Annotated in this window: 56 protein-coding genes and 1 pseudogene (2 of these 57 only partly in view); 30 read left to right on the top strand and 27 right to left on the bottom strand. The window is 72.5% G+C overall.

Features of this window, described 5'->3' with window-relative positions:
- On the bottom strand, positions 1–21 hold the 5' portion of the coding sequence (locus OG373_RS07065; RefSeq protein ID WP_405436753.1) for a TetR/AcrR family transcriptional regulator. The gene continues 558 nt to the left of window position 1, outside the view; the window shows 21 of its 579 coding nt (coding positions 1–21); the start codon lies at positions 19–21; the stop codon falls past the left edge of the window.
- A gap of 88 nt (positions 22–109) precedes the next feature.
- On the opposite strand from OG373_RS07065, the gene OG373_RS07060 reads away from it, so the two are divergent.
- On the top strand, positions 110–556 hold the full coding sequence (locus tag OG373_RS07060; RefSeq protein WP_405436751.1) for an anthrone oxygenase family protein: 447 nt from the start codon (positions 110–112) through the stop codon (positions 554–556).
- Between the two features lie 218 nt (positions 557–774).
- Positions 775–1,197: pseudogene (locus OG373_RS07055) on the top strand (DUF4267 domain-containing protein); the annotation flags it as partial.
- Positions 1,198–1,522: 325 nt separating this feature from the next.
- Here the strand turns inward: OG373_RS07055 and OG373_RS07050 are convergent.
- The 3 genes from OG373_RS07050 to OG373_RS07040 all read right to left on the bottom strand — a co-directional run bounded on the left by OG373_RS07050 (position 1,523) and on the right by OG373_RS07040 (position 3,661).
- Positions 1,523–2,176, bottom strand: coding sequence for a GNAT family N-acetyltransferase (locus tag OG373_RS07050; RefSeq protein WP_405436749.1), 654 nt, complete (start codon positions 2,174–2,176; stop codon positions 1,523–1,525).
- A gap of 218 nt (positions 2,177–2,394) precedes the next feature.
- Positions 2,395–2,859: a hypothetical protein gene (locus tag OG373_RS07045; RefSeq protein ID WP_397737394.1), complete on the bottom strand. Its 465-nt coding sequence runs from the start codon at positions 2,857–2,859 to the stop codon at positions 2,395–2,397.
- A 229-nt stretch (positions 2,860–3,088) separates the two neighbouring features.
- Positions 3,089–3,661, bottom strand: a complete 573-nt coding sequence (locus OG373_RS07040; RefSeq protein ID WP_051779660.1) for a sigma-70 family RNA polymerase sigma factor — start codon at positions 3,659–3,661, stop codon at positions 3,089–3,091.
- A 396-nt stretch (positions 3,662–4,057) separates the two neighbouring features.
- Between OG373_RS07040 and OG373_RS07035 the strand changes: the two genes are divergently transcribed.
- Positions 4,058–5,257, top strand: coding sequence for a CapA family protein (locus OG373_RS07035; RefSeq protein ID WP_405436747.1), 1,200 nt, complete (start codon positions 4,058–4,060; stop codon positions 5,255–5,257).
- Positions 5,258–5,286: 29 nt separating this feature from the next.
- Here OG373_RS07035 and OG373_RS07030 read toward each other — a convergent pair whose 3' ends face one another.
- A complete protein-coding gene (locus OG373_RS07030) occupies positions 5,287–5,748 on the bottom strand; it encodes a universal stress protein (RefSeq protein WP_405436746.1) in 462 nt (153 codons plus the stop codon).
- A 60-nt stretch (positions 5,749–5,808) separates the two neighbouring features.
- Here OG373_RS07030 and lysX point away from each other — a divergent pair, with 60 nt between their 5' ends.
- Complete coding sequence (gene lysX / locus OG373_RS07025) at positions 5,809–9,120, top strand: bifunctional lysylphosphatidylglycerol synthetase/lysine--tRNA ligase LysX (protein WP_405436745.1); 3,312 nt, start codon at positions 5,809–5,811, stop codon at positions 9,118–9,120.
- A gap of 131 nt (positions 9,121–9,251) precedes the next feature.
- A complete protein-coding gene (locus tag OG373_RS07020; RefSeq protein WP_405436744.1) occupies positions 9,252–10,136 on the top strand; it encodes a polysaccharide deacetylase family protein in 885 nt (294 codons plus the stop codon).
- 30 nt (positions 10,137–10,166) lie between these two features.
- On the opposite strand, the gene OG373_RS07015 is transcribed toward OG373_RS07020, so the two are convergent.
- Positions 10,167–10,829, bottom strand: a complete 663-nt coding sequence (locus OG373_RS07015) for a class F sortase (RefSeq protein ID WP_405436742.1) — start codon at positions 10,827–10,829, stop codon at positions 10,167–10,169.
- A 365-nt stretch (positions 10,830–11,194) separates the two neighbouring features.
- Here OG373_RS07015 and OG373_RS07010 point away from each other — a divergent pair, with 365 nt between their 5' ends.
- Positions 11,195–11,713, top strand: coding sequence for a hypothetical protein (locus OG373_RS07010; RefSeq protein WP_030389015.1), 519 nt, complete (start codon positions 11,195–11,197; stop codon positions 11,711–11,713).
- Positions 11,714–11,811: 98 nt separating this feature from the next.
- Here OG373_RS07010 and OG373_RS07005 read toward each other — a convergent pair whose 3' ends face one another.
- The 3 genes from OG373_RS07005 to OG373_RS06995 form a co-directional block, all read right to left on the bottom strand.
- The gene (locus tag OG373_RS07005; RefSeq protein ID WP_405436740.1) at positions 11,812–12,384 is read right to left on the bottom strand and encodes a hypothetical protein; all 573 of its coding nucleotides are present in this window, start codon (positions 12,382–12,384) and stop codon (positions 11,812–11,814) included.
- Positions 12,385–12,567: 183 nt separating this feature from the next.
- Positions 12,568–13,338 (bottom strand): hypothetical protein, encoded by a 771-nt coding sequence (locus tag OG373_RS07000; RefSeq protein ID WP_397737368.1) that lies wholly within the window; start codon positions 13,336–13,338, stop codon positions 12,568–12,570.
- Between the two features lie 40 nt (positions 13,339–13,378).
- Positions 13,379–13,528, bottom strand: a complete 150-nt coding sequence (locus OG373_RS06995; protein ID WP_405436738.1) for a hypothetical protein — start codon at positions 13,526–13,528, stop codon at positions 13,379–13,381.
- A gap of 874 nt (positions 13,529–14,402) precedes the next feature.
- On the opposite strand from OG373_RS06995, the gene OG373_RS06990 reads away from it, so the two are divergent.
- Positions 14,403–15,233, top strand: a complete 831-nt coding sequence (locus tag OG373_RS06990) for an SAM-dependent methyltransferase (RefSeq protein WP_405443964.1) — start codon at positions 14,403–14,405, stop codon at positions 15,231–15,233.
- Positions 15,230–17,467 (top strand): putative bifunctional diguanylate cyclase/phosphodiesterase, encoded by a 2,238-nt coding sequence (locus OG373_RS06985; protein WP_397737364.1) that lies wholly within the window; start codon positions 15,230–15,232, stop codon positions 17,465–17,467. The genes OG373_RS06990 and OG373_RS06985 overlap by 4 nt, the downstream gene beginning before the upstream one ends.
- 176 nt (positions 17,468–17,643) lie before the next feature.
- On the opposite strand, the gene OG373_RS06980 is transcribed toward OG373_RS06985, so the two are convergent.
- Entirely contained in the window at positions 17,644–18,735 is a 1,092-nt protein-coding gene (locus OG373_RS06980) for an FAD-dependent monooxygenase (RefSeq protein WP_405436736.1), read from the bottom strand.
- Positions 18,736–18,839: 104 nt separating this feature from the next.
- Here OG373_RS06980 and OG373_RS06975 point away from each other — a divergent pair, with 104 nt between their 5' ends.
- Entirely contained in the window at positions 18,840–19,520 is a 681-nt protein-coding gene (locus OG373_RS06975; protein ID WP_405436735.1) for a TetR/AcrR family transcriptional regulator, read from the top strand.
- A gap of 42 nt (positions 19,521–19,562) precedes the next feature.
- Here OG373_RS06975 and OG373_RS06970 read toward each other — a convergent pair whose 3' ends face one another.
- Positions 19,563–20,441: a LysR family transcriptional regulator gene (locus tag OG373_RS06970; RefSeq protein ID WP_405436733.1), complete on the bottom strand. Its 879-nt coding sequence runs from the start codon at positions 20,439–20,441 to the stop codon at positions 19,563–19,565.
- Between the two features lie 95 nt (positions 20,442–20,536).
- Between OG373_RS06970 and OG373_RS06965 the strand changes: the two genes are divergently transcribed.
- The 4 genes from OG373_RS06965 to OG373_RS06950 all read left to right on the top strand — a co-directional run bounded on the left by OG373_RS06965 (position 20,537) and on the right by OG373_RS06950 (position 24,770).
- Entirely contained in the window at positions 20,537–21,241 is a 705-nt protein-coding gene (locus OG373_RS06965; protein ID WP_405436731.1) for a succinate dehydrogenase, read from the top strand.
- A gap of 2 nt (positions 21,242–21,243) precedes the next feature.
- Positions 21,244–23,235 carry a fumarate reductase/succinate dehydrogenase flavoprotein subunit gene (locus OG373_RS06960; RefSeq protein WP_405436729.1) on the top strand — a complete coding sequence of 664 codons (1,992 nt, stop codon included), beginning with the start codon at positions 21,244–21,246 and terminating at the stop codon, positions 23,233–23,235.
- Positions 23,232–23,978 carry a succinate dehydrogenase/fumarate reductase iron-sulfur subunit gene (locus OG373_RS06955; protein ID WP_397737354.1) on the top strand — a complete coding sequence of 249 codons (747 nt, stop codon included), beginning with the start codon at positions 23,232–23,234 and terminating at the stop codon, positions 23,976–23,978. The genes OG373_RS06960 and OG373_RS06955 overlap by 4 nt, the downstream gene beginning before the upstream one ends.
- 141 nt (positions 23,979–24,119) lie before the next feature.
- The gene (locus tag OG373_RS06950) at positions 24,120–24,770 is read left to right on the top strand and encodes a hypothetical protein (RefSeq protein WP_405436727.1); all 651 of its coding nucleotides are present in this window, start codon (positions 24,120–24,122) and stop codon (positions 24,768–24,770) included.
- 5 nt (positions 24,771–24,775) lie between these two features.
- Here the strand turns inward: OG373_RS06950 and OG373_RS06945 are convergent, their stop codons facing one another.
- Together OG373_RS06945 and OG373_RS06940 are read right to left on the bottom strand one after the other, a co-directional pair.
- Positions 24,776–27,196, bottom strand: a complete 2,421-nt coding sequence (locus OG373_RS06945; protein WP_405436726.1) for an ABC transporter — start codon at positions 27,194–27,196, stop codon at positions 24,776–24,778.
- 135 nt (positions 27,197–27,331) lie between these two features.
- The gene (locus OG373_RS06940) at positions 27,332–28,336 is read right to left on the bottom strand and encodes an LLM class flavin-dependent oxidoreductase (RefSeq protein ID WP_405436725.1); all 1,005 of its coding nucleotides are present in this window, start codon (positions 28,334–28,336) and stop codon (positions 27,332–27,334) included.
- A gap of 55 nt (positions 28,337–28,391) precedes the next feature.
- Between OG373_RS06940 and OG373_RS06935 the strand changes: the two genes are divergently transcribed.
- Entirely contained in the window at positions 28,392–28,883 is a 492-nt protein-coding gene (locus OG373_RS06935) for a hypothetical protein (RefSeq protein WP_405436724.1), read from the top strand.
- Between the two features lie 45 nt (positions 28,884–28,928).
- On the opposite strand, the gene OG373_RS06930 is transcribed toward OG373_RS06935, so the two are convergent.
- Positions 28,929–29,144, bottom strand: a complete 216-nt coding sequence (locus tag OG373_RS06930) for a dodecin (RefSeq protein ID WP_405436723.1) — start codon at positions 29,142–29,144, stop codon at positions 28,929–28,931.
- Positions 29,145–29,308: 164 nt separating this feature from the next.
- Here OG373_RS06930 and OG373_RS06925 point away from each other — a divergent pair, with 164 nt between their 5' ends.
- From OG373_RS06925 to OG373_RS06915, 3 genes are all read left to right on the top strand, one after another.
- Complete coding sequence (locus OG373_RS06925) at positions 29,309–30,571, top strand: extracellular solute-binding protein (protein ID WP_405436721.1); 1,263 nt, start codon at positions 29,309–29,311, stop codon at positions 30,569–30,571.
- Positions 30,572–30,750: 179 nt separating this feature from the next.
- Complete coding sequence (locus tag OG373_RS06920; RefSeq protein WP_405436719.1) at positions 30,751–31,602, top strand: GNAT family N-acetyltransferase; 852 nt, start codon at positions 30,751–30,753, stop codon at positions 31,600–31,602.
- A complete protein-coding gene (locus OG373_RS06915; RefSeq protein ID WP_405436717.1) occupies positions 31,599–32,549 on the top strand; it encodes a lysophospholipid acyltransferase family protein in 951 nt (316 codons plus the stop codon). Before OG373_RS06920 ends, OG373_RS06915 begins: the two co-directional genes overlap by 4 nt.
- Here the strand turns inward: OG373_RS06915 and egtD are convergent.
- The 4 genes from egtD to egtA are packed head-to-tail and all read right to left on the bottom strand — an operon-like array spanning position 32,432 to position 36,796.
- Positions 32,432–33,406, bottom strand: coding sequence for an L-histidine N(alpha)-methyltransferase (gene egtD / locus OG373_RS06910; RefSeq protein ID WP_405436714.1), 975 nt, complete (start codon positions 33,404–33,406; stop codon positions 32,432–32,434). The genes OG373_RS06915 and egtD overlap by 118 nt on opposite strands.
- The gene (gene egtC, locus OG373_RS06905; protein WP_405436712.1) at positions 33,403–34,161 is read right to left on the bottom strand and encodes an ergothioneine biosynthesis protein EgtC; all 759 of its coding nucleotides are present in this window, start codon (positions 34,159–34,161) and stop codon (positions 33,403–33,405) included. Before egtC ends, egtD begins: the two co-directional genes overlap by 4 nt.
- Positions 34,161–35,489, bottom strand: a complete 1,329-nt coding sequence (gene egtB / locus OG373_RS06900; protein ID WP_405436711.1) for an ergothioneine biosynthesis protein EgtB — start codon at positions 35,487–35,489, stop codon at positions 34,161–34,163. The genes egtC and egtB overlap by 1 nt, the downstream gene beginning before the upstream one ends.
- Positions 35,486–36,796, bottom strand: coding sequence for an ergothioneine biosynthesis glutamate--cysteine ligase EgtA (gene egtA / locus OG373_RS06895; protein ID WP_405436709.1), 1,311 nt, complete (start codon positions 36,794–36,796; stop codon positions 35,486–35,488). Before egtA ends, egtB begins: the two co-directional genes overlap by 4 nt.
- Positions 36,797–36,903: 107 nt before the next feature.
- On the opposite strand from egtA, the gene OG373_RS06890 reads away from it, so the two are divergent.
- Positions 36,904–37,737: a TIGR02452 family protein gene (locus tag OG373_RS06890; RefSeq protein WP_405436707.1), complete on the top strand. Its 834-nt coding sequence runs from the start codon at positions 36,904–36,906 to the stop codon at positions 37,735–37,737.
- A 27-nt stretch (positions 37,738–37,764) separates the two neighbouring features.
- Here OG373_RS06890 and OG373_RS06885 read toward each other — a convergent pair whose 3' ends face one another.
- The 7 genes from OG373_RS06885 to OG373_RS06855 all read right to left on the bottom strand — a co-directional run bounded on the left by OG373_RS06885 (position 37,765) and on the right by OG373_RS06855 (position 44,902).
- A complete protein-coding gene (locus tag OG373_RS06885) occupies positions 37,765–39,351 on the bottom strand; it encodes an immunity 49 family protein (RefSeq protein ID WP_405436705.1) in 1,587 nt (528 codons plus the stop codon).
- Positions 39,352–39,513: 162 nt separating this feature from the next.
- A complete protein-coding gene (locus OG373_RS06880) occupies positions 39,514–39,978 on the bottom strand; it encodes a type II toxin-antitoxin system PemK/MazF family toxin (RefSeq protein ID WP_397737324.1) in 465 nt (154 codons plus the stop codon).
- Positions 39,979–40,042: 64 nt separating this feature from the next.
- Positions 40,043–40,705: an O-methyltransferase gene (locus tag OG373_RS06875; protein ID WP_405436703.1), complete on the bottom strand. Its 663-nt coding sequence runs from the start codon at positions 40,703–40,705 to the stop codon at positions 40,043–40,045.
- Positions 40,706–40,836: 131 nt separating this feature from the next.
- Entirely contained in the window at positions 40,837–42,243 is a 1,407-nt protein-coding gene (locus OG373_RS06870; protein WP_405436701.1) for an amidase, read from the bottom strand.
- 61 nt (positions 42,244–42,304) lie between these two features.
- A complete protein-coding gene (locus tag OG373_RS06865) occupies positions 42,305–43,000 on the bottom strand; it encodes an alpha/beta fold hydrolase (protein WP_405436700.1) in 696 nt (231 codons plus the stop codon).
- 106 nt (positions 43,001–43,106) lie between these two features.
- Positions 43,107–44,399 (bottom strand): MFS transporter, encoded by a 1,293-nt coding sequence (locus OG373_RS06860; protein WP_405436699.1) that lies wholly within the window; start codon positions 44,397–44,399, stop codon positions 43,107–43,109.
- 308 nt (positions 44,400–44,707) lie between these two features.
- Positions 44,708–44,902 carry a hypothetical protein gene (locus tag OG373_RS06855; protein WP_405436697.1) on the bottom strand — a complete coding sequence of 65 codons (195 nt, stop codon included), beginning with the start codon at positions 44,900–44,902 and terminating at the stop codon, positions 44,708–44,710.
- Between OG373_RS06855 and OG373_RS06850 the strand changes: the two genes are divergently transcribed.
- From OG373_RS06850 to OG373_RS06835, 4 genes are all read left to right on the top strand, one after another.
- Positions 44,892–45,809, top strand: coding sequence for a LacI family DNA-binding transcriptional regulator (locus tag OG373_RS06850; protein ID WP_397737312.1), 918 nt, complete (start codon positions 44,892–44,894; stop codon positions 45,807–45,809). The genes OG373_RS06855 and OG373_RS06850 overlap by 11 nt on opposite strands.
- 228 nt (positions 45,810–46,037) lie before the next feature.
- Positions 46,038–47,237 carry a thiolase family protein gene (locus OG373_RS06845; RefSeq protein WP_405436695.1) on the top strand — a complete coding sequence of 400 codons (1,200 nt, stop codon included), beginning with the start codon at positions 46,038–46,040 and terminating at the stop codon, positions 47,235–47,237.
- Between the two features lie 173 nt (positions 47,238–47,410).
- Positions 47,411–48,850, top strand: a complete 1,440-nt coding sequence (locus OG373_RS06840) for an aldehyde dehydrogenase family protein (protein ID WP_398672699.1) — start codon at positions 47,411–47,413, stop codon at positions 48,848–48,850.
- 81 nt (positions 48,851–48,931) lie between these two features.
- Positions 48,932–49,339: a thioredoxin family protein gene (locus tag OG373_RS06835; RefSeq protein WP_405436693.1), complete on the top strand. Its 408-nt coding sequence runs from the start codon at positions 48,932–48,934 to the stop codon at positions 49,337–49,339.
- Positions 49,340–49,470: 131 nt separating this feature from the next.
- On the opposite strand, the gene xerC is transcribed toward OG373_RS06835, so the two are convergent.
- Both xerC and OG373_RS06825 read right to left on the bottom strand, forming a co-directional pair.
- Positions 49,471–50,667: a tyrosine recombinase XerC gene (gene xerC / locus OG373_RS06830; protein ID WP_405436691.1), complete on the bottom strand. Its 1,197-nt coding sequence runs from the start codon at positions 50,665–50,667 to the stop codon at positions 49,471–49,473.
- Positions 50,660–51,280, bottom strand: coding sequence for a helix-turn-helix domain-containing protein (locus tag OG373_RS06825; RefSeq protein WP_405436689.1), 621 nt, complete (start codon positions 51,278–51,280; stop codon positions 50,660–50,662). Before OG373_RS06825 ends, xerC begins: the two co-directional genes overlap by 8 nt.
- Before the next feature lie 26 nt (positions 51,281–51,306).
- Here OG373_RS06825 and OG373_RS06820 point away from each other — a divergent pair, with 26 nt between their 5' ends.
- From OG373_RS06820 to OG373_RS06785, 8 genes are all read left to right on the top strand, one after another.
- Positions 51,307–51,507 (top strand): helix-turn-helix transcriptional regulator, encoded by a 201-nt coding sequence (locus tag OG373_RS06820; protein WP_405436687.1) that lies wholly within the window; start codon positions 51,307–51,309, stop codon positions 51,505–51,507.
- On the top strand, positions 51,504–51,716 hold the full coding sequence (locus OG373_RS06815) for a helix-turn-helix domain-containing protein (protein ID WP_405436685.1): 213 nt from the start codon (positions 51,504–51,506) through the stop codon (positions 51,714–51,716). Before OG373_RS06820 ends, OG373_RS06815 begins: the two co-directional genes overlap by 4 nt.
- Positions 51,713–52,048 carry a hypothetical protein gene (locus OG373_RS06810; protein WP_405436683.1) on the top strand — a complete coding sequence of 112 codons (336 nt, stop codon included), beginning with the start codon at positions 51,713–51,715 and terminating at the stop codon, positions 52,046–52,048. The genes OG373_RS06815 and OG373_RS06810 overlap by 4 nt, the downstream gene beginning before the upstream one ends.
- A complete protein-coding gene (locus OG373_RS06805; RefSeq protein WP_405436681.1) occupies positions 52,045–54,111 on the top strand; it encodes a bifunctional DNA primase/polymerase in 2,067 nt (688 codons plus the stop codon). The genes OG373_RS06810 and OG373_RS06805 overlap by 4 nt, the downstream gene beginning before the upstream one ends.
- Before the next feature lie 152 nt (positions 54,112–54,263).
- Positions 54,264–54,512, top strand: a complete 249-nt coding sequence (locus tag OG373_RS06800) for a hypothetical protein (protein ID WP_405436680.1) — start codon at positions 54,264–54,266, stop codon at positions 54,510–54,512.
- Positions 54,509–54,718 (top strand): hypothetical protein, encoded by a 210-nt coding sequence (locus OG373_RS06795; protein WP_405436678.1) that lies wholly within the window; start codon positions 54,509–54,511, stop codon positions 54,716–54,718. The genes OG373_RS06800 and OG373_RS06795 overlap by 4 nt, the downstream gene beginning before the upstream one ends.
- Positions 54,715–54,996, top strand: a complete 282-nt coding sequence (locus OG373_RS06790; protein ID WP_405436677.1) for a hypothetical protein — start codon at positions 54,715–54,717, stop codon at positions 54,994–54,996. The genes OG373_RS06795 and OG373_RS06790 overlap by 4 nt, the downstream gene beginning before the upstream one ends.
- Positions 54,993–55,117 carry the beginning of a hypothetical protein gene (locus OG373_RS06785; RefSeq protein WP_405436675.1) on the top strand. 361 nt of this gene lie beyond the right edge of the window, so only the first 125 of its 486 coding nucleotides appear in the window; its start codon is at positions 54,993–54,995; its stop codon lies beyond the right edge, outside the window. Before OG373_RS06790 ends, OG373_RS06785 begins: the two co-directional genes overlap by 4 nt.

Here is a 55,117-nt window from a genome sequence, read left to right as displayed (position 1 = left end):
CTTGCGTTCCTGTACTGACATGAATCGATCCTAGCATCGCTAGACAACCGAGCGGCAGTAGTACTAGCGTTGCCTCATCACCAAGCAGCGCTAGCTCGGAGGGATCGTCATGCTCAGCACACTCGAGGTCGTCACCACCGTCGTCGTCGGCCTGATGGTGGGGGTGGAGTTCTCCGTCGCCTTCATCATGAACCGGATCCTGGACGCGCTCCCCGAGGACAGCGGCCAGCTCGGTCACGCCCACGGAGGCCGGATGCTCGGCGCCCTGATGCCGTTCTGGTACATCGGCTCGATCGTCCTCAGCGCGATCTGGGCCGTTGCCGGATGGCACCACCAAGGCGCCGGACTCGTCGTCACCGCCGCCGGGCTGCTGATCCTCAGCGTGGTCATGTCGATCCTGCTGCTCGTCCCGATCAACAACCGGAACAAGACCTGGACCCCCGAGAACCGGCCCGCCGACTGGAAGGAGCAGCTGCACCGCTGGAACCGCTTCCACTACATCCGCGTCGCCGTCATCGTCGCCGCGTTCACCCTGCTGGTCGCCGCCCTCGCATGATACCGCCGCTGCCCCGACCTGCACTGGTTCGCCCCTGTATGTCGACGGCTTCTGCCCCGTCAGGGTGGAATGCGGCTGCCGGTCAGATCCCACACTTGCGATCCCGGCAAGCTGCGCCTCTCGATCGGCCGCGTCCACGCGGCCTGATCGGGCCCCTCACGACTCGGCAGGCTCCAGGAAGCTCACCAAACTGACGAAGACTCGTACGGAGAAGGACAATGTCGCTGAAGAAGATCAACACCGCCCTGGCCGCCGCCTTCATCCTCTTCATCCTCTGGTTCGGGACGGAGTACATTCTGAGCCCGGAGACGACGGCGCCGGGATACGGCCTGCCGAGCTGGCCGTCCGGCGACGGCGACGGCTTCCTGATCATCAAGGGAATCCGCGACGTCGTCCTGGCCCTGGTTCTGGGCATCCTGCTGGTGACGGGTCACCGCCGGGCGCTGGGCTGGGTGCTGCTGATGGAAGCACTCGCCGCGTACGGTGACATGGTCAACGTGCTGGCCCACCACGGCTCCGTGGCCACGGCGCTCGGCGTCCACTGCCTGACCGCGACACTGATGGTGGTCAACGGCCTGCTGATCCTGCGCGAGACCCGCAACGTCGCGGCCGCTCCGGGAACGCCCGCCCCGCAGCCCGCCCAGCGCGGATCGGGCCGTGGCCAATCCATGGGCTTGGCCCCCGTTCCTGGCCCTGACCCGGTAGACCGTCGTGCGTGACGCGCGCAACTGACCGACGAAGAGTCGGAGTTCATCGAGCCTCACCTGCCGATCGGCGAGTACGGCCGTACCTCAAGACCTGCGGCAGCAGTTCGAGGGCGAGGTCCTCACCGCCCCGGACAGCTACCTCGCCGGCCCATACCGGCGCGACTCGTTGGTCACGACCCGATGTGCGCCCTGGTGGAGCCACAGGAGGACACCGCGCGGGTGGAGTCCGGTGGGGTGGGCCCGTGGCGTCCTGTTCGGTTCATTGGGCGGCGTCCGACGGCTCGTACCAGAGGCTCGCCATCGGGGAGTGCACGGTCCAGCCCAGCGAGGAGTAGAGCGCCCGGCCCTCGGGCGTGCCGACCAGGAGGCCGGTCCTTGCGCCGGCCTCGTACGCGGTGCTCTGCAGCGTGCCCATCACCAGGCCGCCGAGGCCCTTGCGCCGGTGCTCGGCTGCGGTCTCGACCTGGTCGACCACGACATGGGCGCCTGCCCGGGCGATCTGTCCGCGGGCGGCGAAGTGCCCGGCGTGCGTGCGGACCAGCACCCGGGCGACGCCGCCCCGGGTCCAACTGGTCAGCGTGTAACCGGCCGGCATCTCGGGACGCTCCGGTGCCAGGCGGCAGGTCATCAGAAAACCGGGACGATCGAGCCGCCAGTCCGGCCCGACCCAGGGCAGGACCGCCCGGTCCTCGGCGAACAGCTTCAGCCATGTCCCGGGCGCGCTCGTCGCGGCGACGATCTTGCGCACGTCGGCCTCGGAGGGCTCCGGCAGCACGTGCCGGGCGACGTGCTTGGACTGCCCGACGTCGATCGTCCACCCCCACGGCTCGTCGATCGGGTCCGAGCTGCCGCGGGAGACGACCCAGCCGTCGATCCACATCCGCACGAGCTCACTGATCCTGGTGTCCGGCATCGCCGCCCGCCCCCCTGAGTGGTAATAGGTGCTAGTTCATGGTGGAACTTACGTGAAGGGGGCGGGGTTTGACCACAGGAGCAGGTCGCTCGGCCAAGGGGCACGAGCGGTTCAGGACCCGCGGATGCGGATCGGCGTGCTGGATCCCCACGTCATCATGCCGAGGGCCGGATCGTGAGCTGATGGAGAACGCGGGTTCCGCTCGGTGCGCCCAGGGGTCAGAACAGATGCATCGCCAAGTGTCCCAACGGCAGGCCGAGTTGCCAGGCGGGGGTCCATACGCGGGCGTTTTCGTCCAGCCCGGGCGGGAGGTCGTCGTGGTCGGGCCTGCCGGGGTCGAGGTTCGTCGCGAACAGCTCGGTGCTGTCCAGCCAGCGCCACGCCGCCCGGGCCAGTTCCAGGTCGGGGTCCCCGCCGTCGCCGCGTTCCCGGGCCTCCTCGCCGAGCGCGAGGAACCGGGTGTGCACCCAGTCGCGCCAGGGGTGTCCGTACGCCGTGAGCGACAGCCACTCGTCGAGCTGCGAGACCACCCGGATCCCGGAGAGCTCGCCGGCCGCGTCCGAGAGGTAGATCGTCAGGGCGAGCGTGTCCCGTCCGGCCCGGAACTCCAGGGTGCTGACCGGGATCAGCCGGCCCGTGCGCAGCAGTTCGTCCGCGATGTACTCGGCGTACAGCCAGGCCATGGGCACCGCGAGCCCGCCGTCACTGGTGCCGTTACTACCCTCGGGCTGCACCGTTCCACCTTCTCCCGCGCGTCGAGCGTCCCGTCGTCAACCCTGAGCCTTCACCGAGCGGCTCGCGGAGCGGGGGATGTTTACTCAACTTGCACGCTCTAATGCCGAAAACGACGCGTTTTATGTCCGATCCGCATCCATTCACGGCGTTACCCGACCTTCCCCGCGGGCGGCGAGGTCAGGCGCCGAGATCGTACCCGTACCCGTGGAGGCCCTTCCGCAGGGCGCGGAGGGCGTAGTACGTACGGGACTTGACGGTGCCCGCCGGGATGCCGAGCTCCGCGGCGGCCTCGGCCACCGACCGGTCGCGGAAGTAGACCTGCATCAGCACCTCACGGTGCTCCGGTCCCAGGGACCCCACGGCCCGCCGGACGTCGATCGCCGTGACCGAACCGGCCACCGCGTCCTGGGGCTCGGGCGCCTGCTCCAGTCCCTCCGGGTCGACCTCCAGCGGCCGTGACAGCCGCGCCCGGCGGGCGTCGATCGCGAGCCGCCGGGCCACCGTGAACAGCCAGGGCCGCATGGAGTCGTGCCCGCTGGCCAGGGCCTCCGGGTGCTGCCAGACCCGTACGAGGGTCTCCTGCACGAGGTCCTCCGCGCGCTGGGCGTCCCCGGCCGTGAGGCCGACCAGGAATCCGAACAGGGCCCGCCCGTGGTCGCGCTGGAGTTCGGCCAGTGCCTCGGGATCCGTACGCGGGAGGGTGGGGGAGAGCGGCACGAGGGGCTCCTTCCGGGGTGCGTGGGGGGCCATGGGGGCGGCATGGGGCGGCGTCCCGTCCACCCTGACCTGCACGGAGCCGACCCGGAACCGTCCGGCCGCGGCGTTGCGCCCAAGCACCCGGGTCGGCCGCCGGGCGGCCGTGCGGGTCGGTGAACGGTCGAACGGCGCGGCGAACGGCAGACGCCGCCGCCGCCCGCCCGGTAGCTCTGCACGGCGACCCGGCAGCCCTGCGCTGATACCCGACGGCCCGACCCGGCAGCCCTGCCCGTGGTCCACGTCCGCTCGCGCCCGGGCGTGTCCGGGCGTGTCCGCCGTTCGGGTGGGTCCGTGCCGGTGCTGCGGATCCGTTCCTTGACTTACGGCGTGTAGTTGTATGGATTGCTTGTGATCACACGTCAGATAATCGCATTAATGGGAGTCGGGCACATGACCACGCGAATCCGGCCGCAGGTGCTCGCCCTCCTGACGGCCGTACTGCTGTCCGCCGCCGCCGGATGTTCGGCCGGCGGAAGCCCCGCACCGGCCCGCCTCGGGGAATCCGGCGCACCGGCCGCCCCCTCCAGCGCCGCCGGACCGTCCTCCGCCAAGGGCTTCACCCTGGTCGCGAGCGGAGACGTACTCCCGCACACCTCCGTCATCCAGCGCGCGGCGAACGACGCGGAGGGCGACGGGTACGACTTCAGGCCGATGTTCTCCGGCGTCAAGGCCGTGGTCTCCGGCGCCGACCTCGCCCTCTGCCACATGGAGACCATCTACGGCGAGGAAGGCGGGCCCTTCTCCGGCTACCCGGCCTTCAAATCCCCGCCGGAGGTCGCCGACGGGCTGAAGGACGCCGGGTACGACGGCTGCTCCACGGCCTCGAACCACACGCTCGACGACGGCGCCGCGGGGCTGCGCCGCACGCTCGACCGCTTCGACAAGGTCGGCCTGAAGCACGCCGGCTCGGCCCGCACGGCCGCCGAGGCGGCCACGGTCACCCTGTACGGCGCGGGCTCCGCCAAGGTCGCCCACCTCGCCTACACCTACGACACCAACGGCTATCCGCTGCCCGAGGGCCAGCCGTGGGCGGTCAACCCGATGAAGCAGGACAAGATCATCACGGATGCGCGGGCCGCCCGGAAGGCGGGCGCGGACGTGGTCCTGGTGAGCGTGCACTGGGGCACGGAGTGGGAGACCGCACCGGACGAGACCCAGCTCTCGCTCGGCAGGGCGCTGACCGCCTCGCAGAGCGGCGGCCGCCCCGACATCGACATGATCCTCGGGACCCACGCGCACATTCCGCAGCCCTACGAGAAGGTCAACGGGACCTGGATCGTCTACGGCATGGGCGACCAGGTCGCGGGCGAGATGTTCAACTACACCGGCGCGCGCGACATGCGGGGCAACTACGGGTCGATCGGCCGCTTCACCTTCGCCCCGCCCGCCGCCGCCGGGCAGCGCTGGCAGGTCACCAAGGCCGAGTTCGTGCCGCAGATGATGGACCTGTCCGCGGGCCGCGTCGTCCACCTGCCCGACGCCCTCGCCAAGGACCCCGGTCGCGAGGACTACGAGAGCGCCCGGGACGCCATCACCGAGGCCGTACTCAGCCGCGGCGCCGCCAAGGACGGCCTGACCATGGGCAAGTAGGACGGGGGAGGGGCCGGGGACCCGGGAGGCTACGGAACCACGGTGACGGGCCAGCGGCCCGCCTTGACCAGACGGATCGCCACCGACCCCACGATGCGATGGCCCGCCTGCTCGGAGGCGCCGACCACCACCGCGTCCGCCATCAGTTCGTCCGCCGCGCTCACCAGACCGGCGTACGGGTCGCCGCGGAAGGTGTGGAACTGCCAGCGGACCTCGTAGATGCCCTTGAGCCGCTCCGCCGACGCGCGGATCTCGGCCACCAGGCCCTCCGCGATCTCCCCGGTGGTGTCCGCGACCGGCGCTCCCAGCGCCGCCCCGGCCGCGATCACCGGCTGGACGTACACCAGAGCCAGCAGGGCGTTCTGCCGCCGGGCCAGCCCCGCCGCGTACGCCGCGGCACGCAGTGAGGACTCCGATCCGTCCACCCCGGCCAGGATCACCTTCGGGCCGTCCGTACCGCGTTCGAATGCCGTGTTCACGTGCTCCGTCACCCTGCCGAGGATAGGCGGCTCGCCGCGCGCGCCGACGCCGCCCTCCCTACAGTGCGAACCATGAGTGCCATCAGTGCCACCGTGGAGGAGAAGCACGGGACCCGGAACCGCTTCCTGAACCGGGTGCCCGACGGATTCGGCGCGTTCTTCGGAGCGCTCGGCCTGCTGTGCGCCCTGCTCGCGCTCTCGCCCACGCTGCGCCGGCTCCTGCGGCACATCGTGCGCTTCCTCGACCTGATCGTCGTCCCGGTCAGCGCGAACCTCGCCTACGCCGTCTTCCTCTTCCTCCTGGCCGCCGCACTCGGCACCCGCAAGAAGGTCGCCTGGTGGATCGTCATCACCTATCTGGCCCTGCTGATCGTCGACGACGTGCTGGAGATGGCCGTCGGCGAGTACTGGATCGGCGTCCCCTCCATGGTCATCGCGGTTGCCGCGCTGGCCGTGCTGATCGCCGCCCGCGACGAGTTCTACGCCGCCTCCCGCCCCGGAGCCCTGTGGCACGCGCTGTTCGTCCTCGGCCTCGGCCTGCTCGCCGCCGTACTCGCGGGCTGGGCGCTCGTCGCCCTCTTCCCCGGCACCCTGCCCAAGGGCCAATGGCTGGACTGGGCCGCCAAGGAGGTATTCGGCGGTCTCTTCTCCGCCCGGGAGTTCGACGGCCGCCCACCCCGCCCGCTCTCCTTCCTGCTCGGCCTCTTCGGCGCCGTCGCCCTGCTGAACGCGGCCATGACCCTCTTCCGCTCCCAGCGCCTGACCGCCGCCCTGCACGGGGACGAGGAACCCCGGATCCGCGCCCTCCTCGGTGCCTACGGACGTAACGACTCCCTCGGCTACTTCGCCACCCGGCGCGACAAGGCCGTCGTCTTCGCCCCCAACGGCAAGGCCGGCGTCACCTACCGCGTCGAGGCCGGCGTCTGCCTCGCCAGCGGGGACCCGGTGGGCGACCCCGCGGCCTGGACCGGCGCCATCGACGCCTGGCTGGCCGTGGCCCGCCGCTACGGCTGGCAGCCCGCCGTCATGGGCGCCTCCGAGGACGGCGCCACCGCCTACGCCCGCTCCGGACTCGGCGCCCTGCAACTCGGCGACGAAGCCATCCTGCACGTGGCCCACTTCGACCTCGACGGCCGCGACATGCGCGTCACCCGCCAGGCCGTCAACCGGGTCCGGCGCACCGGGGCCACCACCGTCATCCGCCGCCACTCCGCCCTCTCCGAGGACGAGATGCAGATGATCGTGGAGAGCGCCGACAAATGGCGCGACACCGAGACCGAACGCGGCTTCTCCATGGCCCTGGACCGGCTCGGCGACCGCGCCGACGGAGACTGCCTGCTGGTCGAGGCCTTCGACGACAAGGGCGAGCTGATCGCCCTGCTCTCCTTCGTCCCCTGGGGCAAGGACGGCATCTCCCTCGACCTGATGCGCCGCGACGGCACCGCCCCCAACGGGGTCATGGAGTTCATGGTCGCCCAGCTCTGCGCCGCGGCCCCCGGCCTCGGCGTGCACCGGATCTCCCTGAACTTCGCCGTCTTCCGCTCCGCCTTCGAGGAGGGCGGCCGGATCGGTGCCGGGCCCGTGCTGAAACTGTGGCGCAAGCTCCTGCTGTTCTTCTCCCGCTGGTGGCAGCTGGAGGCGCTGTACCGCTCGAACGTCAAGTACAACCCCGAGTGGTACCCGCGGTTCCTCTGCTACCAGGACGCCGGCTCGCTCGCCCGGGTCAGCCTCGCCTCCGGCATCGCCGAGGGCTTCGTCTCCGTACCCAGCCTGCGCACCCTGTGGGGCAACGGCCACCCCAAGGGCCTCACCGCCCCCGCCACCACCGAGGGACTGCCCTCCATCGACTCCCTCGGCCTGGACGCGGTGGAGCAGGAGACCGCGGGGGCCCCGGCCGAGCGGCTGCCCGAACAGGTCCGCGTCCGCCACGCCAAACTGGACCGCATCCGCGCCGCGGGCACCGACCCCTACCCGGTGGGCATCCGCCCGCGCACGCACACCGTCGCGCAGCTGAAGGCGGCCCACCCCGGCCACCCGCCGGGCGCCCGGACCGGCGCCGAGGCCACGCTCGCCGGGCGCGTGATGCTCGTGCGCGACCTCGGCGGCGTGGTCTTCGCCGTCCTGCGCGACTGGTCCGGCGACATCCAGCTGATGCTGACCCGCGACGAGGCGGGCGCCGACGTACTGGACTCGTTCACCTCCCAGGTCGACTTCGGTGACCACGTGCTCGTCAGCGGTGAGGTCGGCGCCAGCAGGGCCGGCGAACTGTCCCTCGTGGTCCGCTCCTGGCAGCTCACCGGCAAGTGCCTGCGCCCCCTCCCCGACAAGCGCAAGGGCCTCGCCGACCCGGAGGCCCGGGTCCGGCGCCGCTACCTCGACCTCGTCGCGAGCCCCGAGGCCCGCGACGTCGTACGGGCCCGCTCCGGCGCGGTCCAGGCCCTGCGCCAGGGACTCCTCGACCGCGGCTACCTGGAGGTCGAGACCCCGATGCTCCAGCAGATCCACGGCGGCGCCAACGCCCGGCCCTTCCGCACCCACATCAACGCCTACGACCTCGACCTGTACCTGCGCATCGCGCCCGAGCTCTACCTCAAGCGGCTCTGCGTCGGCGGCATGGAGAAGGTCTTCGAGATGGGCCGCACCTTCCGCAACGAGGGCGTCTCCTACAAGCACAACCCCGAGTTCACGATGCTGGAGGCCTACCAGGCCTTCGCCGACTACGACGTGATGCTCGACCTCACCCGCGAGCTGATCCAGAGCGCCGCGACCGCCGCCTTCGGCTCGCCCGTCGCGCACAAGGCGGGGCCGGACGGGAAGCTCGTCGTCCACGACATCTCCGGAACCTGGCCGGTCAAGACCATGTACGGGGCCATCAGCGAGGCCCTCGGGGAGGAGGTGGACGCCGACACCGAGGAACACGTTTTGCGCAGGCTGTGCGACCGGGCGTCCGTCCCGCACGCCCCCGAGGACACCCGCGGCGACGTGGTGCTGGAGATGTACGAGCGCCTGGTCGAGGAGCGCACCAAGCTGCCCACCTTCTACAAGGACTTCCCCACCGACGTCTCCCCGCTCACCCGCCAGCACCGCCGGGACCCCCGGCTGGCGGAGCGCTGGGACCTGGTGGCCTTCGGCACCGAACTGGGCACCGCCTACTCGGAGCTGACCGACCCGGTGGAACAGCGCCGCCGCCTCACCGCCCAGTCCCTGCTCGCGGCAGGCGGCGACCCGGAGGCGATGGAGCTCGACAACGACTTCCTGGACGCCCTGGAGTACGCGATGCCGCCCACCGGCGGCCTCGGTATCGGCGTGGACCGCCTCGTCATGTTCCTGACCGGCCTGACGATCCGCGAGACGCTCCCCTTCCCGCTGGTCCGCCGCGGCTGACCGGGGCGACCCGGCCGCGGAGGCGTCGCCCGGGGCGCGGCGGTCGTGGCCCGTGGGCCGACCGGGTGAGGGGGAGAGGGCGCTTCCGCGCCTCTCGACAACTTCGGCGATGTCGTTGATACGTAGTAATAATGAAAAATGACGAGCCGACAGTAGGGCGGCGCACGGTCCTGCGTACCGCTGTCTTCCTCGGAGTCGCCGCCGCCTCCGGACTGCTCAGCGTGGGTGGTGAGGACGCTGCCCCCGGAGCGGGCGGCGGGAGCGGGCCGCAGGCCGGGCCCGGGGCGCAGCCCGCGGCCGGCGCACCGGGGCTGCGGGCGCAGGCGCTGCCCGAGAAGTCGTACCGGCTGCGCCCCATGACCGCCGAGGAGCCGATGCGGCCGGCCGCCGTCAAGCCGGCCGTACGGAACCGGCCCATCCTGGAACTCCCCGCCGAGGCGGCCGCGTCGGGGGGCATGGTGCTCACCTTCGACGACGGCCCGGACCCCCGCTACACCCCTGCCATCCTCGACACCCTCGCCCGCTACGGCGTACGCGCCATGTTCTTCGTCTGCGGGGAGATGGCCACCGAGAACCGGGACCTGCTGCGCCGGATGGTCGCCGAGGGCCACGTCATCGGCAACCACACCTGGACCCACCCGCTCATCCCCAAGCTCAGCCGGCCCGCCCTCGCCTCCGAGATCGGCCGCACGAGCGAGGTCGTGCAGCAGGCCATCGGCGAGGCGCCGCTGTGGTTCCGGGCGCCCTACGGGGCCTGGAACCGGGCCGCCTTCGAGATCGGGGCCGAGCTGGGCATGGAGCCGCTCGCCTGGACCGTGGACACCCTGGACTGGAAGGAACCGGGGACCCCGACGATCATCTCCAGGGTCATGGGCGGCGCCGCCCCCGGCGTGATCGTCCTCTCGCACGACGCGGGCGGCAACCGGTCGCAGAGCGTCCAGGCGATCTCCTCGTACCTGCCCCAACTGCTGGCGCGGGGCTACCGGATGACCCTCCCGGCGCTACCGCCCCGCTGAACCGGCGCCGCCCGGCGGATACTCACCCGCTCAGCGGGTCGCCACCATGCGGGCGAAGACGACCACGTTGCCGTCGTAGCCGCGGGCCTTCGAGTATCCGCCGCCGCAGGTGATCACCCGGAGTTCGGCGTGCCCGGTGTCCCCGTACACCCGGGCTCCGGGGAAGGCCTCCTTGGAGAACACCTCCACGCCGTACACCTCGAACACCGCCGTCCGGCCGTCGTACCGCTCCACCTCGACCTGCTGGCCCGGTTTGACCGAGCCCAGGCCGTAGAAGACCGTGGGGCCCTGCGCGTTGTCCACGTGCCCCACGATCACCGCCGAGCCCCGCTGACCCGGCGAGATGCCGTTGAGGTACCAGCCGGCGAGATTGCGGTCCTGCGGGGGCGGGGCGTCGATCCAGCCCTCCGCGTCCAGCCCGACCGTCATCACCGGCGCGTCCACGTTGATCGTGGGAATCCGGATGCGCTGCACCGAAGAGTGCTCCAGCACCTCCATGTCCGCCGGCGGCGTCGGTGGATTCGCCGGCAACTGGTCCGCCGTCACCGCGACGGCCGAGGCCGCGGTGGGCTGGGGCGGCCCGTCGCCGACGGCCACACCGTTTCGCACCATGGCGAGGCCGGTGAGCATGACCAGGGCGAGCACGCCCCACGGTGAGCGTTTGCGTGACTGCCCGGTCTCGTCCTCGCCCATCGTTCTCCCTTCCCGACGCGGGGGTCCCGACCCGCGTTCCTGTCCCGCCCCTGTACGCCCTACTTCACGCACGCTAAGGCTGAGTCGGCAGGACGGCGAGGGGGGAGGGGGCGAACGGGTGGCCGCCACCCGGAGGGAGCCGGACGGGGTGCGGCCATCCAGGTAATCGTCACATAAATGCCTGACGGGTCGTGACCTGCGGATCCGTCAGTTGCATTTCCCGTGCTTCGGCGTGTCGCTCAACCGGGCGGCCCAAAGCCGGAAATGCGGAGATTGCGGGTCCGCCCGAGGGTTCGACGTGGGAGGCGTTCTCGTCGATCATCCGGGGCCGACGCTCCGGGGCGCTTCCCGCTGGAGGTTCCACCATGCGTGTCTTGCGCGCTCTTACCGTGACGGCGGCAGCCTGCGCCGCGATCGGCCTCAGTGCCCCACTCGCCTCGGCGAACCAGGACCCCGGGGGCCGGGGTGGGAACGGGGGTGGGAACGGCCCCAGCAACATCTCCGTCAACCCGTACTCCGTGCACCAGGGATCCACGATGCAGGTGAGCGCCGCGGGCTGCGGTCACGGCGGCACCGTCACCTCGCACGGAAACTTTCCGCCGGCCAACCTCTCCGCGGGCTCGATCGGCTTCGCGACCGTCCGGATCTTCAACCACGCCTCCCCGGGTCACCACACGCTGTCGGTCAAGTGCAACGACAGCAACCTGGTCGCCACGCACCGCTTCACGATCCTGGAGGGCAACCCCTCGCAGGGCGGCATCGGCGGGTCCATCGGCCCGTCCACCGCCGAGACCGCCATCGGCGCGGGACTCGTCGGCGCCGCGGCGCTCGGCGCGGGTGCCCACGTGCTGCGCCGTCGCCGTCCGCTCCGCAGCCGGGCCTGATCGGCCTCCCCGGACGCAGCTCCCCCGCTACCGCCGGTCGCCCCGAGTCCTCGTCAGGACTCGGGGCGACCGGCGGTAGCGGGGGATGCCCGACGGGTTCAGTGGCTACGGTCCGACCCCCTGCGGCGCAGTGCGAACACGGCGCCGCCCGCGGCGGCGAGGAACAGGCCGGCGCCGGCGCCGAACTCCACGGGGTCCATGCCCGCCACGCTGCCGCCCAGACCGCCGCGGACACCGAGGGCGGAGGACGGGGTCGGGAGGGCGGCCGCGCCGGTCCGCGTGGAGCTCGTGGTCGGTGTCGTGGTGCCGCCCGCGATTGTCAGGTCGGCCGGGCCGGTCTCGCCGTTGCAGGTGAAGGAGACGGAGTAGACCGCTCCGCGCCGCGCGTCGCGGTCCACGGTGACCCGTACGGTCTGGCCGCGCGCGATGCTCACGGTGTCGAAGACCCCGGAGGAGGCAGTGGCGTAGGCGGCGTTGCAGCGGCTGACCGCGAGGACCGTCTGCCCGCCGGGGGCGACGGTCGAAGGTGTGAGGGTGAAGCCGAACGAGGTGATCGTGGGCCGGTCCTCGGCCGCGGTCGCGGCGGGCGCGCCGAGGGCGCCGAGCGCGAGTACGGCGCCCGTGGCGCCGGCGCTGAGCAGGGCGGTGGCGGAGGTAGGTATCGCACCCATGATTGATTCTCCGGATCCCCGAGGAGCAGCCGCGGAACGGTTTCCGCACGTGGGGGGTCGTGCGCCTCGATGTCCGACACGCTAGGTCCGGGTGCGGTGACCCGCGATCAGGAACGGGCGAATGGGGCACAACCGTAGGCCGAACCGGGGACGGGAGGCCCGTCCCCGGTTTGCGGACGGCCCTCAGCCGCCGAGGTCGAGGTGGGGGAACTGGGCGAGGAACGGTTCGGCGGTGGCGGAGATGCCCCGCCCGAACGGCGCGTCGAAGTCCCAGATCAGGAACAGCAGGAAGGCGATGAGGGCGCTGAACAGGCCCGCCAGAAGCATCTCCCGGAACGACCGCCTGATCTGCAGGGTGAAGATCAGCCCGACCGTCACCAGGGCGCCGACGATCAGCCCGAACCACACCACCCCCGGCATGGTGGCTCCGGCACTGGACCCGCGGGCGCTGCGCGCGTCGTCGACCACCGCGACCTGGTCGACCAGCGGCTGGTACGCCTGCCCCTCGTGGTCGGTCTGCGGCTCGTAGTCGGTGACGTCGCGGCGGATACGTTCCAGCAGTTCCCCGCCGCGCTCGGTGAGCTCGCCGTGGTCGGCCATCCGCTGCCACTCCGTGTCCACGACGTAGGTCACGTACGCGTCGACATCGGCGCGGATCCTCTTGCGCACCTCGGCCGGGTAGACCTCGGAGCGGACACTGATCTCGTGCAGGGCCTGCGCCTCCTGACGCACATACTCCTGGGCGGCCCCGCGGCCCTCCCAGACGCCCGCGATCGCCAGGCCCAGCACGATCGCGTAGATCACCCCGATCATCATCGTCATGTACTCGATGACGTCCGGGGTCTCGTTCGGATCGTCGTCCTCGCCGATCCTGCGGTGGTTGAAGAAGGCGATGGACAGCACCACGGCACACGCCGCGGCCATCGCGAGGGACAGGACGAGCCATTCCGACAAGATGACTCCCATATCGGTTACTGGTGGGGCGGAAGAAGCGCTAGCGGGGGCGCAGGGCGACGATCGCGAGCACCGCGGGAGCGGCGGTCATCAGGGTGAAAGTCACCGGCGAGATGTGGTGCTCGACGGGTTTGCGGGCCGCGGCGTGATAGGCGGGGCGGGCCACCGGTTTCGGCGGCGCGGGTTTCACCTCCGGGGCGGGTGATGGCGGTGGTGCGGGTGGTGCGGGTGGTGGAGGCGCGGGAGCCCTGACCACGCGGGGCGGAGCGGGAGCCGGCTTCGGCGGGGGAGGCGCGGGCAGGACCGGCTTCGGGGCGGGCTCGGGCACCGGCTTCGGCGGCGGGGGCGGAGGGGTGGGTTTCGGGGGAGGCGTGGGCTCGGGCGGTGGCGGCGGGGGAGTCGGCTTCGGCGGTGGCGTGGGCTTCGGCGGCGGCTTCGGCGGGCAGGGCGGCGGTGGCGGCGGCGGTGGGCAGTGCGGGTGGCCGTGATGGCCTCCGCCATGACCGCCCCCACGGCGTTTCCCGTGGTCGGAGCCCTGGTCGTCACCGTGATGTCCGCCACGCGGGCCGCGCCCTCGGTCGCTGCCGCCGGCCACCGCGGCCACCACGGCGGCGGCCGGGCCGTCGCCGGAGTCGGTCGTCGCGTAGGCGCGGCTATCAGCCACGGCCGGCGTGACGGACAAGGCCGCCCACAGCAGGACCGGGACTGCCAGCAGGCGCCTGGCACAGGCTCTGTTCACCCCGGGAGCATGGGTCCACGCGCGCCCGGGCACGCGAGGCTCAGCCCCGCTTCGCCTGAACGGGTGGACCGGGGACCAGAAAGGTTTGAGCCAGTCTCGGGTCGGTCCTGTCGTCGGTCCGATCGCTCACCGGCCAATTCCCATAAGGGACTTGTCGGTATCGGTCATTCCCTCACCCGGCGCGGTGGCGCCTTTGGTGTGTGACGAAGAACGGATCACCAATTTCCGCTTTTGCTCGCCCTGTTGGGAAATGATCAGTACATTCGGCTCGGACAGGAGTCCGACCTCACACGGACGACCGCAGGACCAACGCTTGGAGACCCCGATGGAGCGCCCCGCCTGGGCCCCGCCAGGCATCGACATATCGGTGCCGAGCGTGTCCCGCATCTATGATTACTACCTGGGCGGGTCCCACAATTTCGAGGTCGACCGCCAGACGGCTCGCCGCGCCATGGAATTCATGCCGGGACTGCCCAAGATCATGCAGGCGAACCGGGCATTCATGCGCCGTGCCGTCAGGCACGCCGTCGCCGAGGGCGTGACCCAGTTCCTCGACATCGGCTCCGGCATCCCCACCTTCGGCAATGTCCACGAGATCGCCCGGGCCGCCACGCCGCAGGCGCGTGTCGTCTACGTCGACCACGACCCCGTGGCCGTCGCGCACAGCCGCGCCGTTCTCACGGGGGACGAGCACACCGACATCGTCGCCGCCGACCTGCGCAGGCCCAAGGAGATCCTGGCCGCCCCCGAGGTCGGCCGGCTGCTCGACCTCGGCCGCCCCGTCGCCCTGCTGCTCGTCGCCGTCCTGCACTTCCTGGAGGACACGGACGACCCGTACGCCGCCGTCGCCGAGCTGCGCGACGCCCTGGCCCCCGGCAGTCTGCTGATCCTCACGCACGCCTCGTACGAGGGCATCCCGCTCCCCGAGGAGGTCGCCGGCGGCACCGTGAGCGTCTACCGGGACATCCGCAACCCCCTCGTCATGCGGACCGGCGAACAGATCCGCGGCTTCTTCGACGGGTTCGAGCTGCTGGAGCCCGGACTCGTGTCCATGCCCCACTGGCGGCCGGACCGGGCGGAGGACGGCGCGGACGCGGAGTCGCCGGAAGACCCCTACGCCTTCTCGGGCTTCGGCGGCGTGGGACGCAAGGCGTGAGACTTCCGGCACAGACGGCGGGTGCGCCGAAAGCCGCCGCGGCGCCCACCGCGGCACCGGTCACCGGGGCGTCGGCGGCCCCGCACGGCGGCATCGAGGACCGGATCGCCCGCTTCGCGACGATCTGGGGGCGGGCGATCTTCCCGGTCACGGCGACCTCGCTGACCCGCACCGAGTTCGAACGGCACCTCCTGCCGCTCACCCGCACACTCACCGAGGCCCTGCGCGCCCGGCCGTTCGACGCCTCGGTGGCCCAGCAGGTGGGGGCGGAACTCGTCGCCGTGCACTGCACCGACCCCGAGGCCCTGGCCGGCACTCTCGGCGTGATCGAGTCGTACCTGGTGCTCTACTGCGGCCCGGACGGGCCCGAGGGCTCCGGCGTGGAGGGCACCGAGGAGTACCGCTCCCGCTGCGCCCGGCTCCAGCACGGCATCGCGGCGGGCTACGCCCGCGCCCTGCGTGAGCGCACCCTCAGGGAGCAGGAGGCCATCGCGCGCTCCGCGCTGACCGCCCGCACCGACGCGCAGCAGGCCCTGCACGCGAGCGAGGAGCGCTTCCGGGCGGTCTTCGAGGGCGCGGCCGTCGGGATCGGCATCGCCGACCTCGACGGGAACGTTCTGGAGGTCAACGACACCCTGCTGCAGATGTTCGGCGGCCTGGAAGGGCACGTGCGCAGCCGCAACGTCAGCGAGTGGGGGCACCCCGACGACACCCCGCACGTGTGGCGGATGTACGGCGAGCTGGTGCGCGGCGAGCGCGAGAGCTACCGCGTGGAGAAGCCGTACTACCGGCACGACGGGACCGTGCTCTGGACCAACCTGACGGTGTCGCTGCTGCGCGACGCCGACGGGACGCCGCAGTACCAGCTGGCGCTGATGGAGGACACCACCGAACGCCGGCTGCTGAACCTGCGCCTGCGCTACGAGGCCACCCACGACGCCCTCACCGGCCTGCCCAACCGGACGCTGTTCTTCGAACGGCTGGAGAAGGCCCTCGGCGGCGCCGGCGGCGACCGCTACGGGCTGTGCTACCTGGACCTCGACGGCTTCAAGGCGGTCAACGACAGCCTCGGGCACTCGGCGGGGGACCGGCTGCTGGTCGAGGTCGCCGACCGGCTGCAGAGCTGCGCCACCGGCCCCGGCGAGGTGGTGGCCCGGCTCGGCGGCGACGAGTTCGTCGCCCTGACCACCGGCTCCGACACCGAGCAGAAGGTCACCGATCTCGCGGTCCGCATCCTGACCGCCCTGTCCACGCCTATCCGGCTGGAGGGACGGGAACTGACGGTCCGGGGCAGCATCGGCATCGTCGAGGGCCGGGCCAAGGAACGCACTGCGGCGGAGGTCCTGCGCAGCGCCGACATCACGATGTACCGGGCCAAGGCGGCCGGCGGCAACCGCTTCGAATTCGCCGACGCCGAGGCCGACGCCCGCGCGATCACCCGCCACGGCCTCACCAACGCCCTGCCGGCGGCCCTGGAACGCGGCGAGTTCTTCATCGAGTACCAGCCGCTGGTCCACATGCGCGACGGCAGCGTGCACGGAGCCGAGGCCCTGGTGCGCTGGTCGCACCCGCAGTACGGGGTACTCGGCCCGGACCGCTTCATCCCGCTCGCCGAACGGACCGGGCTGATCGTGCCGCTCGGCCGCTGGGTCCTGGAGGAGGCCGTCCGCCAGGCCCGCATCTGGCAGCGCCAGCACGGAGGCTCGGCCCTGCGGATCAACGTCAACCTCTCCCCGACCCAGCTGCACCACCCGGGCCTGGTCGCCGACACCGTGGCGGTGCTGGAGAAGTCCGGCCTCGCCCCGGGCGCACTGTGCCTGGAGGTCACCGAGTCGGCGCTGATAGGAGCCGACGACGAGCTCCTGGAACCGCTGCGCCGGCTCGCCGCCCTCGGCGTGGACATCGCGCTCGACGACTTCGGCACCGGCTACTCGAACCTGGCCAACCTCCGGCGGCTGCCGGTCAGCGTCCTCAAGCTCGACCGCTCCTTCACCCAGGGGATGCAGCAGCAGCCCGCCAACCCGGTCGACGTCAAGATCGTGGAGGGGATCGTCGCCCTGGCCCACAGCCTCGAACTCGCCGTGACCGTCGAGGGCGTGGAGACCGGAGCCCAGGCCGCCCAGCTGCGCGCCCTGGGTTGCGACACCGCGCAGGGCTGGTACTACGCCCGGCCCGGCGCCCCCGACCGCATCCACACCCTCTCCCTCTCGGACGCCGTGCCCACACCCTCCTGACGTCCGCCCGCCGGGACCCTGGACCCTGGGCCCGGACCCGGCTCCCGGAGGGTCCGCCCCGCCGGGCCCTGAGCCCCGGGCCTGCTCCCCGGGCCGGGGCCCCCGGAGTCCGGGCCGAGGGTCGGGAGACCGGTCCAGACGCCGGGAGTCCGGGCAAGGAGCCGCCGAGGGCTGCCTCAGGCTTTGGCGGGCGGTTCGGCCCGGTTCATGCCGACCTCCGTGCCCTGGCCGGGGGTCCGGACGGCCTCCAGGACCCGCTCGTACCGCTCCGCCGTGTCGGCCAGGACATCGGCGACCACCGGCAGCCGCTCCGCCTCGTACGCGTCGAGCACCTCCTCACCGCCGGGCCCGCTCAGCGCGGTGGCCAGCGTCCGGCCGAGGGCGGCCGCGTCCTGGATGCCGGTGTTCATACCCAGCCCGCCGGCTATGGGCTGCACGTGCGCGGCGTCCCCGGCGAGGAAGACCCGGCCCTCCCGCATCCGTGTGGCCATCCGGATGTTGACCCGCCAGGCCGAGATCCAGGTGGCGTCGACGAGCCGGATCCCGGGTACTCGGGCATGGCGGTCGAAGAGCCGCTGGAAGCCTTCCAGGGAGGGCGGCAGCGGATCGCCGCGCTCGTCCATCTCGGGCGAGGCCTGCAGCTGGAAGCTGTCCGTCCCCGGCATCGGGCAGAGCAGCATGCCGCCGCCGTCCGAGGTGAACCACTGGTGCCAGGCGTCCCGGCCGAGCCCGGGTGCCCGGACGTCCCCGATGACCATCGCGGGCTCCTCCTGACCGTTCCCCTCGAAGGGGATGCCGAGCATCTTGCGGGTGGTGCTGCGCCCGCCGTCGCACCCGGCGAGATAGCGGGCTCCGATCACGGTGCCGTCCGCCAGCTCGGCGCGCACCCCGGACTCGTCCTGGCTGATGCCGGCGAGCTCCGATCCGTACTCGACCCGCACCCCCAGCCCGGCGAGACGGTCGCGCAGGGCCGCCTCGATCTGCCACTGCCCGAGCAGCAGACCGGCTTCGGTGGGGGTGTCGTTGATGTGCTCGCCGTCGAAGTACTTGCGCAGGACCACCTTCTTGTTGCCGGTGGCTTCGAGGGCCTCGAGCACGCCGAGCCGCCGGAAGACATCGAGGCTGCCCGGCAGCAGCCCCTTGCCCCGGGACTCGTGGTGCGGTTCGGTGCGCCGGTCGATGATGCGCACAGCGAATCCCCGGAGTGCGAGGTCGCAGGCGAGCGTCAGTCCGGTGGGACCGGAGCCGGTGATCAGTACGGCGGTCATGGGATGTCCTCTCCTCGTCGATGTCTCAAGGAAAGCGGCTCCCGACAGAAAAGCAACCCGGTTACAAAATTAACTCGGTCACGAATCCGTGCTAGGCTGAGTGCATGGAGAACACGACGGGCCTGCGCGAGAACAAGAAGCTCCGTACGCGTCACCGACTGGCGGCGACGGCGCTGGAGCTCTTTCTGGAACGGGGTTTCGACGCCGTGTCGGTGGCGGACGTCGCCGCCGCGGCCGAGGTCTCCAAGCCCACCCTCTTCCGGTACTTCCCGAGCAAGGAGGACCTGCTGCTCGACCGGTTCGCCGACCATCAGGACGAGGTGGCGCGCATCGTGCGCGAACGGCCCGCCGGCCGCACGCCGGTGGGTGCGGTGCACGCGCACTTCCTGTCGGCGCTGGCCGAGCGGGACCCGATCACCGGGCTGTGCGACCACCCGAACGTGATGGCCTTCCAGCAGCTGATCTACAGCACCGCCGGCCTGCAGACCCGGCTGAGGAGCTACACCGACCGCGAGGTGGAGTTGCTCGCCCTCGTGCTGGAGGCCGAAGCCGTCCCGCCGCTCGCCGCCCGCCTGGCGGCCATGCATCTGGTGGCGGTCCGCCGCGAGCTGGGCCGGGAGAACTGGCGGCGGATCGCATCGGGGCAGAGCGCCGACGAGGCTCACGCGGCCGCGGTGGCCGATGCCGATCAGGTCTTCCGGATGCTCGCCGAGGGGCTCGACAGAACCCTGCCGACAGCCCCGGCCCCGGTATCCGCACCCGCCCCGGCTTCCGCCCCGGAGTGAGCGCGGCTCCGCCCGTACCCCCGGTGGCCCGCCGCGGCGGAATCAGCCGGTCAGTATGCGCTGCAGCTCGCGCGCCGCGCGCGGCGGAGCCACGTCGGTGCGATGGGCCAGGGCGATCGTCCGGCGCAGCGGCGAGCCGGCCAGCGGGGTCACCCGCAGGCCCGGTCCGGCCCGGTCCACCACCATCGCCGGGACCACCGCGATACCGAGTCCCGCCCGGGCGAAGCCCAAGACCGCGTCCATTTCCCCGCCCTCCACGGTGAAGACCGGCTCGAAGCCCTCCGCGCGGCAGGCCGCCACCGTGAGCTCCCGCAGGTCGTAGCCGTGCCGGAACATCACCATCGGCTCGTCCCGCAGCGCCCGGATGGTCAGCTCGCCGCCCCCGCCGGGCGCGGGGCGGTCCGCCGACGAGATCACCACGAGGTCTTCCGTCAGCAGCTCGACCGTGGTCAGGGCCGGGGCCGAAGGGGGGAGCGGCAGTGCGATCAGGGCCAGGTCCAGGGCCCCGCGCGCGAGCTCCCGTACGAGGTCGAGCGACCCGCTCTCCTCGATCAGCAGCTCGATCCCCGGGTGCGCGTCATGGAAGGCGCGCAGCACGTCCGGCAGCATGCCCGTGCAGATGCTGGGCGTGGCGCCCAGCCGGACGCGGCCCCGGCGCAGCTGCGCCAGTTCCTGCACCTCCAGCCGCGCGGTGTCCGCGTCCGCCAGGATCCGCCGGGCCAGCGGCAGCAGCGTCTCGCCCGCATCGGTGAGCGTGATGTTGCCCCGCGCCCGGCTGAACAGCTCGGCCCCGAGTTCCCGTTCGAGCGCCTTGATCTGCTGGGAGAGCGAGGGCTGGGCCACGTGCACCCGTTCCGCGGCCCGGGTGAAATGCCGGGTCTCGGCGACCGCCACGAAGTACAGGAGCTGCTGGAACTGCATAGGCCCAGGTTATCGCCCTCGATAGTCATCCCCTATCGATATCAGCTCCATCATGTCTTGGACCTTTCGGGACCTTCGTCCTTACCGTCGAGGACATGGCTCTGGCAACCCGGACGGATCGACGGCCGTCCACCGCGCGCACGATCTGGGACTCCTCCGTCGGCAAGAAGTCCGTGATGGCCGTCTCCGGCCTGGTGATGCTCGGCTACCTCGTCGTGCACATGCTCGGCAACCTCAAGATCTTCTTCGGCGCGGACGAGTTCAACGGCTATGCCCACTGGCTGCGCACGCTCGGCTCGCCCTTCCTCCACCACGAGTGGGCCCTGTGGATCGTCCGCGTGGGGCTGCTCGCCGCCGTCGTCGCCCATGCCGTGTCCGCGTACCAGCTCAGCCGCCGCGACATCAGGGCGCGCCCGGTGAAGTACGCCCGCAAGCGCCGCCGTGCGAGCTATGCCACCCGCACCATGCGCTGGGGCGGGATCATTCTCGGCCTGTTCATCGTCTGGCACCTGCTCGACCTGACCACGCTCACCGTCAACGAGCGTGCCTGGGCCGGCCACCCGTACGAGAACGTCCTGTCCACCTTCTCCACCTGGTACGGGAACACGATCTACATCGTGGCGATGGCCGCCCTCGGCCTGCACGTCCGGCACGGATTCTGGAGCGCGGCGCAGACCCTCGGCGCGGGCAGCGCCCGACGCGACCGGACGCTGAAGTTCCTGGCCAACGGGCTGGCCCTCGTCCTCTTCGCCGGCTTCGTGTCCGTCCCCGTAGCCGTCATGACCGGAGTGGTGAACTGACCATGAGCGACCCGCAGCCCGACCAGCAGTACGACCACAACCGTCACCCCGCTTTCGCCGACTACACCACCGGTGAGCCCGTCGCCGACACCAAGGCCCCCGAGGGCCCGATCGCCGACCGCTGGGACCGCCGCCGCTTCGAGGCCAAGCTCGTCAACCCGGCCAACCGCCGCAAGCACACCGTCATCGTCGTCGGCACCGGACTGGCGGGCGGCGCAGCCGGCGCTACCCTCGCCGAACAGGGCTACCACGTGGTCCAGTTCTGCTTCTCCGACTCGCCGCGCCGCGCCCACTCCATCGCCGCCCAGGGCGGCATCAACGCCGCCAAGAACTACCGCAACGACGGCGACTCGGTGCACCGCCTCTTCTACGACACCGTCAAGGGCGGCGACTTCCGCGCCCGCGAGTCCAACGTCCACCGCCTCGCCCAGATCTCGGTCGAGATCATCGACCAGTGCGTGGCCCAGGGCGTCCCCTTCGCCCGCGAGTACGGCGGCCTCCTCGACACCCGCTCCTTCGGCGGAGTCCAGGTGTCCCGCACCTTCTACGCCCGCGGCCAGACCGGCCAGCAGCTCCTCCTCGGCGCCTACCAGGCGCTCTCCCGCCAGATCGCCGCCGGCAACGTCGAGATGCACGCCCGCACCGAGATGCTCGACCTGATCGTCGTCGACGGCGTGGCCCGCGGCATCGTCGCCCGTGACCTGATCACCGGTGAGATCTCCGCCCACTACGCCGACGCCGTGGTGCTGGCCAGTGGCGGCTACGGCAACGTCTTCTACCTCTCCACCAACGCCATGAACTCCAACGCGACCGCCGTCTGGCGGGCGCACCGGCGCGGCGCCTACTTCGCCAACCCCTGCTTCACCCAGATCCACCCCACCTGCATCCCGCGCACCGGCGACCACCAGTCCAAGCTCACCCTGATGAGCGAGTCCCTGCGCAACGACGGCCGTATCTGGGTGCCCAGGGCCAAGGGCGACACCCGCGCCGCGGCCGACATCCCCGAGGCGGAGCGCGACTACTACCTCGAGCGGATCTACCCCTCCTTCGGCAACCTCGTGCCCCGCGACATCGCCTCCCGCGCCGCGAAGAACGTCTGCGACGAGGGCCGCGGCGTAGGCCCCGGCGGCCAGGGCGTCTACCTCGACTTCGCGGACGCCATCCGGCGCATGGGCCGCGACAAGGTCGCCGAGAAGTACGGGAACCTCTTCGACATGTACGAGCGGATCACCGCGGAGAACCCGTACGAGGTCCCGATGCGGATCTACCCCGCCGTGCACTACACGATGGGCGGCCTGTGGGTCGACTACGACCTCCGGACCACCCTGCCCGGCCTCTTCGCGATCGGCGAGGCCAACTTCTCCGACCACGGCGCCAACCGCCTCGGCGCCTCCGCCCTGATGCAGGGCCTCGCCGACGGGTACTTCGTACTCCCCTCCACGATCAACGACTACCTGGCCCGCCACCCGCACCGGGACACCGTCGACGACACCCACCCCGAGGCCGCGGCGGCGATCCGCGAGACCCGCGACTGCCTGGCGAAACTCCTCGCCGTCGACGGCGACCGCACCCCCGACTCCTTCCACCGCGAGATCGGTGAACTCATGTGGGAGTACTGCGGCATGGCCCGGAGCGAGGAGGGCCTGCGCAAGGCGCTCGACCGCATCCCCGAGATCCGCGAGGAGTTCTGGCGCCGCATCAAGGTCCCGGGCCGCGGCGAGGAGTTCAACCAGTCACTGGAGAAGGCGAACCGCATCGTGGACTACCTCGAACTGGCCGAGCTGATGTGCCTCGACGCGCTCCACCGCGCCGAATCCTGCGGCGGCCACTTCCGCGAGGAGTCCCAGACCCCCGACGGTGAAGCAGCCCGCCGCGACGAGGAGTTCGCATACGCGGCCGCCTGGGAGTACCAGGGCACAGGCGCCGCCCCCGTCCTGCACAAGGAAGACCTCGTCTTCGAGTACGTCCACCCCACCCAGCGGAGCTACGCATGAAGCTCACCCTGCGCGTCTGGCGCCAGCGCGGCGCCGACGCCCCCGGCCACATGGCCTCGTACGAGGTCGACGACATCTCGGAGGACATGTCCTTCCTGGAGATGCTCGACACCCTCAACGAGGACCTCATCCTGCGCGGCGAGGACCCGGTCGCCTTCGACCACGACTGCCGCGAGGGCATCTGCGGCGCCTGCAGCCTCGTCATCAACGGTGACGCGCACGGCCCGGAGCGCACCACCACCTGCCAGCTCCACATGCGGTCCTTCGCCGACGGCGACACCATCGACGTCGAGCCCTGGCGGGCCGCCGCCTTCCCGGTGGTCAAGGACCTGGTCGTCGACCGCGGCGCCTTCGACCGGATCATCCAGGCCGGCGGATACATCACCGCACCCACCGGCGCCGCCCCCGAGGCGCACGCCACCGCCGTGCCCAAGGCCGACGCCGACTTCGCCTTCGAGCACGCCGAGTGCATCGGCTGCGGGGCGTGCGTGGCGGCCTGCCCCAACGGCTCCGCGATGCTCTTCACCTCCGCCAAGGTCAACCACCTGAACGTCCTCCCGCAGGGCTCGCCCGAGCGCGAGACCCGCGTCCTGGACATGGTGGCCCGGATGGACGAGGAGGGCTTCGGCGGCTGCACCCTGACCGGCGAGTGCGCCACGGCCTGCCCGAAGGGCATCCCGCTGCCCTCGATCGCCGCGATGAACAAGGAGTGGCTGCGGGCCGTGCGCAAGGGCCCCCGCTGACCCGGGGGCCGGAGCCGAGGGGGGCTTGCCGGTCGGGCCCCCTCGGCTCCGGACCCCGGCCCGTGCGCCGATCGGCTGACCGGCGCCGCCCGCGCCGCGCCGCGCCCCGCCGCCACCGGGGCCATGGGGGACAGTGACCCCATGCCAGAAGCCCCCGCCGGGTCCGGACCGCGCCGCCGAGCCGTACTGGCCGCCGCCCTCGCCCCGCTGGCCGCATCCGGGTGCTCCGGCGGGGAAGCCCCCCGCACCCCGGCGCCCGGCGCGCAGGCCGGGCCCAAGGACGCCCTGATCATGGTGATCCGGCACGCGGAGAAACCGTACGCCGGTGACGTCGGCCGGGACGCGGAGGGCGAGGACGATCCCGGCTCGCTGGCCGGCCGTGGCTGGCGCCGCGCCGAGGAGCTCCCGCGCCTCTTCCCGCCGGCCCGCGGCTCCTCGCTGCCCCGCCCCGCGGCGGTCTTCGCGGCCGGCGGGAAACGGGACGCCCCCGCGCGGTGCGAGCAGACCGTGACGGCGCTGGCCGCCGCGCTGCGCACCCCCGTCCGTACCGAGTTCGCCGTCGGCGCCGAAGCCGCCCTCGCGCGGGCCGCGTCGGCCGCGCCCATGCCCGTACTCGTCTGCTGGGAGCACAGCGGGATCCCGCGCCTGGTCAGCGCCCTCGGCGCCGGCGAGGTCCCCGGCGTCCCGGCCACCTGGCCCGACCGCCACGACCTCGTCTGGATGTTCACCCGCCGCCAGGGGCAGTGGAGCTTCCGCGAACTGCCGCAGCACCTGCTCCCCGGCGACGTCTGAACCGCCTACGGGCGTCCCGCCTCCCCCTCCCGGCCGGCGCCGAGGGCCCGCGCCAGGTACGGAGCGGTTCGGCTGTCCGCCGCCCGGGCCACCTGCGACGGAGTACCGGCGGCGACCACCCGGCCGCCCGCCGTGCCGCCGCCCGGGCCCAGGTCGATCACCCAGTCCGCGCCCGCCACCACCTCCATGTCGTGCTCCACGACCACCACCGAGTGCCCGGCGTCCACCAGCCCGTGCAACTGCCGCAGCAGCACCCGTACGTCGGCCGGATGCAGCCCGGTCGTCGGCTCGTCCAGCAGGTACAGCGTGTGGTCCCGGCGCAGCCGTTGCAGCTCGGTCGCCAGCTTGATCCGCTGAGCCTCGCCGCCCGACAGCTCGGTGGCCGGCTGCCCCAGCCGCAGATAACCGAGCCCGATCTCCTCCAGCGCCCGCAGGCTCCGCGCCGCCGCCGGGACCTCCGCGAAGAAGCCGGCCGCCGACTCCACCGTCAGGCCCAGTACCTCCGCGATGTTCAGTCCCGCGTACCGGACCTCCAGCGTCTCGGCGTTGTACCGGGCTCCCGCGCACTCGGGGCACGGGGCGTACGTACTCGGCAGGAACAGCAGCTCGACCGAGACGAAGCCCTCGCCCTGGCAGGTCTCGCACCTGCCGCCCGGCACGTTGAAGGAGAACCGGCCGGCCTTCCAGCCGCGCGAGCGCGCCTCGGGAGCCGCCGTGAACAGCTTGCGCACGACGTCGAACAGCCCGGTGTACGTGGCCAGGTTGGACCGCGGGGTCCGGCCGATCGGCTTCTGGTCCACCTCCACCAGCCGCCGTACGGGAAAGTCCGCGTCCGCGAGCCGCTCGCCGACCTCCCGGGCCAGCACCTGCCCCACCAGCGTGGACTTGCCCGACCCCGATACTCCGGTGACGGCCGTGAACACCCCCAGCGGGAACTGCGCCTCCAGATCCCGCAGGTTGTGCCGGTCCACCCCGGTCAGCCGCACCGTCCCGGTCGCCGGGCGCACCGCCCGCGGCGCACCGGCCGCCTCCCGCGCCGCGAACAGGTGCAGGGCCGTCGCCGACTCCGCCACACCGGCCAGGGCCTGCGGAGGCCCGCTGTGCAGCACCCGCCCGCCGTGTTCTCCGGCCAGCGGCCCCACGTCCACCAGCCAGTCCGCGTGCCGCACCACGTCGAGGTGGTGCTCCACGACGAAGACCGTGTTCCCGGCCTCCTTCAGCCGGTCCAGTACGCCGAGCAGCGCCTCGGTGTCCGCCGGGTGCAGCCCCGCCGAGGGTTCGTCCAGTACGTACACCACGCCGAACAGCCCCGACCGCAGCTGCGTGGCCAGCCGCAGCCGCTGCAGCTCGCCCGCGGACAGGGTCGGCGCGGTCCGGTCCAGGCTCAGGTAGCCCAGGCCGAGTTCCGTGACGGGCCCGATCCGGGAGCGCAGGTCCTCGGCGAGCACCCGCGCGGCCTCGCCGTCCAGGGACGCGGAGGCCAGTACGGCGTCCAGGTCGGTCAGCGCCAGCGCCGCGAGCTCCGCGATGGTCCGCCCCGCGAACGTGACGGCGAGGGCCTCCGGCCGCAGCCGACGCCCCTCGCAGGCCGGGCACGGGGAATCGGCGAGGAACTTCTCCGCGCGGGCCCGCAGGGTGGCGCTCCTGCTGTCGGCGAAGGTCCGCATGACATAGCGGTGGGCGCTCATGTACGTGCCCTGGTACGGCCGTTGGATCCGGTCGGCCTCCCGCACCGGGTGCACGGTCACCACCGGCTGATCCTCGGTGAACAGGATCCACTCGCGGTCCTTCGCCGGCAGCTCCCGCCAGGGCCGGTCCACGTCGTGGCCGAGGGTCTCCAGGATGTCCCGCAGGTTCTTGCCCTGCCAGGCGCCCGGCCAGGCGGCGATGGCACCCTGACGGACCGACAGCCCCGGATCGGGAACGAGGAGTTCCTCGCTGGTGCGGTGGATCCGGCCCAGCCCGTGGCAGGAAGGGCAGGCCCCGGCGGCGGTGTTGGGCGAGAAGGCGTCCGAGTCGAGCCGCTCCGCCCCCGGCGGATACGTCCCGGCCCGCGAGTACAGCATCCGCAGGGAGTTGGACAGCAGCGTCACCGTCCCGACCGAGGAACGAGAACCGGGGGAGGAGCGCCGCTGCTCCAGTGAGACGGCCGGGGGCAGCCCGGTGACGGAATCCACCTTCGGCGCGCCGATCTGGTGGATGAGACGGCGGGCGTACGGGGCCACGGACTCGAAGTACCGGCGCTGGGCCTCGGCGTAGAGCGTGCCGAAGGCGAGCGAGCTCTTCCCGGACCCGGAGACCCCGGTGAACACGGTCAGCGCGTCGCGCGGGATGTCCACGTCGACGCCGCGCAGATTGTGCTCCCGGGCGCCCCGGACCCGTACGTAGCGGTCGCCATGGGCCGGAAGTGCAGTGGGCTGGTGCATTCGTCCCAGTTTAGGGCCCCGCCGCAGCAGGCCGGGTCCCGGGGGCGGTGCGCGATGCTGTCGCGGGCCGCTCCTCCCACCCCGGCCGACACCGGGACGGGCGCGCCCGCCGGAAGGCCGCGACGGGCGTGGACGTCAGTGCGCCGGGCTCCGGAGTCCGGCGATCCGGGCCAGGCGTGCGTACGAGTCCAGGAGTGCCGTGCGGTCGAACGTGGAGGTGGTGACCAGCAGTTCGTCCGCGCCGGTCCGTTCCGCCACCTCGGAGAGCTCCGCCGCCACCCGGTCCTCCGTGCCGTGGATGTGACCGGTGAGGGCGCCCTCGTAGAGCTCGCGCTCCTTCGGGGTCATCTCCAGGGCCTCGATCTCCTCGGCCGGGCGCAGCGGTGGGAAGCTGCCCCGGGTGCGCGAGTGCGCGAGGGACCAGGCCTCCGGGACCAGGATGCGGCGGGCATCCTCCTCGGTGGCCGCGACCGCCACCGTGCCCGAGACCACGACGTACGGCTCCGCGCCGTGGGCGGAGGGCCGGAACTCCTCGCGGTAGGCCCGGGCGATCGCGCTCACCCGGTCGCGGGCCCGCAGGTCGCCCACGACCAGCGGCAGCCCCGCCCGGGCGGCGATCCCGGCCCCCTCGCCGGTGGCCAGGACGTAGGCGGGGATGCGCAGTCCTTCGGCGGGGAGGGCATGCACCTCGGGGTGGGCCCGCTGGGTGCCGTCGAGCCAGCCCAGCAGCTCGGTCAGCTGTTCCTCGAAGCGGTCGGCGTCGCCGGTGTCGCGTCCCAGCGCGCGCCGGATGCCGCCCGTGAAACCGACCGAGCGGCCGAGCCCCATGTCGATCCGGCCGGGGAACAGCGATTCCAGGACCCCGAACTGCTCCGCGACCACCAGCGGCTGGTGGTTGGGCAGCATGACCCCGCCCGTGCCGACCCGGATCCGGCCGGTCGCTCCGGCGACGGCGGCGGCCAGTACGGTCGGCGCCGAGCCGGCGACACCGGGCACGCTGTGGTGCTCCGACACCCAGAAGCGGTGGTAGCCGAGCTGCTCCGCCGTCCGGGCCAGCTCCACGGTGTCGCGCAGGGCCTGCGGGGCCGGGTGGCCCCGGCGGGTGCGCGACCGGTCGAGTATCGAGAGTTTTCGGATCACACAGCACTCAACGCCGGTCGGCCGTGAGGATTCCCGTACGGCCTACGCTGGCGGGATGAGTGAGCACACCACCCCGCCGCTGGCCGTCTTCGACCTCGACAACACCCTGGCGGACACCGGTCATCGCCAGCACTTCCTGGAGCGCCGGCCCAGGGACTGGACGGGCTTCTTCGCCGCGGCCCCGGCCGATCCGCCGCTCGGGCGCGGGGTCGCGCTGGCCGTGGAGAGCGCGGCCGACTGCGAGGTGGTGTACCTGACCGGGCGCCCCGAGCGGTGCCGCGCGGACACGCTCGACTGGCTCGCGCGGCACGATCTGCCCGAGGGGCGGCTGTTCATGCGCGGCAACCAGGACCGCCGGCCGGCGCGCACGACCAAGATCGAGGTGCTGCGGCGGATCTCCCGCGGCCGTGAGGTGCGGATGCTCGTCGACGACGACGAGCTCGTCTGTCAGGCCGCGCGCGCCGCCGGGTTCCGGGTGGTCCTGGCCGACTGGGCGGCGGACGCGCCGGAACTGGAGACCGCTCAGGAGGTCGACGGCCGGACGTGATCCGGGCAGGGCTCCGGGGGCGGGAAGGCCCGGGGCCTCCCTCCCTCAGTCCTCGCCTTCGAGGCGGAAGCCGACCTTGATCCCCACCTGGTAGTGGGCGATCTCCCCGTTCTCGATGTGGCCGCGTACCTGAACCACCTCGAACCAGTCCAGATTCCGCACGGTCTGGCCCGCCCGGGCGATCCCGTTGCGGATGGCCTGATCGATGCCCTCGTGGGAGGTGCCGACGATCTCGGTCACCCGGTACGTGTGATTGGACATGGAAGTCTCCCGACAGTGGGTGGCTTTTGCCTGGTTCTACGGTGCCCCAGTAAGTCCGGCTGCGCGAACTTTGGGCGAACAATCCCGAGCGAAAGGCCCTTGACCGGCCTATTGGTCTATGCCAATTTCGAGCCATCTGAGATCGAGCCCAGAAGGTGACCCTCTTGAAGATGCGCTTCCTCGCCGTGTGCACCGTCCTCGCGGCCGCTGCCGCCCTCACGGGCTGCAGCCAGTCGGCCGACTCGGCCGGAGGGCCGCAAAAGGTCACGCTCTGGCTGATGAAGGGCAGCGCCTCGGACGACTTCACAGCCAAGTTCACCGCGGCGTTCGAGCAGGAACATCCGGGGATCGACCTGGACGTCAGGATCCAGGAGTGGACGGGCATCGGCGACAAGGTCAACGCCGTCCTCGACGGCACGAGCAAGGACAGCGCCGACGTCATCGAGGTCGGCAACACCCAGGTCGCCAAGTACGTCGAGACGGGCGGCCTGGAAGAACTCACCCTCGAAGGGCTGCGGGAGTGGGGCAGCAAGGACTGGCTCAAGGGCCTCGCCGACCCCGCGACCATCAACGGCGCCCAGTACGGAGTCCCCTGGTACGCCGCCAACCGGGTGGTCATCTATCACAAGGACCTCTTCGCGGGCGCCGGTATCAAGACCCCGCCCAGGAACCGCCAGGAGTGGATCCAGGCCACGCAGAAGCTCGACAAGGGCGACCAGCAGGGCATCTACCTCGCGGGCCAGAACTGGTACGTCCTCGCCGGATTCATCTGGGACGAGGGCGGCGAACTCGCCGTCGAGACCGGCGGCAAGTGGGTCGGCGCCCTCGACGACGACAAGGCACTGGCCGGCATGGACTTCTACAAGCAGCTCCAGGCCCTCGGCGACGCCCCCAAGGACGCCGACGAGGAGACGCCCCCGCAGTCGCAGGTCTTCGCCGGCGGCGGGGTCGCCCAGATCATCGCCCCGCCCGGCCAGGCCGCCGAGATCGAGGCGGCCAACCCCGCCCTGAAGGGCAAGCTCGGCTTCTTCCCGATACCCGGCAAGACCTCCGACAAGGCCGGCGCCGTCTTCACCGGCGGCTCCGACCTGATCATCCCGGAGCGGACCGAGCGGCGGAAGGACGCCGTGGACGTGATCACGGCGCTCGTCAGCGAGAGATGGCAGACCGAACTCGCCCGCACGATGAGCTACGTGCCCAACAAGACCACCCTCGCGCACGTCGTCGAGGGCAACGAGGGCGCCGCCAACATGGCCCCCGGCGCCGCCCAGGGCCGCGCCACCCCCACCTCCGCCCGGTGGGCCGAGGTGGAGGCGAAGAACCCCATCAAGCCCTTCATGACGGCCGTGCTCACCGGCCGGGACCCCAAGCAGGCCGCCCGGGCCGCCTCCGAGGAGATCGGCAAGGTCCTCAGCTCCGACCGCTGAGCCGGGGGTACCGCCCGAGCTGCGGGTACCGCCCGGGACGGGGGTACCGCCGAGTTCAGCGTCCGCACATCCAAGGGCCGCTGAGCGGTCATGTCGAATCCAGCCGGTCACGGAAGAAGTAAAGGAGCCAGGCCACGCACCTGCGGGCCCGGCCCTCCGTGCCCGGATCAGGAGCCGCCATGACCATCGCACCCCTGTCCCCGTCCCCCCTCACCACCCCGCAGCTGTCCCCATCGGCCGCGCCCTCCCCCCGCCCCGCCCCCGCCAGGACCCAGAGCCCGGCGCCCGGCGCGCCGTCCGAAGGACCGCGCTACGCGGTCCGACTCGCCCGCGACGAGGACGAGGTCCGCGCCGCCCAGCGGCTGCGCCACCAGGTCTTCGCCGGCGAGCTCGGCGCCCGCCTGGACGGGCCCGAGCCCGGCCTCGACGCCGACGCCTTCGACGCGTACTGCGACCACCTCCTCGTCATCGACGAGGAGACCGAGCAGGTCGTCGGCACCTACCGGCTGCTGCCCCCGGAGCGCGCCGCCGTCGCGGGCCGGCTCTACTCCGAGGGCGAATTCGACCTCTCGGCCCTCGCCCCCATCCGGCCCGACCTCGTCGAGGTCGGCCGCTCCTGCGTCCACCCCGACCACCGCAACGGCGCCGTCATCGCCCTCATCTGGGCCGGCCTCGCCCACTACATGGACCGCACCGGGCACAACTGGCTCGCCGGCTGCTGCTCGATACCGCTCGCCGACGGCGGGGTCCTTGCCGCCGCCACCCGGGAGACCGCCCTGACCCGCAGCCTCGCCCCCGAGGAGTACCGGGTCACCCCCCACCTCCCCTGGAGCCCCGAGGGCATCACCTTCCCCGACCGCATGGAGCTGCCCCCGCTGCTGCGCGGCTACCTCCGCCTCGGCGCCTGGGTGTGCGGCGAGCCCGCCCTCGACGCCGAGTTCGGCTGCGCCGACCTGTACGTCCTGCTCTCCCTGCGCCGGACCAACCCGCGCTACCTGAAGCACTTCCGCTCGCTCGTCCCGGGCGCATGAGCGTCTGGCTGCCCACCTCGCCCTGCACCCCCGAGGCCTGCGCCGGCCACGAGGGGGACAGCGCGAGCGTCCCGCACGCGGTGCTCAGACTCGCCGTCGCCGTCGCCCTGATCCTGCTGGGGATCCTGGGCGCCCCGCCGGTCCGGCTGCTGCCGGCCGGCCCCCGGCACCTGGTGGTACGGGCCTGGTCCACCGCGCTCGTACGGGCCTTCGGCATACGGATCACCGTGCTCGGCAGCCCGGGCCCCGGCGGCGGCCGGCTCCTGGTCGCCAACCACATCTCCTGGCTGGACATCCCGCTCGTCGCCGCCGCCCTGCCCTGCCGGATGCTGGCCAAGAGCGACATCCGGGCCTGGCCGGTCCTCGGCCGCCTCGCGGGCCGGGCCGGCACCCTGTTCATCGAGCGCGACCGGATCCGCGCCCTGCCCGCCACCGTCGAGGCCATCACCGGCGCACTGCTCGCCGGTGACCGGGTCACCGTCTTCCCCGAGGGCTCCACCTGGTGCGGGCGCGCCCAGGGCACCTTCCGCAGGGCCGCCTTCCAGTCGGCCCTGGACGCCCGGGTCCCCGTACAGCCCCTGCGGCTCACGTACCTGCGGTGCGACGGGAACCCGTCCGGGGCACCCGCCTTCGTCGGGGACGACCCGCTGACCGCCTCGCTGTGGCGGATCGCCCGGGCCCGCGGGGTGCGGGCCGAGGTCAGGCTGCTGCCGCGGATCCCGCCGGGCCGGTACGCGCACCGGCGGGACCTCGCGGCAGCGGCTCAGCGGGCGGTCGTCGGCGCCTGGAGCGGCCCCACCGACCCGAACCCGCTACCGGGCATTCCCGCTCAGCCGGCGACCCCGTCCGCCACCGACAAGGACAGCGCGAACCGGCCCGCCGCGTCCGTCCACCACTGGGTCAGCTCCAGTCCGGCCGTGGCCAGCTCCTTGCGCACGCCCTCCTGACGGAACTTCGCGGAGACCTCCGTCAGGATCTCCTCACCCGCCGCGAACGGCACCACCAGGTCCAGCGCCCGGATCTTCACCACCAGGTCCGACCGGGCCCGCAGCCGCATCTCGATCCACTCCTGCTCCTCGTTCCACACCGCCACGTGCGTGAAGTCGGCCGTGTGGAAGTCCGCCCCCAACTCCCGGTTGATGACCGCCAGCACGTTCTTGTTGAACTCGGCCGTCACCCCCCGCGCATCGTCGTAGGCCGCCACCAGCACGGCCTCGTCCTTCACCAGGTCCGTCCCCATCAGCAGCGCGTCCCCGGGCGACAGCATCGCCCGTACGGACGCCAGGAACACCGCCCGCTCCGGCGGCAGCAGGTTCCCGATCGTCCCGCCCAGGAACACCACCAGCCGGGGCCCGGGGGAGTCCGGCAGCCGCAGCGCGCGGGTGAAGTCGGCCAGCAGGGCGTGCACCCGCAGCCCCGGATGGTCCGCGATCAGAGACTCGGCAGCACCCCGCAGGGCGCTCTCGCTCACGTCCACCGGGACGTACATGTCCAGCGCGGGCATGGCCTCGATGAGGTGCCGGGTCTTCTCCGAGGACCCGGAGCCCAGCTCCACCAGGGTGCGGGCGCCGCTCTCGGTGGCGATCTCCCGCGCCCGCTCCAGCAGGATCTCCCGCTCCGCGCGCGTCGGGTAGTACTCGGACAACCGGGTGATCTCCTCGAAGAGCTCACTGCCCCGCGCGTCGTAGAACCACTTGGGCGGCAGCACCTTCGGGGTGTGGGTCAGCCCGTGCAGCACGTCCGTCCGCAGCGCCGTCTCCGCGGTGCGCTCGTCGAGCGTCCGGGTCAACTGAAAGTCGTTCACGGGGAGTTCTCCTTGAGCGGGGTCAGTTCGACCCGCGTACGGGTGGCGGTCAGCAGGGTCCGGTCGGGCACTTCGCGCCACCGGGTGTCGTCGTCGTACGGCTCGGAGGCCACCACGGTGCGCCGCCGCTGCGCGTCGGCGAGGTACCAGAGCGAATCGCCCCAGGCCGTCGCGGCGATCGTGGTGCCGTCCGTCAGCAGCAGGTTCAGCCGGGAGCCCGGCGCGGCCGTGGCCAGCTCGCGGACCGGCTCGGCCAGTGCTGTACCCAGGTCGTCCCCGGCCCGCAGCCGGTGCAGGACCAGAGCCCAGATCAGTGCCGAGTCCGTGCGCGCGGCCAGCCGGAGCAGCTCCGCGGGCGACAGCGCGGCCGTGAGCGGGGCGGCGGAGTCCGGCCAGTTGCGCACCGCGCCGTTGTGGCTGAACAGCCACGGCCCGTCCGAGAACGGCGCGGCGGCCGCCTCCCCGTCGGCCCCGGGGTTCGTGGCGTCCCGTACGGCGGCCAGTGCGGCCCCGGTCCGGACCACGCGGGCGAGATCGGTGAAGGTCAGGTCGCCCCAGATCGGCCCGGACCGCCGGTAGCGGGCGGGCACCGGGTCGTCCGGCGCGTACCAGCCGATGCCGAAGCCGTCGGCGTTGACCGTCCCGGACCGCTGCCGGCGCGGCTCCCAGGACTGGCGCACCAGTGAGTGCTCCGGCTCGCTCAGGAGCTCCCCGAGCGCCACCACCGGCCCCAGATAGGCCAGGTGACGGCACATCAGACGTCCCTCGCGGTCCGGAAGCCGGAGAATATCTGCCGCCGTACCGGAAGGTCCCAGTTGCGGAAGGTGCCCCGGCAGGCCACCGGGTCCACCGCGAAGGAGCCACCGCGCAGCACCTTGTGCTCCGGGCCGAAGAACACCTGTGAGTACTCCTTGTACGGGAAGGCGCGGAACCCGGGGTACGGCAGGAAATCGGAGGAGGTCCACTCCCACACGTCGCCGATGAGCTGGTGCACCCCGAGCGGGGAGGCGCCGGCCGGGTAGCTGCCCGCCCGCGCCGGGCGCAGGTGCCGCTGGCCGAGGTTGGCGTGTGCGGGGGTGGGGTCGGCGTCGCCCCACGGGTAGCGGGTGGAGCGGCCGGTCGCCGGGTCGTGGCGGGCGGCCTTCTCCCACTCCGTCTCCGTGGGCAGCCGCCGCCCCGCCCAGCGGGCGTAGGCGTCCGCCTCGTACCAGCTGACGTGCAGCACCGGCTCCTCGTCCGGCACCGGTTCGACCACCCCGAAGCGGCGGCGCAGCCACTGGCCGGCCTCCTGGTGCCAGAACAGCGGGGCCTCGATGGAGTGCGCGCGGATCTGCTCCCAGCCCGGCGCCGCCCACCAGCGGGGGTCGCGGTAGCCGCCGTCCGCGATGAACGCCAGGTACGCGGCGTTCGTCACCGGCACGGTGTCGATCCAGAAGGGCTCGGTGTCCCGGACGTGTGCCGGTCGCTCGTTGTCCAGGGACCACGGCTCGGCCGAGGTGCCCATGGTGAACGGGCCGCCGGGGACGAGGACTTCGGCGGCGACCGGCGGGTCGAACGGAGCGTCCGGTTCCGGCGCGGTCAGCACGGGGGCGCCGCGCCGCAGCTGATGTGTGATCAGCATGGTCTCGTCGTGCTGCTGTTCGTGCTGGGCGATCATTCCGAAGGCGAAGCCGTCGTCGAGGAGCGTGCTGCCCTCCAGCGGGGTCTTCTCCAGGAGGTCGAAGACCCGGCCGCGCACCTCGGCCGCGTACCGGCGGGCCTCGGCGGGTCCGAGCAGCGGCAGCTTGGGCCGCTCGGCGCGCGGGTGCTCGAAGGCGTCGTAGAGCGGGTTGATCTCGGGGCGCATCGACTCGCGTCCGGCGACCCGGCGGAGCAGCCAGAGCTCCTCCTGGTTCCCGATGTGCGCCAGGTCCCAGACCAGTGGGGACATCAGGGGGGAGTGCTGGGCGGTGAGGTCCTCGTCGGTCACGGCGTCGGTGAGGCCGGCCGTCCGCACGCGCGCCGCGGTCAGGGCGGCGGCCGCCCGCTCCCGCGGGGCGGAGTCGGAGGGGGACCCGGTGTGTTCGGTGGGCGCGGTGGTCATCGGCGGACCTCTTTCCCGGTGAGCACCTCGGTGGACTCGTCGTCGGCCGGACATCGGCCGCGCAGTACGTAGCGTTCGGCGAAGGCGCCGACCACGTCCTGGACGTGCCGGCTCGCGCCCAGCCGGGGCAGGGCCTCGGCGGCGGCCCGGAAGCAGGCCTTCGCGGAGGCCCGCAGCTCGGGATCGGCCAGACCGTGCCGGGCCGCCGACCGCCAGAGAGGATTGCGGGGCGCGGGCCGGGTGCCGTAGGTGTCGGCCAGCCCCTTGGCCACCCGGTACGCGGTCTCGGCGGCCTCGGGGTCGTCGAACAGTGCGTGCACGACGGCCACCGGCACCAGCCAGCCGTCCTCCCCGGGCTGCGCGTCGATCATCCGCAGTTCCAGGTGGCCGCGCGGCCGGACGGGCGGGAACAGCGTGGTCAGGTGGTAGTCCAGGTCCTCGGCCGTGGGCGCCCGCAGCGCGGGGTGTCCGCCCGTGCGCAGCCAGTCGCGGAAGGTCGTACCGCGCGGGATCTCCCACGGGTCGCCGTCGTAGGACCGTACGCACATGACCTCGGTGTCCAGCGCCTGCCGCGTCCACGCGGTCCGGGGATCCTCGTCCAGGGGCGGGGCGAGCGCGCGCCGGGTGTCCAGGTCGCTCCAGATTCCCTGGCGGGCACAGCGCCACCCGGCGTACGGGCCCTCGTGCGCGGGGGAGTTGGCGAACGCGGCCACCATGACGGCGCCCAGCAGATGCGCCAGCCGCCAGCGCCGGCCGTGGCCGAGCACGCCCGGTTCCTCGTATCCGGCGTCCACGCAGACCTGCACGGAGGCGGAGGCGCACATCATGGCGCGCCCGGCCGGGCCGGTGCGGTCGAAGTAGGCCTCCATCGCGTCGTACCGCGGGCTGTTCAGCAGCCGGCGGTACGGGCGGCGGGGATCGCGGCCGAGGCCGCGCAGGACCAGGCCCTGGGTCAGCAGGGCGGCGCGTACGGCGGTGAGGTCGACCTGCAGGCCGTCCACGCAGCCGGTGAGGGAGGTGGCGGGGGCCGAGCTGAGTTCGAGCTGGCCGCCCGGTTCGACGGTCAGCCGGGAGTTCAGGGGCAGCGCGCGGGCCGCGGTGTGGGCGGCGCGCAGCCGTTCGGGAGGCAGGGGCTGCTCGGGGCGCTCGGCGTCCAGGACCAGCCATTCGAGCTCGGCGCCCATCAGGCGCGGCGGGCCGGTCTTGAAGCAGATGCCGTGGAGCAGGTCCTCGGCCTGCGTCTCGCTGATCGAGGGTGGCGGGGTCGGGTCGGGCGCGGGTGGAAGAGCGGATGAGTCCTGGGACATGACCGGGTCCTCGTCTCCTGTCGTCGGCCGTGACATCACCCGTGCCTACCCCTCCTCGCGGCACAAATTCCTTTGCCGCCGGGAATCGAACGGTGGAGCATGACGGCGTGAGCAGCAGATTGCGCGAAATCGCGCGGGAGAACGCGCAGATCCTTGCGGCCGGGGGGTACCGGACGCGGTCGGGACGGCACGTAGAGCTGGCCGCCGCCCTGGCGGAAGCCAAGGCCGGAACCAGAATATATGGACCAAACCGGGTCATTCCAGGTGGGCAAGCCGTTTCCGGCGGCCGTGCGACGGTCGTCGAGGTCACGGGAGAGAGCAGTACGGTCGCCGCCCGCAGGCTCGCGACCGCCACCCCGGCCCAGCCGGATCCCGCTTCCGTGGCGGTCCTGAACTTCGCCTCGGCCCGTAATCCGGGGGGAGGTTACGTCCGCGGGGCCAAGGCCCAGGAGGAAGCGCTGTGCCGAGCGTCGGCGCTGTACGAGACCCTGCTCGAAGCCCCGGAGTACTACGAGGTCCACCGCGCGGAGCGCAGCACCTTCTACACCGACCGGGTGATTCACTCGCCCGGGGTCCCCGTCTTCCGCGACGACCGGGGCGGGCTGCTGGAGGCCCCCTTCCGGGTCGGGTTCCTCACCTCTCCGGCGCCGAACGCGGGCACGATCCGGCGGCAGGAACCGGAGCGGGTCGCCGAGATCCCGGGGGCGCTGGCCCGGCGCGCGGAGCTCGTACTGGAGGTCGCGGCCGTGCACGGTTACCGGCGGCTGGTGCTGGGCGCCTGGGGCTGCGGGGTGTTCCGGAACGACCCGGAGCAGGTGGCCGAGGCCTTCCGGGGGCTCCTGGCGGCCCGGTTCGCCGGGGTCTTCGAGCGGGTCGTGTTCGGCATCCTCGACCCCGCCCCCGCCACCCGCGAGGCCTTCGCCCGGGCCTTTGCGGCCTGAGGCCCGGGCGCGCGGGGTCCGCGGCGCTCAGAACGGTTGCGCCGCCCCCAGCAGGCTCTCCGGGAGGTAGGGCGACGAAACGCGGATCCGCCAGCCGCGGCGGCGGGCGTGGCAGGCCAGGGCCAGGATGTCGAGGTTGACCGCGGCGTGGGCCCCGACCGCCCGGTCGGACACCGAGTAGTGGTCGCGGTGGGCTTCCAGGGCATCGGCCAGGGCCAGGTTGAAGCTCTGCTCGTCGCCCTCCACCAGCTGGGAGAAGGCCACGGCGGGCGCCGGCAGGAAGCCCCACTCGCGGGTCCGCGCGATGTCGGCGACGGCCCGGTCGGTGGCGGGCTCCGGATCCTCGCCCCGCAGGTAGTCGTGCAGGGCCCGCCGGTAGGAGGCGTACGCGGAACGGTCCTCCTGCCGGGCGGTGGGGCCGCCGAGGACGAGCGGGGCCAGGTCGGCGCGGCTGCCGGTGATCAGCGCGCGGTTCAGGGCCGCGGCCCACGATCCCGGGTCGAGCGGACCGTCCCGGTGGGTAGGGCCCCCGGCCGCGCCCCCCGCGCGCGTGGCCCCGTGCAGCTCGCGCACCAGGGCGTCGGCGGCCGCCGTGCACCGCGGCAGCTCGGGGCGCCCGACGACCAGGGGACCCGCGGCCAGCGCCGCGACGGCGTCCGCGCGCCGCTCGCGCCCGTACGGTCCCACGCGCGGCGGAGGGGCCTGGAAACCGGTGACCAGCGCCTGCGGCAGGTAGTCGGAGTCGACGGGCGGCTGCCAGCCCTCGCGACGGTATCCGAGCGCGGCCAGCGCCAGCGGCAGCAGCGGCAGCAGGGTGCGCGGCTCGGCCCGGGGGTCCTCGAGGTGGGAGTAAGGGAGCAGCAGCGCGGCCAGCTCGGCGCCGAACTCCTCCCGGTCCCGGGCGGCCAACGCACGCAGTGCGCGGAGCGCGCCGGTGGCGGGGTCGGCCGAATCGGCCGTACCGGCAGCCTCGGGTTCATGGGCTGCGGCCCGGGCTCCGGCCCGTCGCCCGGCGACCCGGGCCAGTGCGGCGTCCAGCGCGGCGAGCTTCTCCTGCGGGGACGGCGGGAACGTCTGGCCCTCGACCCCCAGATCCCCGCTGACATACGCCAGCAGACCGTTGATCAGCTCCACCGACGGGAGGCCGGGCCCGCCGGCCCGCTGGGGTGCCAGACGGGCGAAGTGGAAGGCCTCGCCGTGCCGTTCGGCCTTGTCGGCGAGGATCGCCACACAGAACGCGTCGATCCAGCGGGCTGCGCTGACCGGCTGCGGGGCGCCCTCCGATCCGGAGTCGTAGTCGCGTCCGTAGTCGACGTAGGTGAGGAAAACGTGGAACGACACCTTCGGGTAGTAGGCGGCGAACGACACGGCGCCGGCGGCCGCTTCGGCCGCGTCGCTCAGGATGGCCTTCGCCTCCGGGGTGTCGAGGCCGCGGGGCGCCGCCGAGAGCGCGCCGAGACCGTCGAGGAACCCCAGCGTGATCTGCCACCAGTCGTAGGCGTCGATCAGGCCGGCCCTGGACCTGGAGTACACGTCCGAGATCATCCGGTTCGCGAAGTCCGCGCGCACCGCCGCCAGGGCGGCCTCGCTCACCCTGTGTCGTTCTATTCGCATGCCCGCTACTCCCTGTGTCCGTACTACGGGCCTCACCCTAGAAGATCGCCGGGCCGCTCCCGGACGCTCCGGGGCAGAGCAGGGCGGGCCGGGCGCTGTCGGGGCCCCGGTCGGTGGCGGGCGGGCAGGCGTGACCCGGCCCACCGACCGGGCCCGGGGATCTCACTGCCAGCCGTAGCGCTCGCGCAGGCGGTTCACCACCAGGCCGAAGCGGCCGCGGTCCAGCGCGCAGGCCTCGCGGCGCATCCCCGACTCGTGCACCCGCAGCACCCGGTCCACGTCCACCCAGGACTCGCGCCCGGCGCTGTCCCAGGGGCCCGTACCGATCGGCACCCACTCGCGGTCGTGGTCGTGCCGCTTGCTCGACAGCTGTACGGCCAGCAGGGTGCGTCCGCCGGCCTCCCGGGCCACGACCAGGACGGGGCGGTCCTTGCCGCGGCCGTCGTTCTCCTCGAAGGGGACCCAGGTCCAGACGATCTCGCCGGGGTCGGGATCGCCGTCGGGGTCCGGGGCGTACTCGGTCCGGACCCGGCCGATGGCGCGCGGGTCGGCCTCCGTGGTCGCGGTGTCGCCGCCCTGCCCGGGCTGCTCGGTCCGGCCGTTGCTGTGGTGGGAAAGTGCCGTCATCCGGGTGAGGCTACTGCTTGCGGGGCCTGCGGTGGAGGAGGCGGGGGCCCGCCCGTGCCGCGGGTCAGTCGGTGACCAGGGCCAGGACGAGGCCGTCGTAGCCCTTGCCGCCGACGGTCTGCAGGGCGGTGGCCGTCAACCGGGGGTGCTCGGCGATGAGTTCCGTGAACCGGCGGACGCCCTGGACGCGCGGGTCGGAACTGTCCGCGTCGACCACGGCGCCGTCGCGGACGACGTTGTCGCCGATGATGACGCTGCCGGGCCGGGTCAGCTCGATCGCCCACCGCAGGTACACGGGGTTGGACGGCTTGTCGGCATCGATGAAGACGAGGTCGAACGGCGCTTCGCCGGCGAGGCCGGGCAGCAGGTCGACGGCGCGTCCGCGGCGGATCTCGACGACGGTGTCCAGCCCGGCCCGGGTGATGTTCGCGGCCGCGACGTCGGCGCACCGCTCGTCGACCTCCAGCGTCACCAGCCGGCCGTCGGCCGGGAGCGCGCGGGCCAGCCAGATGGTGCTGTAGCCGCCCAGCGTGCCGATCTCCAGGATGCGGCGGGCGCCGCGGATGCGGGCGAGGAGGTTCAGCAGCTTGCCCTGGTTGGGGGCCACTTGGTGGGCGGGCAGGCCGGCGGCCTCGGCATCGGCGGTCGCGGCGACCAGGGCCTCGTCCTCCTCGACCAGGAGGCCGTCGAAGTAGTCGTCGACAGCCGTCCACGTCTGCTGAAGCATGGGTCGCTCTTTCCGGTGGGGGCGTTCGTGAGTTCCCACTCGGAACTTACCAGGAGGGGGAGGGGTTTCAACAGTGCGTTGAAGTGAGGATGCCGCCACCGGCCCCTGTCGCTCCTACCGCCCTGTCGCTCCTACCGGCCCGGCCGCAGCGCGGCCCAGTCCTCCACCGCCTCCACCTGTGCCGCCAGCCCCAGCAGCAGCGGCTCCGAGTGGGCAGGGCCCAGCAGTTGGGCTCCCATCGGCAGTCCGTCGTCCGTGAGCCCCGCCGGGATGTTCACCCCGGGCCAGCCGAGGACGTTCCAGGTCCAGGCGTACGGGCAGGCGGCGATCATCGCCCGGTCCGTGGCCAGGGCTCCCAGCCCGGCCAGCGCGCCGATCCGCAGCGGCGGCGTGGCCGTCGTCGGGGTCAGCACCACGTCGAAGCGGTCGAAGATCTCGCCGACCCGCCGCCGCAGCGCCGTCTCCGCCCGGCGGGAGACGCGCAGCCCGAGCCCGCCCAGGACACGGGCGGTCCGTACGGCCTCGTGCGTGCGCGGATCCAGCAGCGCGGGATCGGGCACCCGCGCCACCCAGTCCCGTACGCCACTGGTCGCGCGGGGTACGAAGGTCAGCCCGATCGGGCCGTAGCGGGGGTCCTCCGGGATCACCTCGTGGCCCAGCGACTCCAGTCGCGCGGCCAGTCGCTCCACCGCCGTACGGACCTCCGGATCAAGGGACTTGGGCGTCGCCGTGAAGGCCATGCCGAAGGAGAGGGCGATCCGCAGCCGGCGGGGCGTGCGGCGGGCCGCCTCCACGGCGCGGATAGCCGCCGGGCGGTGCAGGTCCTCGGGGTGCGGGCCGCTCGCCGCGTCCAGCAGGAGCGCCGCGTCGGCCACGGTGCGGGCCAGGACGCCGTTGACCGTGAGTCCGTGGAAGGACTCCGGCTCCGGCCAGGTGGATATACGGCCGCGCTGGGGTTTCACCCCCACCAGATGGGTCCAGGCCGCGGGGATCCGGACCGATCCGGCCCCGTCGGAGCCCAGGGCGGCCGGGACCAGGCCCGCCGCCACGGCAGCCGCCGAGCCGCCCGAGGAGCCGCCGGGTGTGTAGGCCCGGTTCCACGGATTGCGGGTCTCGCCGAAAGCCCCGCCCTCGGTGAAGGGCCACTGCCCCAACTCCGGCGTCTGGGTCTTGCCGACGATCACCGCGCCGGCCGCGCGCAGCCTTCGTACCGCCTCGCTGTCGGCGGTCTTCGGGGCGAAGGCCCCCGCGCAGCCGAAGGCGGTCGGCTCCCCGGTCACGTCCATGTCGTCCTTGACCGCCAGCGGCACCCCCAGCAGCGGCAGCCGCTCGCCCGCGGCCAGCCGCCGGTCCGCCGCGTCCGCCTCGGCGAGCGCGGCGTCGGCGCGCACGCTCCGGAAGGCGTTGAGCTCAGGCTGGGACGCGGCGATCCGGCGCAGTGTCTCCTCGGTCAACTGCCGGGACGAGAGCGTCCCTTCGGCGAGCGCACCGACCATGTCCACCAGGCCGTAGGCCGTCGGGACCGCTGTATCCGACATCGCGAACCACTCCCCATTACCGATCGGTAGGAAGACCGTAGTGGGGAGTGGTCGCGCAGTTCTAGAGCCAACCCTCCAGGGAGGCCATGAACCCGTCGAAGTCGTCCCGGTGGATGGTGTGTCCGGCCCCGGGGACCGTACGCACCTCGAAACCACGGCTCCCCAGCAGCCGGGCCCGCTCCTCGGTGATCAGAGTGCTCGGGTCGGCGAGCTGCACGAGCGAGGGGACCACCGGCGCGGCCGGCATCAGGTCGGTGCCGACCAGCGGGGCGAGGCTCAGTGCGGTCTGCTCGTCCCAGACCGCCAGGGTCTCCAGTTCGATGTCGACGTCCACCTCCTCCCAGCGCGGGCTCATCGTCCGTATCTGCTCCCTGGTCGCGGATTTGAACTGCGCGAACAGTTCCGGACCGAAGCCTTCGGCGGGAGCGGCCAGGTGCCACGCCGGGTCGGAGAACACCGCCCGGGCCGGGCGCAGCCGGTCCACGGCGAGCGACAGGGTCAGGCCGCCGAGGGAGTGTCCGATGGCGAGTTCGGCGCCGACCGGGAGGGTCTCGACCACGTCGTCCGCATACAGCGCGGGGCTGTACTCGCCGCGGCCGCCGGCGCCGTGGCCCCGCAGGTCGACGGCGATGACTCGGTAGCCGTGGTCGGCGAGGGCGGGGCCGACCCGGCGCCAGGTCCGGTGGTCGGCCATCATGCCGTGGATCAGGAGGGCGACGCGGTCGCCCTCGCCCCAGGTCTGGGTGTGCAGCTGCACGATGGTGTTGCCTCTCTTGATGGATTTCGACGAATCTCGACGAATCTCGACCGATCTTGACGGCGAATTTCGGTCGAAGGTACGGACCAGGGAAGTGCGGTGCGGATCAGCGCACGCTGCGGATCGGCTTCACGGCCAGGGCCCCCGCCACGGCCAGCACGGCCGCCACGACGAACAGCGCGGTGTACCCGCCGCTGGTCGAGACGATCACCGAGGCGATGAAGGGTGCGATGATCTGCGGGCCGGCGTTGGCGATGTTGAGCACGCCCATGTCCCGTGCGGCGTCCTCGGCCTTGGGCAGCACCATCGTCACCAGCGCCGTGTCCACCGCCATGTAGCAGCCGAACGCCGCCCCGTTGACCGCGGCGAAGGACAGCATCGCGGTCCAGCTGGTCGACACGGCGGGGATGGCGAGCGCGACGGCCGACAGCAGCGCGGAGGCGCCGACGAAGAGCTTGCGGCGGTCGAACCGGTCGGACAGGTACCCGCCGAGCACCGTGGAGACGACCATCGCCACGCTGGTCAGCGGCATCAGCACCGCCACCGCGGCCTCCGGCTCCATGCCGTCGGGCAGCACGGTGTGGTCCTGCAGGATGTAGAGCTGGTAGCCGCTCACGGCGAAGTACCCGAGGACCAGTAGCGCCCGCCCGATGAAGGCCCACCGGAAGTCGTGGTCGCGCAGCGCGCTCGTGAAGGCGGCGAGCTGTGCCCTGACGGGCATCGGGGCGCGGGCCGGGAGCCGCTCCTCGCGGCCGCAGGCGGTGAACAGGACGGCCGCGCCCGCCACCAGCGCGCCGAGGACGAGGTACCCGGTGCGGTGGTCCTCGGAGAAGGCCGCGCCGATCAGGGCGCCGAGGGTGGAGCCGAAGGGCAGGCCGAGGCCCACGGCCGCGGAGGCCTTGCCGCGGGCGTCCAGGGGCACCCGGTCGGGTACCACGGAGGTGATGGCCGCCTGGTAGACGTTCATGACGGCCTGTCCGAGGCACCAGGCGATCGTGATCAGCAGGATCGTGTCGGCGAGCCCGAGCAGGAACATCGCCGGTACGGCGGCGAGTCCGCCGCCGAGGATCCAGGGGTTGCGCCGTCCGCTGCGGTCGGACAGGGCGCCCGCGACGGGGTTGAAGACCGTGGCGAAGATCGCCGAGACCCCCGCGATCAGGCCGAAGTTCGCGACCTTGTTCGCCGGGTCGATGTCCTCGACCTGGAGCGCGAGCAGGACGCCGGCCACGCCGATGTAGAGCGCGTACATGGCGCTGTTGCCGACGAGGAGCAGGGGCAGCAGGCCGCGCCGCGCGGAGGCGGGACCGGAGCCGGGCCCGGGGGACGCGTGGGCGGTGGTGGCGGCGGATCCGGTGCCGGAGCCGCTACCGGATCCGGTGTCGGGGGAGGAAAGGGCCACGGTGCCCTCCTGGGCGGATGAGGGTGGACGAGGGGAGGTACGGGCTGGTGGAGGCGATGTGGAGGTGGCTCGGAGGCGGGGCGGGGTGGGGTGAGGGGTGCGCGCCGCCCCGTCACGACGGCGGGGGTGCGACGGAGCGCGACAGGGCGGCGGCACGGCGGGGCACGGCATCGACACATCGGCCGAAGGGGGATGTGACGCCGTGGTTACACGTGTCAATGACTCGTGTAACCACTGTGTAGCATTCGTTTCCGGCCATCCGCTAGCCCTCGGGCGCAATCGGTCTGGAAAGATGCCACGGCAATGTCTCAGTCATCGAAATCGCCGAAGCCGCCGACCCCGGCCTCCGGACCGGCCGCCGGATCCGCCTCAGGATCGGTCTCAGGATCCGCCTCGGGATCGGCCTCCGGGTCGACCACCCCGCCGCCCCCCGTTCCGACGAGCGCCGACGTCGCCCGCCTCGCCGGCGTCTCGCGCGCGACGGTCTCGTACGTGCTGAACAACGCGGAAGCCGTACGCATCAGCGAGCCGACCCGGCGCAAGGTCCGTGAGGCCGCCGAGGAACTCGGCTACGTCCCGCACGCGGCCGCCCGCAGCCTGCGCGCCGGACACACCAGGATCGTCCTGCTGCCCACCTCCCACGTGCCGATCGGGCCGCTGTACAGCACCTTCCTCAACGAGCTCCAGTGGGCGCTGCGCCGCCTCGACTACACCGTGGTGCAGTACGGGAGCCTCGGACTCAGCGGCGACGAAGCCGTGCGGGCCTGGGCGGAGCTGCGCCCGGTGGCCGTCATCTCCCTCGGCGAGATCTCCCTCTCCGCGCGCAACGTCGCCACCCTCAAGCGGGCCGGCGCCCGCGCGGTGATCACCATGGGACCGGTCGGCGTGCCCGGGGCGCACGCGCTGGTCATGGACCAGCAGGAGGTCGGAGTCCGGGCCGCCGCCCACCTCGTCGAGCGCGGACGCGGGCGGATCGGTGTGGTCGTCCCGGAGGAGGAGGGCCTGGAGCTGTTCTCCGTCCCCCGGCTGACGGGCGCCCGGTCGGTCGAGGGCGCCGAGGTCTCGGCCCTCCCGATGGCCTACTCCGAGGAGTCCGCCGCGGCCCTCGCGGCCCGCTGGCGCGGGCTCGGGCTGGACGCCGCCTTCGCGTACAACGACGAGTACGCGATGCTGTTGATGCGGGCCCTCCAGGACGAGGGGCTCCGCGTTCCCGAGGACGTGGCCGTCATCGGCGCCGACGACCTCCTCATCGGGCGGCTGCTGCGGCCGCGGCTGAGCACGGTACGACTGGAGATGCCGACCGGCGCCCATCTGGCCTCACTGGTGGACCACGCGGTGCGCGAGCCGTCGGAGGTCACCGAGCGGCACGACCTGATGGCGGCCGCCGCCATTCCCCGGGAGTCGACCTGACGGTGCCCCCCTGCGGGCCGTGCGGGCCGTGCGGGCCGTCCGCGCAGTCCGGGCCGTGCAGGTCGGGAGCCGGTCGGCCCCGGGCCGCACCGGGGGGCCGTTGACAGGCGGTGACCTGCGGACGGAGACTTCGGGCGCGCCCCACCGGGCGTGCCCGGCGGCGTGCCCCGGTGCCCACACCGGCACCGCCGCGCCGCCGCCCGTACGGATCCGCCCAGGAGAGCCCCCATGAGCATCCGCACCGTCCGCGACGTCTACGTCGTCGACGCCGTCCGCACCCCGATCGGCAAGTTCGGCGGCGCCCTCGCCGGGGTCCGTCCGGACGACCTGGCCGCGCACGTCGTGCGCGCGCTCGTGGACCGTACTCCCGACCTCGATCCGGCCCGCATCGACGATGTCGTCTTCGGCGATGCCAACGGCGCGGGCGAGGACAACCGGGACGTGGCCCGCATGGCGGTACTGCTGGCGGGGCTGCCCGTGAGCGTCCCCGGGGTCACCGTCAACCGGCTGTGCGGGTCCGGTCTCGAAGCCGTGATCCAGGCCGCCCGCGCCATCGCGCTGGGCGACGCCTCCGTGGCCATCGCGGGCGGGGTCGAGTCGATGAGCCGCGCCCCCTGGGTCGTACAGAAGCCGGAGCGGGCCTTCCCGGCCGGGCACCAGCAGATGTGGTCCACCACCCTGGGCTGGCGGATGACCAACCCGCGGATGCCCGGGGAGTGGACCGGCTCGCTCGGCGAGGGCGCCGAACTCGTCGCGGACAAGCACGGCATCACCCGGGAGGCGCAGGACGCCTTCGCCCTGGAGAGCCACCGCAAGGCGGCGGCCGCCTGGTCCGCCGGGCTCTACGACAACGAGGTCGTCCCGTACACCGGCGTGGACCTGCTGCGCGACGAGTGCATCCGGGAGGCTTCCACGCCCGAGGCGCTGGCCCGGCTCAAGCCGGCCTTCCGCTCGGACGGCACCGGCACGGTCACGGCCGGCAACGCCTCCCCGCTCAACGACGGGGCCGCCGCGCTGCTGTTGACCGACGAGGAGGGCCTGGCGGCCACCGGCCGGGAGCCGCTCGCCCGGATCAGCGCCTCGGCCGTGACCGGGATCGAGCCCCAGCTCTTCGGCCTCGGACCGGTGGACGCCGTGCAGCGGGCGCTCGCCAAGTCCGGCCGCGGGCTCGCCGATCTCGCCGCCTTCGAGCTCAACGAGGCCTTCGCGGCGCAGGCGTTGGGATGTCTCGCGGCCTGGCCCGAGCTCGACCCGGCCGTGGTCAACCCGCGCGGTGGTGCCATCGCCATCGGCCATCCGCTCGGTGCCTCCGGCGCCCGGCTGGCCGGCTCGGTCGCGCACCAGCTGGCGGCGGCGGGTTCCGGTACCGGTATGGCGGCGCTGTGCATCGGGGTCGGGCAGGGCATCGCGCTCGTCCTGGAGCGCTGACGCCCGCCGTGCCCCCGCCGTGACCCCCGCCCCACCTGGGCGTCGATCGTTTCCAGTCAGCGGCAGTTCTCAACTGCCCAATAACTGAACAGAAGTGGAGCCTCCGGTCTGGCACGATGGCGCGTGCTGCCGCCCCCCGCGACTCGCCCATCCCCACCCGGAGGCCCCGCGCCATGCCGCTCCTCGACCCGACGCTCTGGCAGGACGGACCCACCCTCACCGGCGGCGCCGCCCCGGTCGTCGAACCCGCCACCGGCCGCACCCTCGCCACCATCGACCTCGCCGCGCCCGCCGACGTCGCGGAGGCCGCCGTACGGGCCCGCGCGGCGCAGCGGGACTGGGCGCGCGCCACCCACCCGGAGCGGGCGGCCGTGCTGCGCCGCGCCGGGGACCTGTTCACCGCCCACGCCGACGAGCTGCGGGAATGGCTGGTCCGCGAGTCCGGCTCGATCCCCGGCAAGGCCGACTTCGAGCTGCACGTCGCCGCCCAGGAGTGCTACGAGGCCGCCGCGCTGGCCTCCCGCCCCACCGGGCAGGTGCTGCCGAGCGAAGCGCCCCGGCTGTCCTTCACCCGCCGGGTGCCGGCCGGGGTGGTCGGGGTCGTGGCCCCCTTCAACGCCCCCCTGATCCTGTCCATCCGCTCGGTCGCGCCCGCGCTGGCCCTCGGCAACGCGGTGCTGCTCAAGCCGGACCGGCGCACCGCCGTCTGCGGTGGCCTCGCCCTCGCCGCGGTCCTCGCCGCGGCCGGACTGCCGTGCGGGCTGCTGCAGGTCCTGCCCGGCGGTGCCGGGACGGGCGCCGCCGTGGTCGCCGACCCGCGGGTGCGGGTGGTGTCCTTCACCGGATCCACCGCCGCCGGCCGGTCCGTCGGAGAGCTGGCGGGTCGTCACCTCAAGCGTGTGCACCTGGAGTTGGGTGGCAACTCCGCCCTCGTCGTGCTCCGCGACGCCGACATCGAGTCCGCCGTGGCCCAGGCCTCCTGGGGCTCCTTCTTCCACCAGGGCCAGATCTGCATGACGGCCGGGCGTCACCTCGTCCACGCCTCGCTCTACGACGAGTACGTCGAGCGGCTCGCCGCGCGGGCGGAGGAGCTCGCCGTGGGGGACCCGTACCGCGAGCAGGTCCACCTGGGCCCGCTGATCGACCGCGCCCAGCTGGAGCGCGTACACGCCCTGGTGGAGGCCAGTACGGAGCGGGGCGCCAAGCTCGTCGCCGGCGGCACGTACCGGGACCTCTTCTACCGGCCGACCGTCCTGGCGGGCGTCGCCGACGACACCCCCGCGTACGCCGAGGAGGTCTTCGGCCCCGTGGCACCCGTACGGTCCTTCGCGACCGAGGAGGAGGCGGTGGCGCTGGCCTCGGCGGGCCCGTACGGCCTCTCCCTCGGGATCGTGACCCGGGACGCGGCGCGCGGCCTCGACCTGGCCGAGCGGATCCCGACGGGGATAGCGCACGTCAACGACCAGACGGTCAACGACGAGGCCGTCGCCCCGTTCGGCGGAGTCGGTGCCTCCGGCACCGGCGCCCGCTTCGGCGGCGAGGCGAACCTGGACGCCTTCACCGAGCTGCGCTGGACCACGGCCCGCAGTACCCCTGCCGGGCACCCGTTCTAGGCAGCCCCCGTTCGGGGCGGAATGCACGGGACAGGTCGTTCGTTCAAGGAGCAGACGGCTCAATCAGGAGGTCTGGAAACCGTGGCTACAGTCGAGCTCACCAAGGAAAACTTCGACCAGACGGTCAGCGAGAACCCGTTCGTGCTGATCGACTTCTGGGCGGGCTGGTGCCGGCCGTGCCTGCAGTTCGCCCCGGTCTACGAGCGGGCTTCCGAGGCGCACCCGGACCTCGTCTTCGCCAAGGTGGACACCGAGGCGCAGCAGGAGCTGGCCGGGGCCTTCCAGATCACCTCGATCCCGACGCTGATGATCGTCCGGGACCAGGTGGCCATCTTCGCGCAGCCCGGCGCACTGCCGGAGGCGGCGCTGACGGACCTCATCCGGCAGGCCCGTGACCTCGACATGGACGAGGTCCGTGCCAAGATCGCCGCGGAGCAGAAGGGCGCCGGGGGCGCCGGTACGGAGGAACCCGGCACGCCGCAGGCCTGAGGGTCCGCCGCGCGGGCGGGCCGGCGGAGACACTGGTCCGTATGACTGAAGCGGTGTTCTACCGGATCCGACTGCTTCGCAGGTCAGGCGCTGTTTGTAGCTCCGCTGGACAGCGGAAGTCTCACAAAATCTCACACCGGGGGGTCGGAGGCGTCGCTTCCGACCCCCAGCAGTGCGTTCAGGTGGACCACGGCCGACTGCATGTCGGCCGCCGTCGGGTGGACGTAGACACGCTTGGTGAAGTTGGCGTTCGTGTGGCCAGCCCACGCGGCGAGGATCGTGTCCGGCACCCCGTTCACCGCGAGGAACGTCAGGCACGAGTGCCGAGCGTCGTACAGCCGGACCTTGCGGAGGTCCAGCTCGGCCATCAACTCGTAGGCGTGCTCGCGTAGGAGCCGGCCGTTCATCGGCATACCGAGCGGGTCCACGAACACGTACGCGCCGCTCGTGTATGCCTCGGCCGCTGTGGCCGCCTCGGCCTCTTGCAGCACCTTGAAGTTCAGCAGGGCCAGCCGGACCGGATCCGGCAGTGGGAGCGTGCGCTCCCCGGCCTCGCTCTTCGTGTCCTTCTCCACCACCCGGATGTTCCCGATGAGCGTCCGGGTGTTCGCGATGCTCAGCGTCCCCGCCGCGAAGTCGATGTCAGTCCACCGGAGCCCGGACACCTCGGCCGGCCGCAGCCCCATGAGGCTGAGCAGCAGCGGCCCGAACAGCCGGTCATCGCGGACGCCGAGGATGAACTCCTTCACCTCAACGACGTTCCACGGAGCGGCCCGCGGGCTGTCCCGCTTCTCTGTCTTGCGGGCCTTGCGCGGGATCGTGATGTGCTCGGCCACGTTCCGGGCCACCAGGCGCCGGCGGATCGCGTAGTTGAGGGCCGCACGCAGCCGCCCGAGGACACCGCTTGCGGTGATGGTTCGCAGGCCCGTGCCCGGCTTGCCGCCGCGCCTGCGTGCGGCGACGAGGAGCCAGGCCACCATCGCTTCGACGTCGTCCTCGGTCAGCTCCTGGAGCCGCTTGTGTCCGAGGTAGGTGTGTACGTGCACGAGCGCGTTGCGGTAGCCGACGAGCGTGGTCTCTTCGAGGTCGCCGGCCTTGCTGTCGAGGTACAGGTCGAGTAGCTCGGCGACGGTCACCTTGCTCGGCATGACCAACTGGCCGGTGCTCCGCTCGTGCTGGAGCCGGGCGCGCTCGTTCTTGGCCTCCGTCAGGGTGTCTTTCGTGACGGTGAGCTGTTTGCGCTTGCCGTTGTCGTCGGTGCCGACGTCGATGACGAACCGGTATCGGGTCTTGCCGTTGCCGAGAATGACCTTCTTGATCTCAGCCATCGCCGGCCTCGGCCTCCTCGATCTCGCGCATGGTGGCACGGATGTGGGCAAGCTGCTCTGCTCGGCGGCGCCGCGGCGGGCGCGACAGCCGGTGGTACTCGAGCGCATCCGTGTCGGTGTCGTCCCCCTCCTGCTGCATTGGGCGCTTCCCGTCGGCCCAGTCCCAAGCTGCATCCGCGGGGTACTCGCCTACGCCGGTGATCTCGACGGTGCCTGTCGGGCTGTCGTCCAGCGGGAGGAGGAGCGCGGACGGAGAGACTCCGAAGACGACTGCCAGCGCCATGACGTCGTCAACGTCAGTACGCCTGATCTGCTTCGATTCATCGCTCGCGCCGTTCTCGATCTTGTTAAGCGCGTCGGCGCTGAGGCTGCGGCCAGCGCGGCCGAGCGCATCGGACAACGCCCGGAGACTCAAGCCACGTGCTGTGCGAAGCCGCTTCACGTTCGCGGCAACCGCTCGTCCGGTGGGTCCCAACTCAATCCGCCCTGTCGTCATGATCCTGACGCTAGCAGTCGCGATTATCGCGACGTGTGTCAGGATCTTGCGGCACCGCATCTTCGCGGCTACGCTCCACATCATCACGCTGATTAACGCGATGATGCAAGTCCTCATCGAGAAAATCTCGACAGGAGTTTGTGGTGAAGATCGAACTTCTCAAGCCCCGGGAGCTGGCCCAGGAACTCGGCGTGCACGTCGGCACGCTGGCCAACTGGCGGAGCCAGGGCATTGGCCCCCGGTACTCGAAGTTGTCCAGCTCCCCTCAGGCGCCCGTCCGCTACCGACGTGAGGACGTGGACGCCTACCTTGCCCAGCTCACGCCGTCACGGAACGCGGCATGAGCGCCCCGACCCTTGCGGAGATCCGGCAGTGGCCGGCAACCGTGAGCGTCGTACAGGCCGCCCCGGCCCTCGGATGCAGCAAGTCCCAGCTCTACGAACTGATCAAGCGGGGCGAAGCCCCCGTCAAGACACTGTCATTCGGCCGCCGTTACGTCGTCATCACCGCTGACCTCGTTCGACTCCTGTCCGGAGAGGAGTCGAACGCATGACGACAAACGCGGAGACCCCCCAGCGGCACACTGGGGGGTCTCCGGAGGGCTCCGCGGGCAGCGGGTCAACCGCGACCACCGTAGCGCAGCCGACCCCCGTGACGCAGCGGCTCCGCCCCGGCGCCTGGCCCGCCTGCCCGTACACCGAGCCCCTCCTCGTACGGGCCCGCGCCGAGCGCGCACGCCGAGCACTCACCCTCGGCTCGATCCGGGCCGACCTCGAAGAACAGCCGTCCGCCCCGGCCATCCGCGCAAGCGCACGCCGCTGGGCCACCGACGTCCTGGCCCTGGCCGAGGACGTCGCGGCAGAGAAGACGGAGACCGCACGTTGACCACGCACGCGATCGACCCGCAGACCGCAGCTGAGACGCCGCTCGCGGGCGCGCTCTGGCTCGCGCAGCGGAAGTTCGCGGTGTTCGCAGCGGACCACCCGGGCACCAAGCGGTGCGCAGGCATCGGCTACGGACACGACGCGAACACCTGCACCGACCGGGGCAAGCACCCGGCCGAGCCGTTCACCAAGACGACGTGTCGCGACGAGGACCAGGTGCGCCGGCTGTTCGCCGGGGGACCCCGCAACGTCGGCATCTACGTCGGAGGCAGCCGCGGCCCGAACGGCGAGCAGCTGCTCGTCATGGACAGCGACCGCCCCGACGCTATCGAGGACACCGCGAAGGCCCTCGGCCACGAGCACACCCCCACCATGCGGGTGCACACCGCGAAGGGCCACCACGACTACTACTGGGCGCCGCCCGGGGCGCGGCTCGGCAACGGACTCGGCGCCCTCAAGGGCCAGTTCGACGGGGACGTACGCGCGGGCAACGCGTACGTCATCGGCCCCGGATCCGTCCACGCGACCGGCGTCGTCTACACCCTGGAGAACCCCGAACAGGCGCCCGTCGCCGCGCCCGCGTGGCTCCTCGAAGCGCTGCAGGCGCGCGCCTCCGCCCCGGCCGGGCCCGCGACGGACATCGTCATCCCGGCCGACCGGCACGACGCGTACACCCGCAGGGTCGTGCAGGCGGAGTGCGACGCGATCACCCGCGCGGCGGACGGCGAGCAGAACAACGCGATCAACACGGCTGCGTTCAGCCTCGGCACCCTCGTCGGCGCCGGCGCGCTCACCGAGGGCGAGGCCCGTGCCGACCTCCTCGCCGCGGCCCGCGCGGGCAACCACCCCGAGGGCCGCGCCCGGGCCACCATCGACTCAGGGCTCCGCGCTGGCATGGCGCAGCCCCGGCAGCCCTGGCCCCCGGTGGCCCGCGCGGACACCCGCAACGACTTCACCGGCCTGCTCATCCCCCAGCAGGAGTCGACACCGCAACACGAGCAGGCGGTGACCGTCTTCACCTTGAGGGAGCCGGAGCCGGAGCTGGCCGAGGAACCCCCGGCCGCCGCGGTCACCTCGTTCAAGCGCGGCGGCGCGTTCTTCCACGACGTCCCGGCCACCCCGCCGGCCGTCTGGGGCGCGGGCGGCGACGTGCTGTGGGCCGAGGGCGAGGCCCTGCTCATCGCCGCACCGCAAGGGGTCGGCAAGACGACTCTCGCGCACCAGCTCGTGCGGGCACGCCTCGGCCTGCAAGAGACCGTCCTCGGCTTCCCTGTGGCGCCCGGCCGCACCGTGCTGCTGCTGGCCATGGACAGGCCGTCGCAGACCCGCAGGGCAGGAGCGCGCATCTTCGGCCGCGACGACCCCGCATACCTGAACGAACACCTCGTCGTCTGGGAAGGGCCGCCGCCGTTCGACCTGGCCAAGCGGCCCGAGATCCTCGCCGCGATGTGCGAGAAGGCCAAGGCCGACACCGTGATCATCGACAGCATCAAGGATGCCGCGATCGGGCTGTCCGACGACGCCGTCGGCGCCGGCTACAACCGGGCCCGGCAGAAGGCGTTGGCCGAGGGCGTGCAGGTGCTGGAGAACCACCACGTCATCAAGCGCGGCCCCAACGGCGCCGCCCCGAACACCATGGCCGACGTATACGGATCGACCTGGATCACCTCGGGCGCCGGATCCGTGATCCTGCTGTGGGGCGAGGCGGGCGACCCCCTCGTCTCCTTCCGCCATCTCAAGCAGCCGATGGACGAGGTCGGCCCGTTCCACCTCGTACACGACCACGAGGCAGGCACCACCGACGTCCAGCACGCAGCAGACCTCCTCGACATGGCACGCCGCGGCGGCGTCCACGGGGTCACCGCCATGGCGGCGGCCGAGGCGCTGTTCGAGACGAAGAAGGCCTCCCCTGCGCAGCGCGAGAAGGCCCGCCGGAGGCTCGACAAGCTGGCCCGCTCTGGACTCCTGACCCGAGTCGACTCGTCGACGCCCGGCGAGCCCGCACGGTACTACCTGGGTCGCGCAGACCCTCACGCACCGGCTCACGCCCCCGATTTTGCGTGACCCCTCACGCACCCCTCACGCACCCTCACGCCGAAGGGAGATTCCCAGTTCACAGCCTCACGCAGGCCCTCACGTAGCTCACACGCCCACCCCTCACGAATCCCACCCCCCCTACAGGGGGGGGAGACGTGAGACCCCGAACCGGAGGACCCATGACCATCGTTCGCACCACGTTTGCCGCGGGCGCCCGCGACCTGATCGCCCGCATGGTCAGCAACTACCGCTGCGGCCACTGCAACGGCGAAGTCGCATACCTCGCAACCACCGGCGGCGAGCTCACCGCGGCCGTCGAGCACAACGACGGATGCCCGGTCCTGGCAGGAGTCCTGCCGGTGTTTCCCGACCTCGTCCGCGCCGCGGGCATCCCCGACACCTTCCGCCCCGGCAAGGAGACCCCGTGACCGTCGTCGCCTCCCTGTACGCCCTCGCGATCGCCCACGGGTGCGCCACATGCAAGGCCAAGCCCAACACCCCCTGCACCACCGCAGGGACGGTGGCGAGCCTCCCCGACGATCCGTTCCCGCGGCTCCACCGGTGCCGGCAGGCAGCCGCCCGACGGCACCAGCAGCTCAGGACGGGCCGCCCCGGCGAAGGGCGGCTGCCGTGACGGCCGTCGACGACGTCGTCGTCTACCTGACCCTCGCCCTGGAGAGCGCGTCCACGAGGCCCACGCCCGAGGCCACCCTCTTCCTCACTGGGCAGGCGGCCATCGACCTCGCCGAGGACGCCCCCGTCGACGCGATCACCACCCTCGGCGCGATCGCGCTGCAGCTGCTCGTCGAGGTCGCCAACCTCCGGCAGCGCACCCCCCAAGACCTCTGGCAGGAGCGCGCGCTCGCCCTGGCAGAGCACGACGAGATCAGCCCGCACCAGGAGGAGGCATGACCGTACAGCCGCTCCACCGGCCCCAGTGGGCCGTCTACAACACGTGGCCGAGCCAGCGCGCCAAGGGCAAGCGGGCCCGCCGCAGGGCGTACCGAGACCTCGCCCGGCTCATGCGCAACGC

It is taken from the genome of Streptomyces avidinii (assembly GCF_045161815.1).
Lineage (GTDB): Bacteria > Actinomycetota > Actinomycetes > Streptomycetales > Streptomycetaceae > Streptomyces > Streptomyces avidinii.
Note: the sequence above shows the minus strand (reverse complement) of the source record. Positions and strands in the feature narration are given on the sequence as shown.

Excerpts from the sequence above, each read along its gene's own strand:
- lysX (WP_405436745.1), top strand. The coding sequence starts at position 5,809 with ATGAGTGCCATCAGTGCCACCGTGGAGGAGAAGCACGGGACCCGGAAC.
- OG373_RS06845 (WP_405436695.1), top strand. The coding sequence starts at position 46,038 with ATGAGCATCCGCACCGTCCGCGACGTCTACGTCGTCGACGCCGTCCGC.
- OG373_RS07060 (WP_405436751.1), top strand. The coding sequence starts at position 110 with ATGCTCAGCACACTCGAGGTCGTCACCACCGTCGTCGTCGGCCTGATG.
- OG373_RS06880 (WP_397737324.1), bottom strand. The coding sequence starts at position 39,978 with ATGACGGCACTTTCCCACCACAGCAACGGCCGGACCGAGCAGCCCGGG.
- OG373_RS06870 (WP_405436701.1), bottom strand. The coding sequence starts at position 42,243 with ATGTCGGATACAGCGGTCCCGACGGCCTACGGCCTGGTGGACATGGTC.
- OG373_RS07015 (WP_405436742.1), bottom strand. The coding sequence starts at position 10,829 with ATGGGCGAGGACGAGACCGGGCAGTCACGCAAACGCTCACCGTGGGGC.
- OG373_RS06955 (WP_397737354.1), top strand. The coding sequence starts at position 23,232 with ATGAAGCTCACCCTGCGCGTCTGGCGCCAGCGCGGCGCCGACGCCCCC.
- OG373_RS06950 (WP_405436727.1), top strand. The coding sequence starts at position 24,120 with ATGCCAGAAGCCCCCGCCGGGTCCGGACCGCGCCGCCGAGCCGTACTG.
- OG373_RS07040 (WP_051779660.1), bottom strand. The coding sequence starts at position 3,661 with ATGGCCCCCCACGCACCCCGGAAGGAGCCCCTCGTGCCGCTCTCCCCC.
- OG373_RS07020 (WP_405436744.1), top strand. The coding sequence starts at position 9,252 with ATGAAAAATGACGAGCCGACAGTAGGGCGGCGCACGGTCCTGCGTACC.
- OG373_RS06885 (WP_405436705.1), bottom strand. The coding sequence starts at position 39,351 with ATGCGAATAGAACGACACAGGGTGAGCGAGGCCGCCCTGGCGGCGGTG.
- OG373_RS06945 (WP_405436726.1), bottom strand. The coding sequence starts at position 27,196 with ATGCACCAGCCCACTGCACTTCCGGCCCATGGCGACCGCTACGTACGG.
- egtB (WP_405436711.1), bottom strand. The coding sequence starts at position 35,489 with ATGACCACCGCGCCCACCGAACACACCGGGTCCCCCTCCGACTCCGCC.
- OG373_RS06960 (WP_405436729.1), top strand. The coding sequence starts at position 21,244 with ATGAGCGACCCGCAGCCCGACCAGCAGTACGACCACAACCGTCACCCC.
- OG373_RS06975 (WP_405436735.1), top strand. The coding sequence starts at position 18,840 with ATGGAGAACACGACGGGCCTGCGCGAGAACAAGAAGCTCCGTACGCGT.
- OG373_RS07005 (WP_405436740.1), bottom strand. The coding sequence starts at position 12,384 with ATGGGTGCGATACCTACCTCCGCCACCGCCCTGCTCAGCGCCGGCGCC.
- OG373_RS06935 (WP_405436724.1), top strand. The coding sequence starts at position 28,392 with ATGAGTGAGCACACCACCCCGCCGCTGGCCGTCTTCGACCTCGACAAC.
- OG373_RS06810 (WP_405436683.1), top strand. The coding sequence starts at position 51,713 with ATGACGACAAACGCGGAGACCCCCCAGCGGCACACTGGGGGGTCTCCG.
- OG373_RS06920 (WP_405436719.1), top strand. The coding sequence starts at position 30,751 with ATGACCATCGCACCCCTGTCCCCGTCCCCCCTCACCACCCCGCAGCTG.
- OG373_RS06915 (WP_405436717.1), top strand. The coding sequence starts at position 31,599 with ATGAGCGTCTGGCTGCCCACCTCGCCCTGCACCCCCGAGGCCTGCGCC.
- egtC (WP_405436712.1), bottom strand. The coding sequence starts at position 34,161 with ATGTGCCGTCACCTGGCCTATCTGGGGCCGGTGGTGGCGCTCGGGGAG.
- OG373_RS06930 (WP_405436723.1), bottom strand. The coding sequence starts at position 29,144 with ATGTCCAATCACACGTACCGGGTGACCGAGATCGTCGGCACCTCCCAC.
- OG373_RS07035 (WP_405436747.1), top strand. The coding sequence starts at position 4,058 with ATGACCACGCGAATCCGGCCGCAGGTGCTCGCCCTCCTGACGGCCGTA.
- OG373_RS07010 (WP_030389015.1), top strand. The coding sequence starts at position 11,195 with ATGCGTGTCTTGCGCGCTCTTACCGTGACGGCGGCAGCCTGCGCCGCG.
- OG373_RS06965 (WP_405436731.1), top strand. The coding sequence starts at position 20,537 with ATGGCTCTGGCAACCCGGACGGATCGACGGCCGTCCACCGCGCGCACG.
- OG373_RS07050 (WP_405436749.1), bottom strand. The coding sequence starts at position 2,176 with ATGCCGGACACCAGGATCAGTGAGCTCGTGCGGATGTGGATCGACGGC.
- OG373_RS06825 (WP_405436689.1), bottom strand. The coding sequence starts at position 51,280 with ATGAGGACTTGCATCATCGCGTTAATCAGCGTGATGATGTGGAGCGTA.
- xerC (WP_405436691.1), bottom strand. The coding sequence starts at position 50,667 with ATGGCTGAGATCAAGAAGGTCATTCTCGGCAACGGCAAGACCCGATAC.
- OG373_RS07045 (WP_397737394.1), bottom strand. The coding sequence starts at position 2,859 with ATGGCCTGGCTGTACGCCGAGTACATCGCGGACGAACTGCTGCGCACG.
- egtA (WP_405436709.1), bottom strand. The coding sequence starts at position 36,796 with ATGTCCCAGGACTCATCCGCTCTTCCACCCGCGCCCGACCCGACCCCG.
- OG373_RS06990 (WP_405443964.1), top strand. The coding sequence starts at position 14,403 with ATGGAGCGCCCCGCCTGGGCCCCGCCAGGCATCGACATATCGGTGCCG.
- OG373_RS06970 (WP_405436733.1), bottom strand. The coding sequence starts at position 20,441 with ATGCAGTTCCAGCAGCTCCTGTACTTCGTGGCGGTCGCCGAGACCCGG.
- OG373_RS06980 (WP_405436736.1), bottom strand. The coding sequence starts at position 18,735 with ATGACCGCCGTACTGATCACCGGCTCCGGTCCCACCGGACTGACGCTC.
- OG373_RS06875 (WP_405436703.1), bottom strand. The coding sequence starts at position 40,705 with ATGCTTCAGCAGACGTGGACGGCTGTCGACGACTACTTCGACGGCCTC.
- OG373_RS06815 (WP_405436685.1), top strand. The coding sequence starts at position 51,504 with ATGAGCGCCCCGACCCTTGCGGAGATCCGGCAGTGGCCGGCAACCGTG.
- OG373_RS06840 (WP_398672699.1), top strand. The coding sequence starts at position 47,411 with ATGCCGCTCCTCGACCCGACGCTCTGGCAGGACGGACCCACCCTCACC.
- OG373_RS06800 (WP_405436680.1), top strand. The coding sequence starts at position 54,264 with ATGACCATCGTTCGCACCACGTTTGCCGCGGGCGCCCGCGACCTGATC.